Origin of the sequence: Burkholderia sp. AU45388 (assembly GCF_030481585.1) — a bacterium.
In the GTDB taxonomy this organism is placed as follows: Bacteria; Pseudomonadota; Gammaproteobacteria; order Burkholderiales; family Burkholderiaceae; genus Burkholderia; species Burkholderia sola.
In genome coordinates, this window is record NZ_JAUJPV010000017.1 from 1 (window position 1) to 57,385 (window position 57,385).

Annotated in this window: 50 protein-coding genes, 2 tRNA genes, 3 pseudogenes and 1 other annotated feature (1 of these 56 cut by a window edge); of the genes and pseudogenes, 15 read left to right on the forward strand and 40 right to left on the reverse strand. The window is 62.3% G+C overall.

Features of this window, described 5'->3' with window-relative positions; genetic code table 11:
• Positions 1–520 precede the first annotated feature (520 nt).
• Positions 521–1,762, forward strand: coding sequence for a beta-ketoacyl-ACP synthase II (fabF, locus tag QZM72_RS23965; protein ID WP_301739406.1), 1,242 nt, complete (start codon positions 521–523; stop codon positions 1,760–1,762).
• 85 nt (positions 1,763–1,847) lie between these two features.
• Here fabF and QZM72_RS23970 read toward each other — a convergent pair whose 3' ends face one another.
• The 5 genes and pseudogenes from QZM72_RS23970 to tnpB form a co-directional block, all read right to left on the reverse strand.
• A complete protein-coding gene (locus QZM72_RS23970; RefSeq protein ID WP_301739407.1) occupies positions 1,848–2,360 on the reverse strand; it encodes a 3-hydroxyacyl-ACP dehydratase FabZ family protein in 513 nt (170 codons plus the stop codon).
• A gap of 49 nt (positions 2,361–2,409) precedes the next feature.
• Positions 2,410–3,135 carry a LuxR family transcriptional regulator gene (locus QZM72_RS23975; protein WP_301739408.1) on the reverse strand — a complete coding sequence of 242 codons (726 nt, stop codon included), beginning with the start codon at positions 3,133–3,135 and terminating at the stop codon, positions 2,410–2,412.
• A 638-nt stretch (positions 3,136–3,773) separates the two neighbouring features.
• The gene (locus QZM72_RS23980) at positions 3,774–4,370 is read right to left on the reverse strand and encodes a plasmid pRiA4b ORF-3 family protein (RefSeq protein ID WP_301739409.1); all 597 of its coding nucleotides are present in this window, start codon (positions 4,368–4,370) and stop codon (positions 3,774–3,776) included.
• A gap of 11 nt (positions 4,371–4,381) precedes the next feature.
• Positions 4,382–5,924: pseudogene (locus tag QZM72_RS23985) on the reverse strand (IS66 family transposase).
• 51 nt (positions 5,925–5,975) lie between these two features.
• Positions 5,976–6,434, reverse strand: coding sequence for an IS66 family insertion sequence element accessory protein TnpB (gene tnpB, locus QZM72_RS35695; protein WP_367620040.1), 459 nt, complete (start codon positions 6,432–6,434; stop codon positions 5,976–5,978).
• Positions 6,435–7,088: 654 nt separating this feature from the next.
• On the opposite strand from tnpB, the gene QZM72_RS23995 reads away from it, so the two are divergent.
• On the forward strand, positions 7,089–7,445 hold the full coding sequence (locus QZM72_RS23995) for a hypothetical protein (protein WP_301739410.1): 357 nt from the start codon (positions 7,089–7,091) through the stop codon (positions 7,443–7,445).
• A 117-nt stretch (positions 7,446–7,562) separates the two neighbouring features.
• Positions 7,563–8,207 (forward strand): annotated as a pseudogene (locus QZM72_RS24000) (DUF932 domain-containing protein); the annotation flags it as partial.
• A gap of 46 nt (positions 8,208–8,253) precedes the next feature.
• Here the strand turns inward: QZM72_RS24000 and QZM72_RS24005 are convergent.
• The 4 genes and pseudogenes from QZM72_RS24005 to QZM72_RS24020 form a co-directional block, all read right to left on the reverse strand.
• Positions 8,254–9,373, reverse strand: a pseudogene (locus tag QZM72_RS24005) (IS3 family transposase).
• Positions 9,374–9,865: 492 nt separating this feature from the next.
• A complete protein-coding gene (locus QZM72_RS24010) occupies positions 9,866–10,300 on the reverse strand; it encodes a hypothetical protein (RefSeq protein WP_301739411.1) in 435 nt (144 codons plus the stop codon).
• 197 nt (positions 10,301–10,497) lie between these two features.
• The gene (locus QZM72_RS24015; protein WP_301739412.1) at positions 10,498–10,959 is read right to left on the reverse strand and encodes a hypothetical protein; all 462 of its coding nucleotides are present in this window, start codon (positions 10,957–10,959) and stop codon (positions 10,498–10,500) included.
• Positions 10,960–10,971: 12 nt separating this feature from the next.
• A complete protein-coding gene (locus QZM72_RS24020) occupies positions 10,972–11,418 on the reverse strand; it encodes a hypothetical protein (RefSeq protein WP_301739413.1) in 447 nt (148 codons plus the stop codon).
• A gap of 60 nt (positions 11,419–11,478) precedes the next feature.
• Here QZM72_RS24020 and QZM72_RS24025 point away from each other — a divergent pair.
• Positions 11,479–12,716, forward strand: a protein-coding gene (locus QZM72_RS24025; protein WP_301739414.1) for an IS3 family transposase whose coding sequence is annotated in 2 segments (ribosomal slippage) — positions 11,479–11,770 and positions 11,770–12,716 — 1,239 coding nt in all. Because the reading frame shifts where the segments join, the coding sequence is not laid out codon by codon here.
• Positions 11,760–11,876 (forward strand) — a sequence feature (AL1L pseudoknot). It overlaps the preceding gene by 117 nt.
• 300 nt (positions 12,717–13,016) lie before the next feature.
• Here QZM72_RS24025 and QZM72_RS24030 read toward each other — a convergent pair.
• The 7 genes from QZM72_RS24030 to QZM72_RS24060 form a co-directional block, all read right to left on the reverse strand.
• Positions 13,017–13,451 carry a hypothetical protein gene (locus tag QZM72_RS24030; RefSeq protein WP_301739415.1) on the reverse strand — a complete coding sequence of 145 codons (435 nt, stop codon included), beginning with the start codon at positions 13,449–13,451 and terminating at the stop codon, positions 13,017–13,019.
• Positions 13,452–13,603: 152 nt separating this feature from the next.
• Entirely contained in the window at positions 13,604–14,611 is a 1,008-nt protein-coding gene (locus tag QZM72_RS24035) for a hypothetical protein (RefSeq protein WP_301739416.1), read from the reverse strand.
• Between the two features lie 11 nt (positions 14,612–14,622).
• Entirely contained in the window at positions 14,623–15,654 is a 1,032-nt protein-coding gene (locus QZM72_RS24040) for a hypothetical protein (protein WP_155623544.1), read from the reverse strand.
• Between the two features lie 15 nt (positions 15,655–15,669).
• Positions 15,670–16,467: an ankyrin repeat domain-containing protein gene (locus tag QZM72_RS24045; protein WP_301739417.1), complete on the reverse strand. Its 798-nt coding sequence runs from the start codon at positions 16,465–16,467 to the stop codon at positions 15,670–15,672.
• 110 nt (positions 16,468–16,577) lie between these two features.
• Complete coding sequence (locus tag QZM72_RS24050) at positions 16,578–17,768, reverse strand: PAAR-like domain-containing protein (protein WP_301739418.1); 1,191 nt, start codon at positions 17,766–17,768, stop codon at positions 16,578–16,580.
• Positions 17,753–19,045, reverse strand: coding sequence for a DUF2169 domain-containing protein (locus QZM72_RS24055; RefSeq protein WP_301739419.1), 1,293 nt, complete (start codon positions 19,043–19,045; stop codon positions 17,753–17,755). The genes QZM72_RS24050 and QZM72_RS24055 overlap by 16 nt, the downstream gene beginning before the upstream one ends.
• Positions 19,046–19,056: 11 nt before the next feature.
• The gene (locus QZM72_RS24060; RefSeq protein WP_301739420.1) at positions 19,057–21,168 is read right to left on the reverse strand and encodes a type VI secretion system Vgr family protein; all 2,112 of its coding nucleotides are present in this window, start codon (positions 21,166–21,168) and stop codon (positions 19,057–19,059) included.
• 140 nt (positions 21,169–21,308) lie between these two features.
• Between QZM72_RS24060 and tssF the strand changes: the two genes are divergently transcribed.
• Positions 21,309–23,186, forward strand: a complete 1,878-nt coding sequence (tssF, locus tag QZM72_RS24065) for a type VI secretion system baseplate subunit TssF (protein ID WP_301739421.1) — start codon at positions 21,309–21,311, stop codon at positions 23,184–23,186.
• Between the two features lies 1 nt (position 23,187).
• Here the strand turns inward: tssF and QZM72_RS24070 are convergent, their stop codons facing one another.
• The 5 genes from QZM72_RS24070 to QZM72_RS24090 form a co-directional block, all read right to left on the reverse strand.
• Positions 23,188–23,757 (reverse strand): hypothetical protein, encoded by a 570-nt coding sequence (locus tag QZM72_RS24070; RefSeq protein ID WP_301739422.1) that lies wholly within the window; start codon positions 23,755–23,757, stop codon positions 23,188–23,190.
• A gap of 17 nt (positions 23,758–23,774) precedes the next feature.
• Positions 23,775–24,167, reverse strand: a complete 393-nt coding sequence (locus QZM72_RS24075; RefSeq protein ID WP_301739423.1) for a DUF3592 domain-containing protein — start codon at positions 24,165–24,167, stop codon at positions 23,775–23,777.
• Between the two features lie 124 nt (positions 24,168–24,291).
• A complete protein-coding gene (locus QZM72_RS24080; protein WP_301739424.1) occupies positions 24,292–24,669 on the reverse strand; it encodes a DUF3592 domain-containing protein in 378 nt (125 codons plus the stop codon).
• 697 nt (positions 24,670–25,366) lie between these two features.
• A tRNA-Arg gene (locus tag QZM72_RS24085) sits at positions 25,367–25,443 on the reverse strand.
• Between the two features lie 187 nt (positions 25,444–25,630).
• The gene (locus tag QZM72_RS24090) at positions 25,631–26,461 is read right to left on the reverse strand and encodes an undecaprenyl-diphosphate phosphatase (RefSeq protein WP_089467148.1); all 831 of its coding nucleotides are present in this window, start codon (positions 26,459–26,461) and stop codon (positions 25,631–25,633) included.
• 478 nt (positions 26,462–26,939) lie between these two features.
• On the opposite strand from QZM72_RS24090, the gene QZM72_RS24095 reads away from it, so the two are divergent.
• The 5 genes from QZM72_RS24095 (at position 26,940) to QZM72_RS24115 (ending at position 32,447) form a co-directional block, all read left to right on the forward strand.
• Positions 26,940–27,851 (forward strand): aldose epimerase, encoded by a 912-nt coding sequence (locus QZM72_RS24095; protein WP_301739425.1) that lies wholly within the window; start codon positions 26,940–26,942, stop codon positions 27,849–27,851.
• Positions 27,852–27,982: 131 nt separating this feature from the next.
• A complete protein-coding gene (locus QZM72_RS24100) occupies positions 27,983–28,684 on the forward strand; it encodes a peptidoglycan DD-metalloendopeptidase family protein (RefSeq protein WP_089467146.1) in 702 nt (233 codons plus the stop codon).
• Positions 28,685–29,051: 367 nt separating this feature from the next.
• Positions 29,052–30,671, forward strand: coding sequence for an acyl-CoA synthetase (locus QZM72_RS24105; protein WP_301739426.1), 1,620 nt, complete (start codon positions 29,052–29,054; stop codon positions 30,669–30,671).
• Positions 30,672–30,733: 62 nt separating this feature from the next.
• Entirely contained in the window at positions 30,734–31,057 is a 324-nt protein-coding gene (locus QZM72_RS24110; RefSeq protein WP_069617121.1) for a DUF2288 domain-containing protein, read from the forward strand.
• Between the two features lie 10 nt (positions 31,058–31,067).
• The gene (locus QZM72_RS24115; protein WP_301739427.1) at positions 31,068–32,447 is read left to right on the forward strand and encodes an MATE family efflux transporter; all 1,380 of its coding nucleotides are present in this window, start codon (positions 31,068–31,070) and stop codon (positions 32,445–32,447) included.
• An 18-nt stretch (positions 32,448–32,465) separates the two neighbouring features.
• Here QZM72_RS24115 and QZM72_RS24120 read toward each other — a convergent pair whose 3' ends face one another.
• On the reverse strand, positions 32,466–32,642 hold the full coding sequence (locus QZM72_RS24120; protein ID WP_301739428.1) for a hypothetical protein: 177 nt from the start codon (positions 32,640–32,642) through the stop codon (positions 32,466–32,468).
• A gap of 136 nt (positions 32,643–32,778) precedes the next feature.
• Here QZM72_RS24120 and QZM72_RS24125 point away from each other — a divergent pair, with 136 nt between their 5' ends.
• Positions 32,779–32,949, forward strand: coding sequence for a hypothetical protein (locus QZM72_RS24125; protein WP_175768670.1), 171 nt, complete (start codon positions 32,779–32,781; stop codon positions 32,947–32,949).
• Positions 32,950–33,153: 204 nt separating this feature from the next.
• Here QZM72_RS24125 and QZM72_RS24130 read toward each other — a convergent pair whose 3' ends face one another.
• Together QZM72_RS24130 and sixA are read right to left on the reverse strand one after the other, a co-directional pair.
• The gene (locus tag QZM72_RS24130; RefSeq protein ID WP_034206968.1) at positions 33,154–33,960 is read right to left on the reverse strand and encodes a GNAT family N-acetyltransferase; all 807 of its coding nucleotides are present in this window, start codon (positions 33,958–33,960) and stop codon (positions 33,154–33,156) included.
• A 170-nt stretch (positions 33,961–34,130) separates the two neighbouring features.
• A complete protein-coding gene (sixA, locus tag QZM72_RS24135) occupies positions 34,131–34,592 on the reverse strand; it encodes a phosphohistidine phosphatase SixA (protein WP_089467924.1) in 462 nt (153 codons plus the stop codon).
• Positions 34,593–34,752: 160 nt separating this feature from the next.
• Here sixA and QZM72_RS24140 point away from each other — a divergent pair.
• Both QZM72_RS24140 and QZM72_RS24145 read left to right on the forward strand, forming a co-directional pair.
• Positions 34,753–34,829: transfer RNA gene (locus QZM72_RS24140), tRNA-Pro, on the forward strand.
• A gap of 221 nt (positions 34,830–35,050) precedes the next feature.
• Positions 35,051–35,485, forward strand: coding sequence for a hypothetical protein (locus QZM72_RS24145; RefSeq protein ID WP_089467923.1), 435 nt, complete (start codon positions 35,051–35,053; stop codon positions 35,483–35,485).
• A gap of 133 nt (positions 35,486–35,618) precedes the next feature.
• On the opposite strand, the gene ppx is transcribed toward QZM72_RS24145, so the two are convergent.
• Entirely contained in the window at positions 35,619–37,133 is a 1,515-nt protein-coding gene (gene ppx, locus QZM72_RS24150) for an exopolyphosphatase (RefSeq protein ID WP_089467142.1), read from the reverse strand.
• A 279-nt stretch (positions 37,134–37,412) separates the two neighbouring features.
• Here ppx and ppk1 point away from each other — a divergent pair, with 279 nt between their 5' ends.
• Positions 37,413–39,476: a polyphosphate kinase 1 gene (gene ppk1, locus QZM72_RS24155; RefSeq protein WP_089467141.1), complete on the forward strand. Its 2,064-nt coding sequence runs from the start codon at positions 37,413–37,415 to the stop codon at positions 39,474–39,476.
• Positions 39,477–39,568: 92 nt separating this feature from the next.
• Here the strand turns inward: ppk1 and phoR are convergent, their stop codons facing one another.
• From phoR to QZM72_RS24210, 11 genes are all read right to left on the reverse strand, one after another.
• Positions 39,569–40,888 (reverse strand): phosphate regulon sensor histidine kinase PhoR, encoded by a 1,320-nt coding sequence (gene phoR / locus QZM72_RS24160; RefSeq protein ID WP_089467140.1) that lies wholly within the window; start codon positions 40,886–40,888, stop codon positions 39,569–39,571.
• A 57-nt stretch (positions 40,889–40,945) separates the two neighbouring features.
• A complete protein-coding gene (gene phoB, locus QZM72_RS24165; RefSeq protein ID WP_006750313.1) occupies positions 40,946–41,647 on the reverse strand; it encodes a phosphate regulon transcriptional regulator PhoB in 702 nt (233 codons plus the stop codon).
• Positions 41,648–41,676: 29 nt separating this feature from the next.
• Positions 41,677–42,381 (reverse strand): phosphate signaling complex protein PhoU, encoded by a 705-nt coding sequence (gene phoU / locus QZM72_RS24170; protein ID WP_089467139.1) that lies wholly within the window; start codon positions 42,379–42,381, stop codon positions 41,677–41,679.
• An 18-nt stretch (positions 42,382–42,399) separates the two neighbouring features.
• A complete protein-coding gene (gene pstB, locus QZM72_RS24175; RefSeq protein WP_050015221.1) occupies positions 42,400–43,248 on the reverse strand; it encodes a phosphate ABC transporter ATP-binding protein PstB in 849 nt (282 codons plus the stop codon).
• Positions 43,249–43,263: 15 nt separating this feature from the next.
• Positions 43,264–44,157: a phosphate ABC transporter permease PstA gene (pstA, locus tag QZM72_RS24180; RefSeq protein WP_089467138.1), complete on the reverse strand. Its 894-nt coding sequence runs from the start codon at positions 44,155–44,157 to the stop codon at positions 43,264–43,266.
• A complete protein-coding gene (gene pstC, locus QZM72_RS24185; RefSeq protein WP_089467137.1) occupies positions 44,154–45,140 on the reverse strand; it encodes a phosphate ABC transporter permease PstC in 987 nt (328 codons plus the stop codon). The genes pstA and pstC overlap by 4 nt, the downstream gene beginning before the upstream one ends.
• A 94-nt stretch (positions 45,141–45,234) precedes the next feature.
• Positions 45,235–46,269 (reverse strand): phosphate ABC transporter substrate-binding protein PstS, encoded by a 1,035-nt coding sequence (gene pstS, locus QZM72_RS24190; protein WP_089467136.1) that lies wholly within the window; start codon positions 46,267–46,269, stop codon positions 45,235–45,237.
• 420 nt (positions 46,270–46,689) lie between these two features.
• Positions 46,690–48,045, reverse strand: coding sequence for a phosphoglucosamine mutase (gene glmM, locus QZM72_RS24195; protein ID WP_089467135.1), 1,356 nt, complete (start codon positions 48,043–48,045; stop codon positions 46,690–46,692).
• 32 nt (positions 48,046–48,077) lie between these two features.
• A complete protein-coding gene (gene folP / locus QZM72_RS24200) occupies positions 48,078–49,019 on the reverse strand; it encodes a dihydropteroate synthase (RefSeq protein WP_301739429.1) in 942 nt (313 codons plus the stop codon).
• Between the two features lie 28 nt (positions 49,020–49,047).
• Entirely contained in the window at positions 49,048–50,943 is a 1,896-nt protein-coding gene (ftsH, locus tag QZM72_RS24205) for an ATP-dependent zinc metalloprotease FtsH (protein ID WP_011694248.1), read from the reverse strand.
• Between the two features lie 166 nt (positions 50,944–51,109).
• Complete coding sequence (locus QZM72_RS24210) at positions 51,110–51,772, reverse strand: RlmE family RNA methyltransferase (RefSeq protein WP_089467133.1); 663 nt, start codon at positions 51,770–51,772, stop codon at positions 51,110–51,112.
• A 193-nt stretch (positions 51,773–51,965) separates the two neighbouring features.
• Between QZM72_RS24210 and QZM72_RS24215 the strand changes: the two genes are divergently transcribed.
• The gene (locus QZM72_RS24215; protein WP_089467132.1) at positions 51,966–52,493 is read left to right on the forward strand and encodes a YhbY family RNA-binding protein; all 528 of its coding nucleotides are present in this window, start codon (positions 51,966–51,968) and stop codon (positions 52,491–52,493) included.
• 70 nt (positions 52,494–52,563) lie between these two features.
• Here QZM72_RS24215 and QZM72_RS24220 read toward each other — a convergent pair whose 3' ends face one another.
• The 4 genes from QZM72_RS24220 to leuE all read right to left on the reverse strand — a co-directional run.
• Entirely contained in the window at positions 52,564–53,022 is a 459-nt protein-coding gene (locus QZM72_RS24220) for a DUF4149 domain-containing protein (protein ID WP_089467131.1), read from the reverse strand.
• Between the two features lie 14 nt (positions 53,023–53,036).
• Positions 53,037–53,513 carry a transcription elongation factor GreA gene (greA, locus tag QZM72_RS24225; protein ID WP_006476345.1) on the reverse strand — a complete coding sequence of 159 codons (477 nt, stop codon included), beginning with the start codon at positions 53,511–53,513 and terminating at the stop codon, positions 53,037–53,039.
• Between the two features lie 118 nt (positions 53,514–53,631).
• Positions 53,632–56,886: a carbamoyl-phosphate synthase large subunit gene (carB, locus tag QZM72_RS24230; protein ID WP_301739430.1), complete on the reverse strand. Its 3,255-nt coding sequence runs from the start codon at positions 56,884–56,886 to the stop codon at positions 53,632–53,634.
• Positions 56,887–56,935: 49 nt separating this feature from the next.
• Positions 56,936–57,385, reverse strand: partial view of a leucine efflux protein LeuE gene (gene leuE, locus QZM72_RS24235; protein WP_301739431.1) — the 3' portion only. 210 nt of this gene lie beyond the right edge of the window; the window shows 450 of its 660 coding nt (coding positions 211–660); its start codon lies beyond the right edge, outside the window; its stop codon occupies positions 56,936–56,938.

Here is a 57,385-nt window from a genome sequence, read left to right on the forward strand (position 1 = left end):
ACCGAGCGGCCTCATAGTTCACTCGGCTATCTGACGCCGGTGCAGTTCGCTCGGGCGCACGATGCAAAGCAGCAGTTTTTAACCTCGGACTCTAACTGCAGTTCGGACTAAAACCGGGGGCAGGTCACGTCAAACCGTCGATTAACAACATGCTTCCCCGATGCGGCAGAAGATCCTTTATATCCACATGTATTCCAATCGACTGACTTACCTTAACTTCCCGACTCTCTTTAATCCAATCATCAAGAGATTCCTTCAAAGCTTTTATTCCTTATTTTTTATTTCGCAAAACTCTAACACTCTACTCAATTTCTCCAACCTATAAAAAGTACCAGTACAAGGAGGCCGAACGATATGCCAGACTCACCCGACGGAATGGTGCGCGGGTGCCTTGCGGGTGCCTTGGAAGGGAGCTCGGCGGGATTGCCAACGCAACTGTGATCTGAATGTCGCGCGCATGGCGGCAATCAGCCGTTTTCGAGACCATGACGTTTTCAATGTGTTATCAAGAAGGAAAAAGATGAACAAGCGAAGAGTCGTTGTCACCGGTCTTGGTGCCATTTCCCCGGTCGGGATCGGCGTCGAGGAAAACTGGTCGAATATTGTTGCCGGCCGCAGTGGGATCGGCCGAGTCACTTTTTTCGATACGACGGATTTTCCGGCGCAGATCGCAGGCGAAATCAAGGGGTTCGACGCAACCCGCTTCATTTCGGAAAAAGAGGTCCGTCATATGGACCGATTCATTCAGCTCGGCGTCGTGGCCGGCATGGAGGCATTCGTCGACAGCGGTCTCAAGGTGACCGACGTGAACGCCCACCGGATGGGCGTTCACGTCGGCTCGGGAATCGGTGGCGTCCAAACCATCGTCGACACCGCCTTCACGATGAAGGACAAGGGGCCGCGCCGGGTGTCGCCGTTCTACGTGCCATCGTCCATCATCAATATGGTCGCGGGCCATCTCTCGATCCTGTACGGGCTCAAGGGGCCGAACCTCGCCATGGCGACAGCGTGCTCCACCGCGACGCATGCGATCGGCGACGCCGCCCGGCTGATCGAGTATAGCGATGCCGACGTGATGATCGCTGGCGCCGCAGAAGCGGCGATCACGGAGAGCAGCCTTGCGGGCTTTGGCCGCGCCAAGGCGCTATCGACGCGCAACGACAGCCCCGAGACGGCGAGCCGCCCATGGGACACCGAGCGCGACGGCTTCGTGCTAGGCGAAGGCGCGGGCATCGTCGTGCTCGAGGAACTGGAGCACGCGCGCCGGCGCGGCGCCCGGATTTACGCGGAACTGGCCGGATTCGGCCTAAGCGGGGACGCATTCCATATTACAAGCCCGTCGGAGAACGGAGAAGGCGCGGCCCGCTGCATGCTCAATGCCTTGCGCAATGCGGGCGTCACTGCAGACAGCGTGCAATACGTAAATGCGCACGGCACGTCGACGCCGCTTGGCGATCGTGCAGAAACCGCCGCGTTGAAGGCCGCCTTCGGTACGCACGCCAAAAGCCTCGCGATCAGCTCGACGAAATCGGTGACGGGACACCTGCTGGCCGCGGCGGGCGGCGTCGAGGCCGTCTACACAGCGCTAGCCATACATCACCAAATCGCGCCGCCCACCGCCAACCTCGTCCAACCTGACCCGGAATGCGACCTCGACTACGTGCCCATCACCGCCCGGCACATGCCGATCGACGTCGCGCTCTCCAATTCGTTTGGCTTCGGCGGCACGAACGGCGCGCTGGTGTTTCGCCGGCTCCGGTGATGCAGCAGCTTATGCCCGGCATAGCCAACGCAGCGTTGAAAAACTAAACGCGCAATGCCCTTCGCACCAGCCCGACCGCCGATTCCTAAGCAACGATTGGGCTGCGCGACACCATCGCGACATTCAATTCGACATTCAGGATCTTGATGCCGCCAGCGTCGCGCGCGACGGCCGTCGCCTCGTAGTACTTTCCGTCCATCACGGGCCGCACGTCGACGTCGAACCAGACCATTTCTCCTGGCCGCACCATGTGGTGCAAACGACATGTCTTGAGGCCCGCGAATACGGGCATCTGACCCGACGCTTCATCGCCGCCTTGCCTCGACACCGTGCCAAGCACCACGCCAACCGCTTGAGCCGCAGCCTCGATCAGGAACACACCCGGAACAATGGGAAGTCCGGGGAAATGACCTTGCAGATGCGGGTGGGCGACGTCCCAGCAAGCCTGCGCGTTCACATGCCATCCTTGCACAGTCGCCGTGTGCAGGAATAGTGCGTGATCGCGATGCTGCAAGAGCCATTCGATCGCAGCTCGGTCGCAAACGATCGCGCTCGCTTCGCCAGCGCACTGCGCCGGCGACAGTGTGTTGAATTCCATCGGAAATATTCCTTTATGCTCCCGCGCGGCAGCGCGCTTGAGCGGAGGTTCAAAGAGGTGCGACCAGGCCTTCGGAAATGGCGCGAATCACGGCTTGCGCGCGTGTTTGCACGCCAAACTTCTTGGTCAGGTTGTAGATATGGAAATTGATCGTCGCTTCCGAGCACGAAAGTATTCGCGACACCTCCCAGCTCGTCTTGCCTGCCGTTACCCATCTCAGGCATTCGAGTTCGCGCGGCGTCAGCGCAGTGGCAGGCCCGCCAGTGTCTTCGATACGGGAGACGTTGAAATACGATTCGCACGCGAAGTCGCGAAGCAATGATAATGAGGCGAGAATCCCGAGATCCTGACGAGCGGGATCATCCGATGCGAAGCAAAGTATGCCGGCCTGCCCCTGCGGCCCGTGCATCGGATAGCCGATACCCGATCGAAGTCCGTACCGGCGGCCCTCTTCATAGAATTCCCGCTGCCGATCGGAGGCAAACGTTGTTTCATCCCACAGTAGCGGATACACATGGCGGTGACAGTGCAATGCGATCGGATCGATTTCGGAATAACGCCCGTCATACATGCGACGCCATGCCGCCGAGAAATTGGTTTGAACAAAAGCCGACTGGCACGACACGGCCCTCGATGGCTTAATACCAAAATAGACGGAAGGAAACCCGTACTGACGAGCCAGCTTGAACATGGCTGCCGACCATTCGTTTACATTCTTGCATTCGAGCAATTTAAGCATCACATTCAAATCTTCAACCCCATTCACTGGAATCATGATATTACTTTAACGATCAACAAATGCACCAACAAATTCATCCAATGCAACCAATCAGAGATTTTCCACATTAATACATTAATTCACAGGAGTGACGAAATATTGCCAAATAGACATTCATATTCATGTGACTTCTCGTCTGAAACGATCACAAATTCGCTTTGTAGACGGAGTCGCCGATGAGCCGTACGAGAAGCTAAAGTGACCCCCTACAATCGAGTAGATTTGTGTTTTCATACAGCCTCAACGAAAAATTTACGCAAAAACCATGCCTACCTCGGCAATTAGGCTACCATCAATGTCGAATGAATGGAAACCCGTTAACTCTGACAGGTATTCATATAGCAATTTGCATATAAACACGATAGAGATCAAAAACTAACATCACCCCATTTCTCGATTGTCTACCTTTCATGACACGCACCAATGAAAACGCCATCACTTACTCCATGGCCCCCACGGCTTTCTCCAACTGAGCTGCCTCGGCACGAAACGCCCTCCTCTGCCGGGGCTCTTCTATGCGCTCCTGCGACACACATACCCAAATTCGATACGGTTTTTTGCCAACCAAGCTAACGCGGAAAAGCGTAAATCAATGCTATTTTTCTGTAAGCGTCAATCTGAGGCCGTCTTGACGATCAGACCTTGACCTCTGAGAGCCGCTGATTCGTGAGCACGAGATCGAAGGCGGCGGGATCGAAGCTGCCGCCACACCACTCGAGGAAGTGGTCGCGCTCCTCGTGCGTCGGATCGGTGATCGCTTCGAGGAAGTCGGCATATCCTGGAACTCCACCGACGTCTTCCGGTGGACACGCATTCTGCCAATCCAGGCACAGCGGCCGGCGCATGTCTAGATCAGGCGTCAGCGCCTTCTCGACCTTGATCCGATGCTGCCAGTTGTCACCGTAATCGTAGACGTAGGTGAATGACTTCAGCCCGCCCAGCACCTTCGCCAGCGTGACCCGTGCTTCATTGAGCATCGGTGGATCGCTCTGGAATCCAAAGTCATCAGGTTCATCATAGTTGGTTTCGCCGAAGACGAACTCGTGCAGGTGCCCGCCCTCCCAGCCCATGGCCAGTTGCAGCACGACATGCAGCTTGCCCAGCCGGATCGAGCCGGGAACGATGATTCGTCGCCAGATCGCCGGCTTGATGCACTTCAGCTCAACGCGCAGTACGTAATCGGGCACTGGCGCCTTGACCAGGCGCACGGCAGGTTTGCGGGGTTGGACCATCGGGTCGATTGTCAGGCGGCTTGCTGCTCGATGTGTGCAGCCGGCATCAGGCGCCACGGCAGCAACTCGTCGATGCGGTTGATGGGATGATCGGCGATGCGCTCAAACACCGTGCGCAGGTAGGCAAACGGCTCGATCCCGTTCAGGCGCGCCGTACCGATCAGGCTATAGATCACCGCCGCGCTTTGGCCACCGTCGTCGGAGCCTGCGAACAGATAATTGCGCCTGCTGAGAACCAGCGGCCTGATCGCGCGCTCCGCCGTATTGTTGTCCACCTCGATGCGCCCGTCTTCGCAATAGCGTATGAGTGCATGCCAGTGCCCCAGCGAGTATCTGATCGCCTTCGCCAGCCCCGACTTCGCCGATACCTGTGACAGCGTGTGTTCGAACCAGGCCTTCAGTTCAGCGAGCAATGGGGCCCAGCGCAGCTGACGCGCAGACAGGCGCACGTCCGGCGTCTGGCCGCGAACCTCGCGTCCAACGGCATACAGCGCCCCAATGCGGCGCAGTGCTTCCTCGGCAATTGGTGAGCTGTCCAGCTTGTACAGGTCGTAGAACTTGCGCCGCGCATGCGCCCAGCACTCGGCCTCGATGACCGTGCCGTCACGATACAGCGCGTCACACCCGCTGAAGACATCTGCCTGCAGGATTCCCGTGTAGCCCGCCAGATGTTCCCGAGGTCGTTCACCTTTGCGGTCGGGTGAGTACCTGTACCAGACGGCTGGTGGCGCGCGGCTCCCTGCCGGGCGGTCATCCCGCACATAGGTCCACAGGCGCGCCGTGCGTGTCTTGCCACGCCCCGGCTTCAGCACCGGCACGGGCGTGTCGTCGGTATGGATCTTGTCTGCGGCGCGCGCGTAACCACCAAGTGCGTCTGACAGGGGTTGCAGCAGCGCAGCCGCCTCACGCACCCACGAAGCTAGTGTTGCCCGGTCCAGTTCGATGCCCGCGCGGCGATAGATGCCGGCCTGCCTGTATAGCGGCATATGGTCAGCGTACTTCGCGACGACGACCTGTGCGAGCAGCCCCGCACCCGCCATCGAGCGTGCTATCGGCCGCGAAGGTGCCGGCTTCTGTACTACTGCGGCACAGCGCGGGCAGCTCAGATTCGGACGTACGTGGCGCAGTACCTTGAAGTAGCCGGGCACATAGTCGAGCACCTCCGAGACGTCTTCGCCGAGCGCCCGCATCTGTTTGCCGCATTCCGGGCATCCGCAGTTTGACGGCGCATGCACAACCGTTTCGCGAGGAAGATGTGCAGGGAAGTGCCGTGACTTGCGGCGCAGTGGAACAAGGTTCGTAGTGGCCGGCGTATCCACAGTCGCGTCGGCATCAGGTGCCTTCGCCAGTGCGGCCATATCGTTCATGAAGGGGCAGCTCACCGAGGGCGAGCTGCAGCTGGTCCATCAGTTCTGTCATGCGCTCAGATGAGCGGCCATACTGCCATCGCTTCAGTCGCGAGATCTCGGCCAGCAACTGCGCGATGGTCTCGTCGCGCGAGGCAACGATGCGCTTGAGAGCGGCAATGTCATCGGGCAGATGGCTGGCTGGCATGCATGCCAGTGTAAATGAAGGCCACGCGCTTGTGGGCTCCCGCACCCTGCCTTATGCCGCGTGCGTCGGCTGCCACGTCCGCTCGGGATGCCGCCAGTCAATCCCTTCGAGCAGCATCGACAGTTGGGCGGCTGACAGATGGACTGTTCCCGAGTCCGCCTGCGGCCACACGAAGCGTCCACGCTCGAGTCGTTTCGCGTACAGGTTCATGCCGGCGGCGAGTGAGCCCCCCTTCCAAAAACGCGGAAACTCCTTGTACAGCAGTGCAAGCGGAAACCTGCGCATGCCGTCCAAAAAATCCGCGTCGCCAGTCTTATGCCCTTCCTGCATGACGCGCTTCCACGCGTTGATCGCACCGGTAGCCCGGTAGCGAACTGGAGGCGGAAGACGCTCGTAGAGCGGATCGTCGGCCTCGATCGTTCTTTGGATTGCCCCTTGCAACAGCGCGGCGACAATCGCGCGGGGATCAAAGTAGGTGTAGCGGTTGGCAGGTTTCACTTCGAGCTTCATCCGAATTCCCAAACACGGCAAGCCATTCGTCAGACGTCGTCCTGAACCTGCATGTTAGGCCGAGTCTGCAATGCGGGGTAACGCTGCCCCCGGCATACGACCTTACGCGATGCCCGTGGCGATCGAGGCAATGCATCGGCCGATGCACTCAAAAATCTTTCAGTCACATATCACCTTCCCGAGCACGGCCAGCTACGGCCGCTCCGTCGGCGCATTCCCGCGTCGGAGCACTTCGCTCGGAGGTTTCATGTCTTCCCCCTATGTCCTTGCCGCCGTGATAGCGGTGTTTCTCTCATTGGGTATCGCGATCGCCTACTTCGTCTGGCACCGGAGATCCGGTGGCACGCCCCCCAGTGCCCCACCGGCTGGCGCGGCGACGCCGGCCCTGGCCGCGCCGCCGGCACGCTATCCGTTCGATGACGAATGGGAAGCCTACGCGCCCTATCCCGATCATGCGCTGCACGCGATCCGCCCGGAGGAGACCGCGTCTCGGCATGCGTCGTCGTTCGACACACGTGCTCGCTCGCGCGGGCCGTTCGAGTTCGATGACGTCGAGCCGTTCGACCTGGACGACTCTCCGCCTTTCGCCGCCCCGACCGGCATGCGCCGCGCGATCGCGACGGCTTTTCGTTCGCACCGGACTCCGCACTCGATTTGCATACGTCGGCGTCGGACGAGATTGCGCCGCGCTGCCCACACTGCCGTTCACCGCGCGTCGAAACGCTCAACCTCGCGCGCAAGACGGGCGGCACGATCGGCAGCGTCGCCGGCGCTACGGGCGGTATGGCGATGGCGCTGTCCGGCGCGGAAGCCGGAGCGGCCGTCGGCGCGATCGGTGGCCCCCTCGGCTCAGTGTTCGGTGGACTGGCCGGTGCGGTAATCGCCGGTCTGGTCGGCAGTGCCGCCGGGTGTGCGGCCGGCTCTGCCGTCGGGTCCGCCATTGATGACGCCGTTCTCGAGAACTACCGGTGCCGATCATGCGGACACGCCTTCGGCACACAACACGTCTGATCGTCGCACTCGTCGCTTTCGTCGCAACGCTGCGCGTCATCCGCTCGTCACTCGTTCAATCCGATCTGCCCGGCATGTGCCGGGCGTTATGCCTTCTTTATCGAACAGGAGTCTTCCATGCATCTCGTCCAAACCATGGCCTACATCGGTGTCGAACCCTGGCACGGTCTTGGCAATAAGCTCGCCCCCAAACAACCGCTCGAAGTCTGGGCTCGCGCCGCCGGCATGGACTGGCGCATCGAAGAAGCCGAAGTACGCTTCGTCGCCGCCGGCGACCGCAGCCTCGGCTCAATTCACGCGTTTCCCGAACAGAAAGTGCTGTACCGGTCGGACAACAAGGCGCCGTTGTCCGTCGTCTCCGCGCGCTATCAGGTCGTGCAACCCGAAGAGATCCTGGAGTTTTATCGCGATCTGACCGAGATCGGAGGATTCCAGCTCGAGACGGCCGGTGTGCTCAAGGAAGGCCGCAAGCTCTGGGCGCTCGCACGCACGGGGCAGTCCGGCAATCTCAAAAGCAAGGATAAGGTCAACGGTTACCTTCTGCTCGCGACGGCCTGCGACGGCACGCTCGCGACGACGGCGCAATTCACGTCGGTCCGTGTCGTCTGCAACAATACTTTGCAAATCGCTTTAGGTAACAGCGCCGGCGCAATCAAGGTTTCACACCGATCGCAATTCGACGCTGCTGCCGTCAAACGCCAGCTCGGCATCGCCGTCTCCACGTGGGACGCGTTCATGGTCCGTGCCAAGGCGTTGTCCGAATGACCTGCCCCTTCAATAGGGCCAACGGACTCCTAGCAAAGTCCCTTTAAACCAGCTCCTGGAAAGCGGCAGGAGCATCCGCTGTTGCCCGGTGTTTCGCAGCAAACTCTGCTGGCGGCAGGTAGTTCAGCGCGCTATGCGGCCGTTCCTCGTTGTAGTCCTGACGCCACGTCGCTATGAGCGCCCGAGCATGCGCGAGACTTGTGAACCAGTGCTCGTTGAGGTATTCATCGCGGAACTTGCCGTTGAACGACTCGATATACGCGTTCTGCGTTGGCTTGCCTGGCTGAATCAATTTCAACGTCACGCCATTGGCGTAGGCCCATTGGTCGAGCGCACGGCTAGTAAATTCCAGTCCCTGATCCGTTCGCACGGCCTTGGGATAGCCCTGCAAACGCGCTGCTCGGTCCAGCGCTCGAGCCACATACAGGCCAGAAATGCCATGATCAACGACGATATCGATCGACTCCTTCGTGAAGTCATCGACGATGGTCAAGCACTTCAAGCGGCGGCCATTGGAGAGCGCATCCATGACGAAATCGATTGACCAGACCTCGTTCGGCGCGCTCGGCAAACTCAGTTGCTCGCGTTCAATCATCACCCCGTGGCGTCGGCGGCGGCGTCGCACCGCCAGTCCCGCCTCACGCTAGAGGCGATACACCCGCTTATGGTTCGCGTGAATGCCTTCGCGCTCCACCAGCGCATGCAGTCGGCGGTAGCCGAACCGACGGCGTTCATGGGCCAGTTCGACCAAGCGCGCCGTCAACGCTTCATTCTCGGCATCTGGCTTCGCGTCGTAATGCAGCACACTGCGAGAAAGCCCGACAAGCCGGCAGGCGCGGCGTTCGGAGATATTGACCTTCTCCCGAATCGCCACCACTGCTTCGCGTTTGGCTTGTGGGCTCAGGGCTTTCCCTTCACGAATACCTTGAAGGCTTCCATGTCGAGCATCGCTTCAGCCAGCAGTTTCTTGAGCCGCGCGTTCTCGCTCTCCAGGTCCTTGAGTCGACGGGCTTCCGATATCTCCATGCCGCCGAACTTCTCACGCCAGGTATAGAACGACGCGTCACTAAACCCGTGTTTCTGCACAGCTCCTTGACCGGCAGGCCGGCCGCGGCTTCCTTCAGAAAGCCGATGATTTGCTCTTCCGTAAAGCGCTTCTTCATGCTCGTCTTCTCCGAAAATGAACTTTACTAGGTTTCGGTTGGCCCTGTTTGTTGGGGGGCAGGTCAATCCGACCGCCGACCAATCTATGCGGATTGCATGTCGCCCGCATCGAAATGACGAGCAGGAGAAGTTCGCGGTCGAGAAATTGGGGTGAAGCAAACGGCTCGCGCATGACGGCGGCACGCTATGCGAAACTGACGCGCAAGCGCGGTATGCCGCAAAGCCGTGACGAGACCGAGCCCGGCTCTCTACCGGCATCAATACTTGCCAAGGTGGCGGCCTGATTTCTCCTCACCCGAGCTCGTCGAGCCGGAACCGTTCTCTCCTGATCTCATATGCCTCGCAATCAAGCCGAGGTTAGGGAAGCAACTCCAGAGCTGCACTCCATCCCTGAATCGTTTCATCGAACTTCGACGCATCACACAAGACATTGCCCTGCTCCGAGAGAGCATCTAACTCATCTTGGATTTTCTTGGGAAGTCTGACCATCTTTATTCTCTTCCTGTCGATACACGCTTCGCGAATTCGAGACACTTCTTATCCTCACCGGAAAATGGCCTATTTCCAAATTGCTCATACAGCGGCACAAAGAACTCCGCAGATTTATCTAGATCACTGGCTTCGAAATACACCGTTCCGCTGAGAAATCCGATTATCAGATCCGGGCCGGTTCCGAAACCGTACGCCCTCCTCACTTCCGCCAACCAGTGAACAGCCTTATCAAACTGCTCAGTATCTCGATAAAAAACGACGAATCCGCATGCCATCGACTGCGCGAGGTCGTATTGCTCTCTAGGCTCGGGCAAAATCTCCCACGCTTTTATGAAACTTACCTCAGCGTCAGCAATTTCACCCTTCTTCCATGCCTCCCGACCAGCGGCGCCGTAAGCGTATATGTCTTTGATCAAGTTTTCCGAGAGTTCCATGACCCCAACCTTACGAAACGACGCACAACCTCAATGTCACCGGGGACGAGAATTCTCGAATAGCCTCATGTGACGGACTGCATCAATCCAATAGGTCGAACTCTTCATCGACGTTAGGCTTTTACGTCTCAATTGATAAGCCACAGAGCCCAATATACCACCGCGACCTATGCTGGTGGAGTGCCGAGATGTCCCACTCACTCCTCCTCTAAGCCACTCAAATCCACTGGCTTAGGATTTACCTGCGCATCCACGGCCCGGCGCAAGGTTCCCTGCTTTCTACGAAGCGCGTACGCTCGCATCACCGATAGCGGTGCAAATTCGAGCCCATCTATTGGTACATGCCCGACTATGACAGGAGTATTGAAATTTATACTCTTCTCATCATCAAGTGGCAGAGTCCATTTCCCACCGTAGTTTTCCCTAACAATTTCACCAAGAAATCGAGCGAAAGTAATAACAAGCCTCGACACATAATCCTTGTCCTTCCCATCAGACAGGAGATCAAATAACTTCTCCAACTTCGACAAGTCGTCCAGCGCAACGTCCAATTCAATACCATGCTCCTCCGCCTTCCCAGACAACCAATCCAACTGGTCATCCATGTCAATCAGGAAATTATCAAACTCTTCTTCAGCCGATTTTCTATCGAAAGCCATTTCATACTTCCCTTAAGGAATTTTAGGACCAATATGCGCATCTACATCCGCCTTACCTAAAGCATCGAGATATGGCTTTGACGCACCTTGCTCAAGAATGTGCTCGACCTGCCACCCTTGCTTGACCAGCTCCCCATCCTTCTGAATTGCCAAGATGTTTTCCTTCGTCAAGCTTACCGGTCCTGTTTTGAGTTGCCCGACATACATTTCGTCTGCCTTCAGAATATCAATCTGACGATTGGTAAGAGGCGTCTTAAGTGTGCCTTCAGAGGCATTCATGGCATCACGATATGCAGATTCACGCGCAGCGCCAAATTCGTAGTTGCGCATATTCATGTCATATTGCTTGCTCCAGGCCTCGTAGTCTTTCTTCCCACCTCGTGCTTTATATCTTTCCCACCTTGATGCCTTATGTTCGGGCGTGCCGGGCTTTAGCTTCTCCTTGACAGGCTTGAGCACTTTAGCACCATGAACCGCACCGAGTTTTGTGGAGGCTCCAACTCTTGAGAGAATGGAGCCATGAACAAGAAGCCAAGCAAGTTTTCCCCGGAAGTCCGAGAGCGTGCAGTGCGCCTGGTACGCGAGCAGCGTAGCGAGCACCCGTTGATGTGGGCGGCAGTCGAATCGATTGCGCCGATGATCGGCTGCACGCCGCAGACGCTATTGGATTGGGTTAAGCGCGACGGGGTCGACCGTGGAGAGCGCGATGGCGTAAGTACGGCCGAGCGTGAACGCATCAAAGCCTTGGAGCGCGAGGTCAAGGAACTGCGCCGGACCAACGAGATTCTCAAACTGGCGAGCGCATTTTTCGCCCAGGCGGAGCTCGACCGCCGTTTCAAGTCCTGAAGGCCTTCATTGATCAGCATCGCGACACCTTCGGGGTCGAGCCGATCTGCAAGGTCTTGCGGATTGCCCCGTCGGGCTACCGACGCCATGCAGCACAACTTCGCGATCCGTCGAAACGCTGCGCCCGCGCGAAACGCGATGAGCTTTTGCAACTGGAGATCAAGCGTGTCTGGCAGGCCAACATGCAGGTCTACGGCGTGCCGAAGGTCTGCAAGCAGATGAACCGGGAAGGCATTGCGGTGGCACGCTGCACGGTCGGACGGTTGATGAAGCTGCAGGGCTTGCGTGGCGCAGTTCGCGGTAAGCGTGTTCGCACGACGACTCCCGATGTGAGCGCGCCGCGCCCGCTGGACCGAGTCAATCGGCAGTTCAAGGCTGACCGACCGAATCAGCTCTGGGTGTCGGATTTTACGTATGTCTCGACATGGCAAGGCTGGCTGTACGTGGCATTCGTGATCGACGTGTTCGCCCGCCGTATTGTTGGCTGGCGCGTCAGCTCGTCGATGACCACGGACTTTGTTCTGGATGCACTTGAACAAGCGCTGTACGCCCGCCAACCGGGCGAGGACGGGACTTTGATACACCACTCCGATAGAGGGGCCCAATACGTCAGCATTCGCTACAGCGAACGGCTGGCTGAGGCCGGCATCGAGCCGTCGGTCGGCAGCCGGGGCGACAGCTACGACAATGCGCTAGCCGAAACGATCAACGGCCTGTACAAGACGGAACTGATTCATCGGCGCGCCCCTTGGAAAACGAGGGAATCCGTCGAACTGGCTACGCTGGAATGGGTCGCCTGGTACAACCACCATCGGCTGATGGAACCGCTCGGCTATATCCCGCCTGCTGAAGCTGAGGCAAACTACTACAGGCAACTCAGAAATGCCGCTGACGTGTCCGCATTAACTTAAACAAACCAGCCTCCACGATTCCCGGTGCGGTTCAATTCTCTTGTCCGCCCGGGGCCATTGAGCGCATCAAAGAAGCTCTGTCGCGATGCCTCAAACTCTTCGAGCTGATATTACGCATCACCAATCGATGCGGAGAGCCACGTGTACGCTTTCCAATCAATCCGAGGTTCGAGAAGCAACTCGTGAGCTGCACCCCATCGCTGAATCGCTTCATCGAACTTCGATGCATCACACAAGACATTACCTGCTCCGAGAGAGCATCTAACTCATCTTGGATTTTCTTGGGAAGCTTGGTCATCTTTATTTGTTTCCCTTGAATGCACGCTTCGCGAATTCAAGATACTTCTTATCCTCACCGGTAAACGGTCTACTTCCAAAGTGTTCATACAGCGGCACAAAAAATTCCGCGGATTTATCCAGCTCACCGGCTTCGAAATACACTGTTCCGCTGAGGAATCCGATTGTCAGATCCGGGCCGGCTCCAGAACCGTATGCCTTCTTCACTTCTTCCAACCAGTGAACAGCCTTATCAAACTGTTTAGTATCGCGATAAAAAACCACGAATCCGCGTGCCATCGATTGCGCGAGATCATATTGTTCTCTAGGCTCCGGCAAAACCTCCCACGCTCTTATGAAACGTGCCTCAGCGTCAGCAATTTCCCCCTTCCTCCACGCCTCCCGACCAGCGGCGCCGTAAGCGTATATGTCTTTGATCAGATCTTCCGAGAGCTTCATGACTTCAACCTTACGCAACGACGCACAATCTCGATGTCACAGACAAGAACCCTCGAATGACCTCCCGTCATAGATCGCATTAATTCAATATACGTCCATGATCAATTCTTCCGAGAGCCCCTAGGTCGACGATACTCAAACCTGCCCAGACTTCAGGGACCATTGTGAGGATTTTCGAATACTTCCCACTGTGCCCCGTCGTATCGGGCCAGCCTTCGAGACGCTAACACCCATAAAACACCGTCCTTCGCCTCCACGGTCGAAACGCCGTCCAAGGAAAACTTGTCGCTAACCATCAACCTTTGTGGTCCATTTTCATCGAACTCATAGATGCCGTCGCCGGCACCGATGAAGAGCCGATCGTTAAGCCACGCCAACGAATAAAAGTCCGTACTGAGGCTCTTCCGGGCCACCGCACTAAAACCGGTCTGAAAGTTGCCTTTTAGCAAAGTCCCTTTGCTTCCGGCCACCCAAACGCTATCGGCCGAGACTGGCATGACACAATTGAGATGAGCTGCTGTTGCTTTTGGCAATTTTGTCCAGCTCGTGCCGTCAAAAAATGCCATGTATCCATCATTACCGACGACATAGATAGATTTCTCATCGAGACCGTTGATATCGATGAGACCGATCGTTTCGTCGGCGGATTTGGTCAATGCCGCAAGTAACTCGCTCGGATCTTCAATGCTACCAATGTCAACTTTCTTCTGGAGAAGCTGGGCATCAACATGTGCCCAGCCCGCTGAGTCGCGCTTATAGACTTGGCCACCATATCCACAAACATAAAGGTGACCATCAATTTCTCGAATACGCGTAACGTATCCGTAGTTGGGTGACACCGGTTCTAGGCCAGCATCCGCGATTTTCTCGATTACCGAACCATCCCGACTGTAACTTTCGACGTCCCCCTGCTCACTCAGTGCATAGATCTTGCGAACACTATTGGGAGCGGGATTTGGGTAGCAGGTTGACACGACACGCCACGCAGGAAGGTCATGGTAGAACCATTTGTCGGCCGTTTGATGTTGATAAAACACCATCCGCGAAACAGGAGTGTCTTCCGTAGCCTCCAACTCGTCCAAAGTGCTGGACAGATAGAACATGTCTCGATTAATCGCGCAACCAGTGCCGAATGTCAGCTTCGTTTTTTGCTTCGCCATAAAAATCTTCCTCAGAAGTCGCCTGCCCCAGTCTTCATCTGCTCGGCAAAATCCTTCAATTCCATACCCTTAGTTAAGCCCCCCGTCGGATCGGCACGGACCTTGAAGTCCGGCCCCATGCCCTTCGATTGATGGTACGCCCGAAGCTCAGCCATAATTAAAGCTGGATTACATTTTGTTACCGCTGCGACCGATGCTGCTCCTGCCGCCTCTAGTTTCCAGAGTTCAGTCGTACCCGGCGGATTGCCCTTCAAGCCCAATGCCAACTCCGCTGCATCGTACAATGCGTGCGCCTTACCATGCTCGGTTGTCGGTGTACGATCCTTGCCCTCTAAACAGATCACCAAACCATCGCCTTCTGAAATGCCTCCAGGAATCTGACGACGCTCAGATCCTCTGCGCGCCCCCGGTAAGCGAAAAGCTCGGTCTGCCACGACATGATGTCCGGTCTTTCCTTCCGCTTTGCAGGTATCTGGCTGGTAGGGACGAAGATTGCAGCGACCCTTACCCTTGACCTTGCCGCCGTCTTTTCCGCCATTCGAAGCGGCTTCCTTCTCCGCCTTCTCCGCGGCTTCCTTCTCGGCCTTTTTAGCGGCTTGCTCTGCGGCCTGTTTAGCTTCCTGCTCTGCCAATTGCTTGGCCTCTTTCTCGGCGAGTACTTTCGCTTCTTGCTTCGCTAGTTGCTCCGCAGCTTCCTTGGCCCCCAGCTTTGCTACGCCCTTTGCCCCGTACTTGACAGCTTTTCCGGCCGTACCTAAGCCGGGCACAAGGTCCGCAATGACTGAGCCACCGGAAATAGCCGCCTCCGCAGTGTTGCCTTCGGCCGCGTAAATCAAACCGTTCGCACCGTCGAATATGGCGCCAACTTCCGGGATGGCCCCAAGGACATCCAGTCCGGTGTGAACGTATCCCACTGCCTGACTGAACCATCCCGCTTCCGCCGCTGTTTCAGCCACGACAGGTGGATTGGCCGCCGACGCCGCAACACGCGACATGGCCGTTTGTCCGTAGAGCCTACCGACGGTGTTCCCTTGATCGCTCACGATATGCCCCGCGCCTTATTTTCGGCTCATCTGTTCTCGAACCTTCGCCGGCGGGTCGGGCGGAAACTTCGCCCCCTTCGCAATCATCAGCGCGCGCAGACGCTCGAATTTTTCCAAGCGCTCCTTGCCCTCGGGCGACAACCCTGGTGCGGGAGGCGTCTGTGCCGTTCTGACCGGTTGCCCATCCTTATCCAACGAGATGTCGGTGACCGTGGCCTGCTTGGCCTCTGGTTGCAGTGCGTCGATGTCTTTCTGCACGGAGTAGGCCACGCTCACGCCGTTCGTCGTATGGGCGTTGACATCGGCACCATGCTCAACGAGAAAAATCGCAATGTCCGGCTTGGCGACGTCGAGCGCGGAATCCAGTGCGGTCCCGCCAATGCTGTCGCGATGATTGATGTTTGCGTGATGTTCGACTAGCAGTTTTACTCGTTCCATCGCGCCGTTGCCTTCCATCGCCCGCTGCAACAGACTCGTGCCATCGCTATCGACCGTATCCGGCGACAAGCCCCCATCGAGCATGGCCTTCAGGTAGCGAGTGTCTTCATTGGTGATCGCGAAGTACATCGCGCTGCCCAGCCCCTCCACAATTTGAGCGTCCGGCTTTGAGCCATGCGCGATCAGTTCGCTGATCGCGGGGAAATTCTTGGTCGAGATGGCAAACCAAAGCAACGTCATCTCTTGTCGCCCAGGCTTGTTCACGTCGATCCCGGACAACGCCGATTTCAGTTGAGCAACGTCGCCATCGCTGATCGCCTTGGCAGCAGACAGATAGCTGCCGTCAAAATACTTGCTGGGTGAGTTCGCGCTCATATTGCATCCACTTACGATGATTGTTAGTGCAGAGACAGCGGCCAGAGCCATCCGCCGCCACCGCGCGGGGTGCCTCACGCTTCGGGCCGGCGAAGTTGTCGTCTTGGTCCTCAAGGACGCGTCTCCTGAACGATCGTCGCCTGATCGGCTGTTTTTTGTGCTTCGATGCCATCGATGACCTGATTCATGCCATGGCGTGCGACCGCACCACCCGTTCCCGGAAGGATGTGCGGTGTGCCTACAGCTGTAGGCATCATGCCGTGACTGCCTTCCTGAACCTTCGTCAGGATCTCCCCTTCCACGCGGTACGCCTGAATATCGGATGCCACCGGTGTCCCGCCATAGCGCGCTACCGTCGCCGGATTGAGGCCAGCTGCGTTGAACGTGGTCGCAGCCAAGCCACTTGCGCGCGATGCGGCAGAACCCATGCCGCCGCCGAGCGAATGCCCCACAATATCCACATCGGTTCCACTCTTCTCAAGCGCTCGCCCGATCTTGACTGCACGATCGTAATAGGCCGAGTTCTTATTGGCCCCTTGAGCGATGTTATTGGCCCAGTCGGACCACTTGTACTTGTCTGTTCCCTGAAAAACCACCTGCGTCTTGAGATCGTTTCCGAAAACTGCAGGATCGGGCTCGTAGACCTGCGCACGAAAGTTTGTCCCCGGTATCGAAAAATCGTTGGGCTTCAACTTGAACTGAGCCAGTTTCGCAGGGTCGCTGCTGACGTTCGTCCATCCCTCTGGCGCCGCCTGCTCCGGGTGGTAAACGTTCTCAGCCAAGCGCGCCTTTTCGACGGCCGTATTGTTTTGCTCGAAGCGATTTGCCGCCGCTTCGAGTTTGCTCCGCTCCGGTCCCGGCGGCATCGAAGCAGCTTTCTCCCGTGCCTCGGCAATCTGGGCCTTCCGACCACGCCAACGGGCAGCCTTTGCTTCCTTCCCGACGTAATTGCCGTTCATCCAGAACTGATCGCTGTGACGCACGACCATCTTGCTCTCGACCCGGACGGTCTTGCTATGGTCGATAGGCCAGCACTTGGCGCCAACGGTTCCGCTTTCGACTCCATGTGCCACACCGGCCTGATCGCCGATCGTATCCGGCGCGAAACTCGAATCGAACCGCACGATCGGATTGCCGTTCGCAAAGACCGTCTTCGACGTCATCTGACTCTCGCCGAGGCTCGCCGTGACAGGATAAGGTACGGGCGGCGTGCTACTCCCCATGGGGGTTTTGCATACGTCCGGCATCATCGACACGATGGTCCACTGGCCATCCTTGCGAGCCATTACGTTGTCTGCCACGCGTCCTCCGGTTCGCTGGTTGTTTTCGGGACAGCCATTCGCAGCAGAGGCGCATGCCGATCCAGTTCGAAACGCGCCTCGCACACGCGCACCGCCGGCTGCAACGGAAAAACCGCCCGCCATGTAGCCGATACGCGCATTTCTTCCGTATCGATCAAAAGTGTGTCGAGCTTCATCTCGAGTGGCACGATTTCCCCGCTCTTGAAGCGAAGCGCCACAAGGGCGCGATGCCCCGGAAGCCTCGCACGCAAAAAGCCTGCATGCGTGTGCTCCGGCAGCGCGAGATTGGCAAGCTCGAAGGCGAGTCCCGGCGTAGGCCATTCGATCTGCTGATCTGCCGGCGCACCATTCCAATAGTGGAAGTCATGATCCACTGGATGGTACGGCCATCGTGTCTTATGCCAGGTCTCGTCGTAAGTCCCGGCAAACTGCAAACGGGGTGTCCAGGCGCGACCGACAACACCCAATCCGACAGGCGTCGTCGCATAGCGGGCTACGACCTCTTTCATCTGCTTGGCATCCAGCCCCGAAGCGGAGTGCTCGGCAACGTCGAGACTGGTTATCGGAATGTCCCATGCTTCTATCTGCGGCGCCAGAATTTCGGCAATCTTCGGCAACGGTCCTGGAATCGATGATGCACACAACGAAGCGACGACCGACTTATGGGTCGCCCGATCGAGGAAGCGCTTCTCGACCCAACCACGGCCCAGCGGGTTGGTGAAGCAGACTTCGTTCAATTCAAGATCCGCGCTCGTCCCCTTTGCGCTCTGCGCAAGGGCGACGCGGCTCGTGCCGCCGTATGCCTGCTCCCAGCGCACCGGAACAGCTCGTGTCGGTTCAGGTTCACCGAGCTTCCACCCGCGCCAGCCCTTCGTAAATGAGCGCGGTCCCGTGACGCGCAGTCCTTTGTCGATGACCATCGTCCCGGCGTCGAATACGCGTACGCGAGCGGGCCACGATGCCGCAGGCGTGCCATGCGGGGCGTGTGCTGTCGCTCGAACCAGGACATCACACTTCGGTTTGAACGGCGCGAGATCGCTTTCCCATTTCACGCTGCTCTTACCCGTTTCGCCTTCGTATTCGTCTGCCATCGCCAACGGGACGGCATTGTCCCCGCTCAGCAGCACGCACTGATGCGTATCGCCATCGGTGTCGAGCGACTGCGTCGGCTCAAGCCGATATGCTGCCTTGAGCGCCACCACGTGGATTTCGTTGCCCGGCACGTCGACGGCATTGAACGCCATCGCATGCAAGGGCGTGAGGTTACGGAACTCCATCGTCGTAGCACTTAGTTCAGATCGACGGTCTTGCCGTCGACCTTCACCGCGTCGGAACCGAGAATGTCGATGCTCGTCCCGCTAATCGTGACGTGTCCGCTGCTTTCGAGAACGATCGACGCTTTACCGGTTCGCAGCTCGATGCGATCGCCGGCAGTAACCGTATAGGTCTTGCCCACCATCGTGGTTTTCGACAGCCCCACCTCCTCGGCGCTGGCGAGCCCGGCCGCAGTGTTGATCGCGCCCGCTACCGTCACCGTATACGCGCCGCCCACGGTCAGTGCTTTCGCAAGTCCGACCGTCTCCGTCGACGTCAGTGCAATCAGGAGATTCTCCATCCCTTGGATGGTCTCGTTCCGATTGCCACCGACCGTCAGCGTCTCGTTGTTGCCAACAGTCTCGGTCCGATCCACCCCAACGTGAATCGTCTCGTTGTTGTCGACCATTTCCGTACGATCGTGGCCGACGTGCACAGTCTCATCGTGATCGATATTCTTGGTGCGATCGTTGCCAACCCAATGCGATTCATTGTGCTCGACCTCGATGCGCTGGTCCTTCTCGGCGTGTAGCCAGACCTCTTCCTCACCCTTCTTGTCCTCGAAGCGAATCGCATTGGCCGTGTTGACGTTACCGGTCTTGATCGAACGCGTCAGAATCCCGCTCTGTGTCGCGTTGGCTGGCAACGCCCACGGCGGCATGTTCTGCGAGTTGTAAACGCGCGACGTCACGAGGGGACGGTCCGGATTTCCGTCCAGGAAGCTCACGACCACCTCATCCCCGATTCGCGGGATCTGAATCATCCCGAAACCGCTACCCGCCCACGGCTGACTCACGCGCACCCAGCAGGAACTCCCTTGGTCGCGTTTGCCGAGACGATCCCAGTGGAACTGCACCTTCACCCGGCCGAGGCTATCCGTATAAATCTCTTCGCCTTTCGGACCTACGACGATCGCCGTCTGCGGCCCGACGATTGTCGGACGCTCCCCTTCGAATGCCGGACGGTACGGAATTTTCTTGCGAATGCAGGTGAAGCTGCACGAATACGCCGAACTCCCCTCACCGGGCTCATAGTTGTTCGTGCCGGTGTGTGACACAGTCAGCAACAGGAATTGCCGGTCTTCCTGTTTGGTACTGGCGTGATCGTAGTGGTCGTCCAGCTCGAAGTATCGGCACGGCATCATCCGCCGACCCGTCGTCACCCCGACGAACGTCTTGCTGTGTGCAGCCAGCGCTTCCGTCCGGAAGCGCGCGAGCTCTTCACCCCGATCGCTGTCAGCGAAGCCATGCTCGCCGAGGTAGTCGTAGATCTCGTAGGACGGGACATCGCCTTGATTGACCTCCGTTCCACCCGACACGAATCGCCGAGCATGAGGAATCTTGTAGTCGAAAGTTTTCAGTCCGACCGTGTCCGGTGCAAGCTGACGCTGTGCTTGAAATGACGTGATGACGGCGAGATTGTCCATCGCCTCGCTCTGGTTGTATTGCAGCGATGGACTGCGCCCGTCGATCGGCTTCGCGGTCACCGAGTTATCGGCAATGATCAGCTTGTGCCCATCCTTCGCATGCTCGAAGTAATAGAACAAGCCATCCTCTCGCATCAGCCGTTCGACGAAAGCAAGATCCGTCTCACGGTACTGCGTGCAATAGCTGCGATTCTGCGTTCCTTTCGAGAGCCGGAACTCAAACGACGCGAGCTTGCCGTACTCACGAAACACGCGCGCGAGAATCGCCTCTGTATTCTCTTCCTGAAAGATCCGAATGTCCTGCCGGCGAGAGAGCATCCAGAGCCACGGAAGGATCGTTGCGCTGTACATCGCAAAACCGCCATCGGTATCCAGATGCGAAAACGCTGCGACGTATCCGTGGAAGTAACGCTCTTCGGAGCTGGCGAGTGCATCGGTCAACTGCAACGTGATTGTCACAGGTTGGCCGATCAGCTTCTTCAGCTCGATATTCTTGTCTTGCGACGCTAGCCGGACACGCATCTCAAAATTCTGAGATAACCCCTCGGTACAATGGAAATCGACGAGTACGAGATCCGATCGCCCTTTCAAAGGCGTTTCAATCGTAAACAGGCGATTGCTCTGGAGCTGGAAGAAGCTCGCAATTTCGGACATTTGCATATGTAGCCTCGGAATCTCTCAGCAGAGGGGCAGTTTTTTGTCGGCGCGGCCATTCTAATATGTCTGCGCGCCATTTGGACTAGATGTCGGCTCCGGAAAACGGGGACCGATTATCGCGGATTATTGAATATTTGCGGCGAATGGACCACCTGCTGTCACATTACGAACGTGAAGTCGGACTGCTTGCACGCAGTCTGGCGGACTTTGCTCGACGCTTTCCGAAGATTGCAGCACGCCTCGGCATGTCTGGCGGCCACGTCGAAGATCCGCACGTCGACCGGATGGTACAGACGTTCGCGCTGCTGGCCGCTCGTGTCGATGCGAAGCTTGATGATGATTACCCGCAATTCACCGAGGCACTTCTCGAAATTGCCTATCCTCAGTATCTGCGCACGGTCCCGTCATGCGCGGTTGCCTCGTTCGACCCATCGGTTCTGTTCGGTCAGCTTACCGAACCGCTGACGATAGAGCGCGGCACGATGCTGGACGCCAATGCCGCACCGTGTCGCTTCCGCACCGTCTACGACGTCACGTTGTCGCCATTACGTATTCACTCGGCTCGCTATTCACCAGCGACGCTTGCGCCAGCAGCGGCGCGCATTCCGGCAGAAGTGACGGGGATCATTTCGATTACCTTTACAAGCGAATCCGCGTCGCAAGCATTCGATGACGCCATTCCGTCCGCCCCAGTGCGGGTACATCTGTCCGGAGAGCGGCCGCTCGTCGCCGCGCTTTCCGATACGCTGTTGCTCCGTGCATCGGCCGCCTACGTTGAGGTGGACGAAAGCGGACGCTGGACCCGCTTGTCGAAAGTCCCCGTTGAGGCGGCCGGCTTTGCCGAAGGCGAGCGATTGTTGCCGAACGAAGACGATACAAGCGCACAATCGTTCAGGCATTTGATCGAGTATTTTGCCTTTCCCGAGAAGTTTGATTTCGTCGACATCGACCTGGGTCGAATGCGTCGCGCCGCGCGCGCCGAAGCAGCTCGACGGCTGACGCTTCACATCGCCGTGCAGGGCACCGGCCATGATTCCGGCGCCGCTCAGATCCTGGCAACGCTGAACATCAGCACGTTTCGATTGTTTTGCACACCGGTCGTCAACCTGTTCGAACGCGCGGCAACGCCTATCCAGCTAACCCGTCACGATGCCACCTATCCGATCACGCCGACCCCGTTGGCAACCGGCATTCCGCTGAGCGTCTACTCGGTTGAAGCCGTGTATCTGGGCGAGCGTACGAAGTCGGGCGAAGACAAGGCCGCCATCGCTTCACACGCGGCACCGCGCACGCAGGTGTGGCCGTATCGTGCATTCAGTCACGCGCGGCCCATGGATTCGTCCGCCATCTATTGGCTGGCCTACCGAGATCCGGAAGCCATGCTGGACGGCGCGCTGGCGGAATCGCAACTGGCGTTGGTCGACTTAAAGGGTCAAACCGCTCATCCGCGACACCCTCAGGTCGATGTCGATGTCCTGGCCACCAACGGAGCAATGCCGTCCCGGTTGCCGATCGGTGCGCCGGATAGCGATCTTCTGTACGAGGGTTCGGCATTGGCGTGCCCGATCACGCTGCTCTCCCGCCCCACCTTGCCGGCTGCCCTGCCGCGTGGCGGTGCGCTTTGGCGCGTCCTGTCGGCACTGGCGCCGCATCCGCTCGACCTGACGCGGACGGGCCTACCCGCGCTGAAGGCGTTTCTCCGTTTCCATGCTCCGCACTCCAGCGTGGTTGCCCAACGTTGCATTGACGCGATCGCATCCCTCGACTACAAACCGGCGATCAGGTGGATGTCTCTCGACAATCACTTCCCGTCATTTGTTCGCGGTGTGGAGATCCTGCTTTCGTTCTCCGAGGCTGCGACACGAGATGTCAGCCTGCATCGGTTCTCGGCTGTCATGGACCGGTTCTTCGGCCCGTACGCTCAGTCAAACAGCTACGTCCAACTCGTCGTGTTATCGGCCGAGAGCGGCAAGGAGCTTTTGCGGTGCGCTCCACGCCCTGGAACACAACCGCTGATATAGGTCAGTGGACGTAACCAGCCAGAATTCCGGCCCCGCCGCCGAAGCCCTTACCGTCCGCGTTCAGCCCCGCATTGACACCCGCCATGATCAAGAGCGCCTTTGCCTGTTGCATCACCCACTCGAACAGCATCGGGTTGATCGTAAGCTGGCTTAGCGCGAGCGACAGCAATGCCGGGTTGATACCAAGCAACATGACCGAACCACCACCGCCAGCCAACAGAATTTCAGCACTTCCGTCAAGATAAACGGCGCCTCCCTGAAAGTCGGAATGCTCAAGCTCCGTCCCGGAGAAGGCCGATGTCATGTAGATCCAGCCGATGCTGGGAAACGCCTCCGCCGAACCACTTCCGCCCACAGATTTCCCCTTGATCGCGAACTTCGGCAACCGAACCTTCGGAATCTTGACGCCGACGCCCAAACCTACACCAAGGCCACCGTACCAGAATCGCTGAAACTGTCCCGCCGGATTCTTCAATAAAATTTCACCGCCCGAGCCCATAACGAATTCGATGCTCGCACCGAACGTCGAGCCAGTCTGGTACTCCCATTGACTACGTCGCAAGAAAGACATGGACTTATTCCAGAAGGTCAAGGCCGAGGGAAACTGAAGAAACCACCTAACACCGCACTCACACCAAAGAAACCCAGGAAGATCGGTACGGTCCAGATCGCCAAAGTCCGATCCAAGGTTGCAGATGTCTTCGGCGAAGATGCCAGATAGCGCACTTGCACCGCGTCACCGACTTTCATACCGAACACGAGACCGCCTTGAGCATATGAGACATGCTCGCCGGTGGAGGTCACGAATGCAATTTCCGGATGACTACCGCCGGCATTTAACGCAACGACCTGCCCATTCGCAACCTCAGCGTTCTTGAGAAAGACATGCGTATCAACAATCGAATAGGCCATACCTGCGAGTAAGGCCAAACCAAGCAGGCAGAAAAATACTGCTTTCATTGCATCGGCTGACTTCGTCATGTTCGTTTATTTACCTCGATTCGTGGCTGACGCCTCATCTACCCGGATGACGGATCTTACAACCTGAGTCTATCGGGACACACGACCGACGTGTCCGGCAAAAATGACTTTGTCCACTCCCATGTCATGTCCGCAACGGCAAATTCATGATCCCGCACGCGATCGCGACTACGCCCATGGAGGCAAAAACTATCGTTGAATCCCAGATCGCGGCGAAAACGTTCATTGTTGCACTGCCATCAGGATCGTCGGCCTGGTATCGCACTTCGACTCGCTGGCCCAGCTCCACTTTAGTGACAATCCCGCCTTGCGGATACGAAATATGCTGTCCTGCCTTGGTGGTGAATTGAATCTCGGGATGGTATCCGCCAACATTGAGCTTAACGACGAGGCCTGGCACCACAATCGATGTTCGAAGAAATGCTCTAGTCGACTGTGCGCTGATTGCAGCAGCAACAAGAAGGCCAACCCCAATCACAATGGCGCTGATGCCCTTAAACATGACGCCCTCGTTTACATTCCTGACGATTATTCGGGTGTTTCATGCTGATCGTGTCAGCCAGCCAAATTCTAAAACACCCTCTACTGACCGCTCGACTGCCCACCGGGCGCGCTATCAGACCTTAGTCGGTAAATGGCGGCGCTTACGAATGGTCTTTGGATTCGTAGTCATCTCCGCGCGGGCACACACTCGACACCAGTGACCATTTATGGATGGTATTCGGTGTCGCAAGGCATTCCCATTCGGACCTCGTGCTGAAACTCACATAGTCCGTCGAGATGGATTGACCGCAGCGCTTCCTTGCGATTCTGCGCATCGGCTTGTGCACTAACTTCCAGCCATCGTACGCACATACATGACGCCACCTTCAGGCAACGATTACTCCCGGCACTGCCGACCAGCGATGGCCATGTACGCATGCTCGTTCAAGTTTCGTCGCGGCGTTCTTGGCAAGAGAGGCACCGTGTATCATGTGCTTTTGCTAAGCGACGCATATCGGAGACGTCATATACGTCACCCTTGTTCTGGCATCTCGGGCGCCACGATTCTCGAAAGAGCTTTGTTCCCTCGACATGCCATGCGTGACTATGCCCGCAACGAATCCAGTGATACTGGCGAAATGCCTACATGGCCCCTACATGGAAATTAACGCACCGGAAGATTGGCCGTCACGGCAGGCGCAAACCTTCGATTTGACTGGCCCGCCCTACACGATTCGAACGTGTGACCTACGGCTTAGAAGGCCGTTGCTCTATCCAACTGAGCTAAGGGCGGTCGGGGAGAAAAGACACGGCGTGACGCGGACCGCATTCGGCACGGGCTTTTGAATCACGAAGCAGCAGCACCGCCCACTGCCCCACGACACCTCAAACCCCCGAAACAAAACGGGCCCGGCATGAAGCCGAGCCCGAAATTATACCCGATCATCGCACCAGATCACGCGAGACCGGCGCCCACGGCATCAAACCGGCTGCGGATGCAGCATGAACCAGCCGAGACAGAACACGCCGGCGATCACGCAATACACGCCGAACGACGCGAGCCGGCCGCGCCCTTCGAAATAGCGCATCAGGAACCGCACGCTCAGATACGCGGCGATCGCCGTCAGCACGCCGCCGAGCAGCGCATCGGCGAGCTGGTCGCGCGCATGGAACAGCTTCGGCAATTCCAGCACGCCCGCGGCAAAGATGATCGGCGTGCCGAGCAGGAACGAGAATTCCGCCGCCTTCTCCGCCGTCAGGCCGGCCACGTTGCCGGCGATCATCGTCAGCCCGCTGCGCGAAAAGCCGGGAATCAGCGCGCCGATCTGCGCGAGGCCCACGAAGAACGCCTGCTTGAAAGTCATCTTCTCGGGCGGCTGATGCGCGCGGCTACGCTGGATGCGATCGCCGACCCACAGCAACACGCCGTTGACGATCAGCGCGACCGCGACGATCCGCAGATCGTGAAACACGCGCTCGATGCGCTTCTCGAGCAGCAGACCGACGATGCCGGTCGGGATCGTGCCGATGATCAGCGCCCACATCAGGTGCCCGTCGTCGTTCTTGCGGCCACCGAGCTGGGCGAAGAAGCCGCCGATCAGCGCGATCCAGCGCGCGCGGAAGTACCACAGCAGCGCCAGCGCGGTGCCCAGATGGAGCGCGACGAGGAATGGCAGCAGTTGCGGCGCGTGCTTGTCGATGTGCATGCCGAACAGCGCCGGAACGAGCAGCGTGTGGCCAAGGCTGCTGACGGGGAAGAGTTCGGTGACGCCCTGCAGGACGCTCAGGAATACCAGAAACCAGAGGCTCACGCGTCGGTCCTTTTAGTGAAGATTAAGCGGAAGGAAGGCGGACGACGCGATGCGCGTCCTGAAAAACGCGCCCCGATTATGCCGAGCCAGGATTACTGCGCCAAGGCATTTGGCAGGATATTGCGGCGATGCACACAAACACTTGCAATTTGTAAGCGAGCAGAAAGCAAAAAGCCCGCCATTTGCATGGCGGGCCTGTCGACTTCGGCAGGAATTGCCGTCAGCGGCCGAGCTGATAGAAAAATAATACCGTGCTGCCGGTAAACATGCCGAACAGTGCGATTCCCATTGCCATTGCCAGATCCATGGCCCCCTCCACGAAGTGTCATGACCCGGCAACATCACCGGTTTAGAGGCATTATCCCGACGGTTGACAGTGTTAAAAACTCGCAATTTCCCGAGAAGGGTTTTCCCCGAGCGGCCGCGGCCCGATAATGGAACGCACGTTGCTCCCCTCACCCGCCCAACCCGATTCGCCATGCCGATCTTCCAGCAACACGACATCCACGAACTTCACGCCGGCCCGTCGCTCGTCCGGGTCGCCCCGCAATTCGGCGGCCGCCTCCTGTCCTGGCACGTCGATGGCGAACCGCTGATCTTCTGGCCGGAAACCGCCGACTGGAGCAACCTCGCCCGCGTGCGCGGCGGCAATCCGCTGCTGTTCCCGTTCCTCGGCCGCCACCGCGTCGACGGCGAGATCGGCCGCTGGCGCGACGCGGCCGGCGTCGTCCGCGACCTGCCGATGCACGGTTTCGCGCGCGATCTGCCATTCGACGCGCACCCGTCGGCCGACGGCGCCGCGCTGTCGATGACGCTCGACGCGAACGATGCGCTGCGCGCGAGCTACCCGTTCGATTTCCGGTTCGAAACGACCTACCGGCTGGCCGACGCCCATACGCTCGACGTCGCGCTGACGACGACCAATCGCGGCGACACGCCGCTGCCCTATTACGCCGGCCACCATTTCTATTTCGCGCTGCCGCACGGCGAGCGGGCCGACACCGTCCTCGAGCTGCCGCCGACGCACCGTTGCCAACAGCGCGAGGACGGTTCGATCAGCCCGCCCGAACCGGGCCAGGCCCGTTATCGCCTCGACGATCCGGACATCCTCGATCGGTTCCATTGCCTCGACGGCCAGCCGTCCGCGCCGGTGCGCATCGTGATGCCGGGCCGCCGCCGCACGATCGACATCGCACTGGACATGCCGGGCTCGATTCCGTGGTACGCGGTCACGACGTGGACCGAAAAGCCGGATTCGGATTTCTATTGCGTCGAACCGTGGCTCGGCCTGCCCGATGCGATCCACAACGGCCGCGGGCTGCGCATGCTCGCGCCGGGCGCGACCGAAACGGCCACGCTTCGGATCCGCGTCGCGCCGCTCGCCGGCTGATTCGACACGCACCGAACCGGGGCGCGGAGCCGCACCTGCCACCGAAACTGCGGTGCGCGGGTCGAACCCGTTAAAATCTGACGTTTTGTGTTGCCTGCCGCGTCAAGCGCGGCGGGGTTTTGCGAGGTTCAATGTTCGGAACAACAACGAAGCGACTCTTCGCAGCCGCCTGCGCCGCCCTGCTCGTCGCGTGCGGCTCCGCGCCCGTCGGCCCCGGGTTCTATCGCGTCGAGCGTGGCGACACGCTGTACAAGATCGCGCGCGACAACCGCACGTCGGTACAGAACATCGTGCGCTGGAACCAGATGACGAACCCGGACGCGATCGAAGTCGGCCAGGTGCTGCGCATCGCACCGCCGCCCGGCACGACCACCGCGTCGAGGCCGTCGACCACCGGCACCGGCAGCGCGGGCCGCGCCCGCCCGGCACCGTCCGCGCCGGTCGAATCGGCCGTGAAGCCGGCCACGAGCATTGCGCTGATCTGGCCGGCGGCCGGCAACGTCGTGCGCACGTTCGACGGCTCGAAATCGAAGGGCATCGACATCGCGAATTCGCCGGGCACGCCGGTGGTCGCGGCCGCGCCGGGTGTCGTGGTCTACGCCGGTAACGGGCTGCGCGGCTACGGCAACCTGATCATCCTGAAGCACAACGCCGATTACCTGACGGCCTACGCGCACAACCGCGCGCTGCTGGTGAAGGAAGGCCAGTCGGTCACGCAAGGGCAATCGATCGCGGAAATGGGCAACAGCGACAGCGATCGCGTCGCGCTGCATTTCGAGCTGCGCTACGGCGGCCGCTCGATCGATCCGTCACGCTACCTGCCGGCACGCTGAGCGCGCGACAGACGGCACGCGACGCCGGCGCGCATCGCGTGCCGTCGCGTCGAAAACGGAAAAAGTCGAGTCAGCGCTTGCGCAGACGTCCGGTGAAACGGCCGGACAACGGATCGACGTGACGAGCAAACGCCACCAGCACCCCGATTCCAATCAGGCTGAACCCCGCAGCTATCAGAAGCAAATCCATGGTCACACCACTGTTTTGTCTTGATGTTATGCGTCATTGTCGAATCGTGCACTGAGCCTCACCTATTGGACGAGTCCGAACATTCCCTATCAGGAAACACCATTGTCGATTCGTCTACGTGAATTCCTGATGTAAGCCGTTCACCCGACGCCACGCTCGACACCCGGAGACCACGCGATGCTGCCCGCCGCCGATTGCTACGACCAGCTCCTCTCCCGCTTCCAGTGGGGCATTCCGGCGCGCTACAACATCGGCGTGGACGTGTGCGACAAATGGGCCGACGGCAGCGGACGCCTCGCGCTGATCCACGAAACGGCGCAAGGCGACGTTTTCCGCGTCACGTTCGACGACCTGAGGAATGCTTCTAACCGGCTCGCGAACAGCTTTGCGCGCGCCGGCCTGCGGCGCGGCGACCGGATCGCCATCTTTCTCGCGCAAGGCCCCGAAACGGCGATCGCCCACCTTGCCACGTACAAGTTCGGCGCGATCGCGGTGCCGCTCTTCACGCTGTTCGGCGTCGATGCGCTCGAGTACCGGCTCGCGAACAGCGAGGCCGCCGCGCTCGTCACGGACGCGGCCGGCTACGCGAAGATCGCGCCGCTGCGCGCGCAACTGCCGGCGCTGCATACCGTCTACTGCATCGGCGACGATGCGCCCGACGCGCCGGGCGTACTGCGCTACGACGCGGCGCTCGCCGCCGAAGCGCCGGATTTCGTGCCCGCGGATACGGCCGCCGACGATCCGGCCGTGATCATCTATACGTCCGGCACGACCGGCAAGCCGAAAGGCGCGCTGCATGCGCATCGCGTGCTGCTCGGCCACCTGCCGGGCGTCGAGATGTCGCAGCAGTGCTTCCCGCGCGACGCACGCCTGTTCTGGACACCGGCCGACTGGGCATGGATCGGCGGGCTGCTCGACGTGCTGCTGCCGTCATGGCATCACGGCGTGCCGGTGCTCGCGCGCCGCTTCGAGAAATTCGACGGCGACGCGGCGTTCGCGCTGATGGCGCGGCACGGCGTCACCCACGCGTTCCTGCCGCCCACCGCGCTGAAGCTGATGCGCGCCGTCGCGGCGCCGCGCGAACGCTACGCGCTGTCGCTGAAATCGGTCGCGAGCGGCGGCGAATCGCTCGGCACCGAACTGACCGCGTGGGGCCGCGACGCGCTCGGAGTGACGATCAACGAGTTCTACGGGCAAACCGAGTGCAACATGGTGCTGTCGTCGTGCGCGGCGCTGTTCGATGCGCAACCCGGCGCGATCGGCAAGGCGGTACCCGGTCATGCGGTCGCGATCGTCGATGCGGACGGCACGCCGCTGCCGCCCGGCGCCGAAGGCCGCATCGCGGTGCGCCGCCCCGACCCGGTGATGTTTCTCGAATACTGGCGCAACCCCGGCGCGACGCGCGACAAATTCGCGGGCGACTACCTGCTCACCGGCGATACGGGCACGATCGACGCGGACGGTTTCGTGCGCTTCGTCGGCCGCGACGACGACGTGATCACGAGCGCCGGTTACCGGATCGGCCCGGGCCCGATCGAGGACTGCCTGCTCACGCATCCGGCGGTGCGAATGGCGGCCGTCGTCGGCGTGCCCGATGCGACGCGCACCGAGATCGTCAAGGCGTTCGTCGTGCTGAACCCCGGCCACGTCGGCGACGACACCCTCGTCAGCGCGCTGCAGGCGCACGTGCGCACACGGCTCGCCGCGCACGAGTATCCGCGCGCGATCGCGTTCGTCGACAGCCTGCCGATGACCGCGACCGGCAAGATCGTGCGCCGCGCGCTGCGCGATGCGTGAGCGGCTCGGCCCGCCCGGCCGGATGGTTTATAGTGGCGCCACGCAGCCTTTCCAAGAAACCGATGTCCTCTGATCAACACGCCACCGCGGGCGCGTCGCACAGCCCGCTCTACGCCAAACTCCTCGGCGAGACCGCCAAAATCGACTGGTGCGATCTCGAGCGCTTCTTCGCGCAGGGCAAGCTGTTGTCGATCGCACGCGACCTCGATCTCGTCAGCGTCGCGGAAGCCGTCGCCAGCGACGACGCCGAACAGGTCACGCGCTGGCTGTCGTCCGGCCTCGTCGCGCGCATGCCGGCCGAGACCGCCGCCGACTACGCGGCGCGCAATCCGGAGCTGTGGGCGGTCGTCGTGTCGCCGTGGGTCTGCGTGCAGGAACGCGCCTGACGCGTCCGCCATGTCCGACTCCGCCTTACCGCACGGGGCCGGCGGCGCGTCGGCCGCCGTCACGCATCGGCGCGTCCTCGCGCTCGCGTTCCCGATCGTCGTCGCGAACCTGACCCAGCCGATCCTCGGCGCCGTCGACACGGCCGTCGCCGGCCACCTCGACGGCGCGCAATATCTCGGCGGCGTCGCGCTCGGCGGGCTGTTCTTCAATTTCGTGTTCTGGGGCTTCGGCTTTCTGCGGATGGGGACGACCGGGCTCGTTGCGCAGGCACATGGCGCCGGCGACGCCGCCGGGATCCGCCTGAACCTGCTGCGCGCGCTGATCGTCGCGTTCGCGCTCGGCGCCGCGGTACTGGCGCTGCAGGTGCCGCTGCTGTCGTTCGCGCTTTCCGCGCTCGGCGGCAGCGATGCGGTCCGTGCGACGGCCCTCGCATACAGCCATGCACGGATCTGGAGCGCACCGTTCGCGCTCGCGAATTACGTGGTGCTCGGCTACCTGCTCGGCATGCAGCGCGTCCGCCTCGCGCTCGTCGCGCAGGTGTTCATCAACGCGGTGAACATCGCCACCGTGCTGCTCTACGTGTACGGCTTCGGCTGGGGCATCGCGGGTATCGGCGCGGCGACCGCCACCGCGGACGCATGCGGCTTCGCGCTCGGCGCGTGGATGCTGTGGCGGCTGCGGCCGCGCGGCCTGGCGCCGCTCGCGGTACGCGCGCTTGCCGACCGCGACGCGCTCAGGCGGCTGATTGCGCTCAATCGCGACATCTTCCTGCGCACGCTGTGCCTGCTCGGCGCGTTCGGGTGGTTCGCGCATCTCGGCGCGAAACAAGGCGACGCGACGCTTGCCGCGAATGCGCTGCTGCTGAATTTCCAGACCTTCATGGCATACGGCCTCGACGGATTCGCACATGCGGCCGAGGCGCTCGTCGGCGCGGCGGCCGGCGCGCGCGATCGCCGCGCATTCCGGCAAGCCGTGCGCGTCACGCTGTTCTGGTCGGCGCTCGGCGCGCTGCTGTTCGCGCTCGTTTACTGGGCAGCGGGGAGCTGGATCGTCGCGCGCCTGACCGACCAGGCCGAAATCCGCGCCGTCGCGCTGCGCTACCTCCCGTGGGCCGCGATCTCGCCGATCGTGTCGGTCTGGGGTTTCCTGCTCGACGGCGTGTTCATCGGCGCGACGCAGACGCAATCGCTGATGCGCGCGATGGTCGTGTCGTTGTCGATCTTCATCGCGGCCACGCTCGCAGCCGTCGGAACGTTCGGCAATCACGGCCTTTGGTTCGCGCTGCTGCTGTACATGGCCGCGCGCGGCGCGACGCTCGCGCGCTACCTGCCCGCGCTGTTGCGACGCATTGGCGCCGACCCGCAGGCCGCGTCCGCGGCCCGCGCGTGACGGCGGGCCGGCCGAGCGTTACTGCACCGGCTTCGGCGACGGCGCGTCGAGCATCGATGGCGGCGTCATGTCGGTCGGCACACCGTGATAGTCGGCGGGATCTTCCGGCGGGTGGCCGCGGCGCGCTTGGTGCGGATCGCTGCTGCAGGCGGCAAGGAGGGATGCGGCCAGCACGGCCAGCATGAAACGGGTCATCAGGTCAGGCTCCGGAAAACGGCGCGCCCATCGCACGCCGGGACCGCGCCGAGTCTAGCGGAAATCCGGTTTCGGGGTTGCGCCGCGCATGTCCTACTATATATGCATGGCGCTGTGCCGTTGAAAGGAGGCTGCCATGTCGTCTGAAGAAATCGCGGGCCTGATCGGCCTGTTCATCGGTCTGATGGTGCTGGCCGCCCTGTCGTACTTCGAGTCGCGCGAATACAAGCGCAGCCACGAAGGCGAAGGGATGATCCACCACTGGATGGCGGAACACCACCTGCTCGACTGGCGGCGCAAGCACTGAGCGCGTCGCGGCCGTCCGGCCCTCCCGCAGGGCTGCGCGAACGTACCGCTCGGCGGTACGGTAGTCATTGCGTGTCGCTGAAATTATCGGGGCTCGATACGCACCCATGGACCGGATACGCGAACGCCGTCGCGCAGGACTTGCCACGCGACGGCGTTCGCTTGCGTGCGCCACAGGTCGCCGGCGCGACGCGGTTCAGACCGCTTAGCCCAGGAAGTGGCGGGCGTAGCGCGCGTTGATGTCGGACAGGCGGAATAGAGTCAGGAAATCCGCGCAGTTGAAGTCGGGATCCCAGGCCGGTGCGCCGCAAATCTTCGCGCCGAGCCGCAGGTAACCCTTGATCAGCGGCGGCGGCGCGACGACGGTGCCCGTCTGCAGTTCGTCGACCGGCAAAGCCGTGTGCGGGAACGCGCGATACTCGGGCGCCGTCAGCGAGCCCGCCGACAGCGACTGGTACAGGTTCGCCGCGTAGTGGCCGCCGTCGGCCATCGACACGCTCGCGCAGCCCAGCATCGTTTCGTAGCCGTTCTGCATCATGTACGCGCCCAGGCCGCCCCACAGCGCCATGATGACGGCGCCGCTGCGGTAGTCGCTGTGCACGCACGAGCGGCCGACCTCGACCATCTTGCCGCGCAGGTGCGTGAGGCGCGACAGGTCGAATTCGCCTTCGGCGTACAGGCGGCCGACGCGTGCCGCCTGGTGCGGCGGCAGCACGCGGTACGTGCCGACGACTTTCAGCGTGTCGAGATCGCGGACCAGCAGGTGGTCGCAATATGCATCGAACGGATCGACGTCGAGACCGGACGGGCCGCTGACCTGCGCGCCCATTTCTTCGGCGAACACGCTGTAGCGCAGGCGCTGGGCTTCGCGCAATTCGTCTTCCGTACGCGCCCATGCGGCGCGCAGGCGATATTCCGATGTGACGGTTTCACTGGCGCGCGGCAGGTGGCGCCGCGACGTGTCGAGGGGCAGCGAGGCAAAAGGGAGCGTAGGCGTCGGCAGTTCTCGCATTAGGCTTTCCTGATCGTAAGGAATAGGACGACATGCCCGCCAATGTAGTAACCGGCCGTGACCGTTACGTGGCACGACCATGTCTTTTCAATGACGTGTCGCCGAATTGACTTTAGCAGAAAGCTTGCAAAACCGTATGATCAATCCCTTCAAACCCATTCAGGCGGGCTTTACACGAGTTCGGGCGTCAAAACCGCCCGCAGCACGGCCTGCCGGCTGCCGTCGCGCGTGCGGCTCGCGAGCCACACGATTCCGCCCTTCTTGACGCTCCAGCTGTCGTCGTCGCCGGCGATCAATTGCGCGGCGACGCTGCCGAGCGTCGGCTGGTGGCCGACGATCACGACCGTCGGTGCGATGCCTTCCGGCCAGCCGGCCGCCGCCAGCACGTCGTCGACGCTGCCGCCCGGCGCGAGCGCGTCGATGGTCCGGTACTGGTCGGTCAGTGCCTCGACGGTCTGCACGGTGCGCGCCGCCGGGCTCGCGAGGATCACGGTATTCGTCTCGAGCCGGCCGCGCAGCCATTTGGCCATCGCCTGCGCGTCCTTGCGGCCGCGCACGGTCAACTGCCGCGCGAGATCGCTCGTCGCGTAATCTTCGGCTTCGGCGTGGCGCCACAGGATCAGGTTCATCATGATGTCTCCTTGCCTCGGCGAGCGGTCGCGCGCGCATGCGTGCGGGCCGGCCGATTGTCCCGTGAATTGTCGCAAATCGCGGGCCGCTCACCGCCGCGGCATTTACCCGCATATCGTGATTGACCGATTCGGCCATTCGACGTTATTATCTTTGGCTCGTCGGAGCGTAGCGCAGCCTGGTAGCGCATCTGATTTGGGATCAGAGGGTCGTAGGTTCGAATCCTATCGCTCCGACCAAGGAATCAAAGGGGTTACATGCCAAAAGCGTGTAACCCCTTTTTCCGTTTACGGGCGCTTTTTACGAGCCCTTGAATCGCCTGCCGCTTTTCAGGACTCGCCGCAGCGCGGGCCGAGCACGCACCAACCGCCGCGTCGACGCGCCCGCGCCTCCTCGCGCAGCCCGCGCACGGAACTTGCTGGAACACGCGATAATACGTGTGAACAATCCGCATCCGCGCATGAAAAACAACATTCTCGAAACCGCTCTGTGTGCGTCGCTGCTCATGCTCGCCACCGCCGGCCCTGCGTCGGCGAAAGCGCTCGACGACGCGCTCGACTGCCATTCGACCGGCCACAAGTTCGTCGCGCCGCTGCTCGCGGCCGGCGACATCCAGTCGGAGCCGATGCACGTCGAATCGAATTCGGTCAATGCGTTCCGCACGAACCGCTCGCTGACCGCATACGGCTTCGGCGTCTACGTCGTGCTCGGCTATCAGGCGAACGACCCGATCTTCCGTCCGGGCGACGGCAAGCCGATCGGCGACTGGGCTTACGGTGTCGTCGTGCGCGGCACGAAAAGCGCGGTCGAGGAAGCCGTGCGCAAGGCCGGCAGCGACGCAACCGTCAAACAGGCTTTCCCGTTCCTGACCGCGATCGTCTGCTCGTCGGATTGAGCGGCCGGTCAGCGCCCGCGTTGCGCGGCCGCTGACGATCGTACGGAGCGACGCCTGACGGGCGCCGCCATCGGCACACCCCAGCGGAACCCACCGCACCTTCCGAGCCCGCTATCGGGCCGCTATCGCCCTGTCACGCGCCGGTATAAACCACGCGATACGGGATGCCGACTTTCTCCCACTCCGCCGCCTCCTGGCTGAGGCTGTAGTCGGTCAACGGGTTCTGCTCGACCCACGCGTTCGGCAGGCGCACCTCGTACCCGCCCTTCTTCATCTGCGAAACGGAAATATCGGGCAGCCCCGCATCGGTCCGGCGCCGGCACAGCAGCGCCGCGAGCCGCAGGCAGAACAGCAGCGGCCATTCGACCTCGCGCGCCTGCGACAGCTTGCCGAGCTTGCCCGCATGGCCGAGCACGAGCGCGGCGAGCCGCGCCTGGTCGGTGCGCGAGAAACCCGGCATGTCCGCGTTGCTCGCGATATAGGCCGAATGCTTGTGATACGCGCTGTGCGAGATCGACAGGCCGATCTCGTGCAACGCGGCGGCCCAGCTGAGGAACATCCGCCCTTCCTCCCGCGCTTCCTCGTCGTCTTCCTCGAGTTCGTCGTAGAAACGCGCGGCGAGCGCACCGATCCGCTCGGCCTGCGCACGGTCGACGCCGTAGCGGCGCGTGAACCCCTCGACGGTCACCGCGCGCATGTCCTCGTGCTGCGTCCGGCCGAGCAGGTCGTACAGCACGCCGAGGCGCAGCGCGCCGTCGGTCGTATCGACGTAGTCGACGCCCAGCTCCTCGAACACCGCCAGCATGATCGCGAGGCCACCCGCGAGCACGGGCACGCGGTCGGGCTTCAGCGCGATCAGCTTCAACCGGTTGACGTTCTCCGACTTGATCAGCGCACGCTTCAGCCGCTCGAGGCCGCCGCGCGAAATGCCGTGCGTGATGCCCGGATCGTTGAAGCCGTTCGCCTCGACGAGCTCCGCGAGCGCGCGCGCGGTGCCGGACGAACCGATCGCCTGGTCCCAGCCGGCCTTCTTGTATTCGCTCGAAATGATCTGGATCTCGCGCTTGGCCGCGAGCTCGGCCTGCCGCATCGTGTATTCGTCGACGTTGCCGGCCGGGAAGAAGGCGCGGCTATGGCTCACGCAGCCGATATAGAGGCTCTCCATCACGATCGGCGTGTAGTGCGAGCCGATGATGAATTCGGTCGAGCCGCCGCCGATGTCGACGACGAGCCGCTTGCCGGCGCTCGCCGGCACCGAGTGCGCGGCGCCCGCATAGATGAGGCGCGCCTCTTCGCGGCCCGCGATCACTTCGATCGGGAAACCGAGCGCCGCCTCCGCCTCGCCGAGAAATTCGGCGGCGTTCTTCGCGACGCGCAGCGTGTTGGTTGCCACCGCGCGCACGTGATCGGGATGGAAATCGCGCAGGCGCTCGCCGAACCGCTTGAGCGCCTCCCAGCCACGCTCCTGCGACGCGCGATCGAGCATCTTGTCGCTCGACAGCCCCGCGGCCAGCCGAACCGGCTCGCGCAGCGCGTCGACGGGATAGATCTGGCTGCCCGCCGGCGTTTCCTCGACGCGCCCGACGATCAGCCGAAAGCTGTTCGAGCCGAGATCCACGGCAGCCAGCAAGTGGGGAGTTGTAACCATCAGAAGGGGGCTCCGTGCGCGTTCTTCCGCGGCAGCCGTTCCGGCCACCACGGGCGATCAATCAAAGGCGACATTTTAAGCGTGGAACGCTTGCCGCTGCCACGCTTCACGGGCATGCACACCGCGCCATTCCATATAGCCGAAACATTTATGCGACGAAAGCGTTCGGGCGTAGAATTTCCCGATATAAAACCATGATTGTCATCAGCACGTCATCGTACCGTGAGAGTTTCCGAGCGTCCTTTCGAATCATCGCCTGAATTACCCCCTACTCTGCCGATGTCCGTCCGTTACCCGCTTCTCAATCGTGAACTCGGCATCCTCGGTTTCAACGAGCGCGTGCTGGCCCAGGCGGCCGACCCGCAAGTCCCGTTGCTCGAGCGCCTGCGCTTCATCTGCATCACCAGCAGCAACCTCGACGAATTCTTCGAAGTCCGGATGGCCGGCCTGCAGGAGCAGATCCGCGACAATCCCGGCGCGCTGACACCCGACGGCATGTCGTTACAGCACGCATACGATCTCGTCGTCGAACGCGCGCAGCGGCTCGTGCATCGACAGTACACGATGCTGCACGAAACCGTGCTGCCGGCGCTCGAACAGGAAGGCATCTACTTCCACGCGAGCGACACGTGGAACGACGAGCAGCTCGAATGGGCGCGGCGCTACTTCCTCGACGAACTGCTGCCCGTGCTGACGCCGATCGGCCTCGATCCGGCCCACCCGTTCCCGCGCGTGCTGAACAAGAGCCTGAACTTCGTCGTCGAGCTCGAAGGCCGCGACGCGTTCGGCCGCCAGGCCGTGATGGGCATCGTGCAGGCGCCGCGCGCGCTGCCGCGCGTCGTGCGCATGCCGCATGCGCTGTCGGGTTTCGAGCATGGCTTCGTGCTGCTGAGTTCGTTCATGCAGCGCTTCGTCGGCGAACTCTTTCCGCAACTGGTCGTGAAGAGCTGCAACCAGTTCCGCATCACGCGCAACAGCGAGCTGTTCGTCGACGAAGACGAAATCACGAACCTGCGTGTCGCGTTGCAGGGCGAACTGCCCGCGCGCCACCTCGGCAACGCGGTACGCCTCGAGGTATCGGCCGACACGCCGCTACACATCGTGCGACGCCTGCTCGAGGAAAGCGAACTCGGCGACAAGGATTGCTATCGCGTCGCGGGTTCCGTGAACCTGGTGCGCCTGATGCAGATTCCCGATCTCGTCGACCGCCCCGACCTGAAGTTCGCGCCGTTCATCGCGTCGACGCCGGCGGCAATCGCCAACGCGCCGACGATGTTCGACGCGATCGATGCCGGCGACATCCTGCTGCACCACCCGTACGAGAGCTTCCAGCCCGTGCTCGAGCTGTTGCAGCAGGCCGCGAAAGACCCGAGCGTCGTCGCGATCAAGCAGACGATCTACCGCACCGGCACCGACTCGCCGCTGATGGACGCGCTGATGGAAGCCGCGCGCAACGGCAAGGAAGTGACCGTCGTCGTCGAGCTGCTCGCGCGCTTCGACGAGGAGACCAACATCAACTGGGCGTCGCAGCTCGAAGCCGTCGGCGCGCACGTCGTGTACGGCGTGGTCGGCCACAAGTGCCACGCGAAGATGATGCTGATCGTGCGGCGCGTCGTGCAGGCCGGCAAGGCGTCGCTGCGCCGCTACGTGCACCTCGGCACCGGCAACTATCATCCGCGCACCGCGCGCCTCTACACCGACTTCGGGCTGATGACGGCCGAGCAGAAGATCTGCGAGGACGTGCATCACGTGTTCCAGCAATTGACCGGGATCGGCGGTGAACTGACGCTGCACGAGCTGTGGCAGTCGCCGTTCACGCTGCATCCGCGCATCATCGATTCGATCCGCGCGGAGATCGACAATGCGCAGGCCGGCAAGCGTGCGCGCATCGTCGCGAAAATGAACGCGCTGCTGGAGCCGTCGGTGATCGCCGCGCTGTACGAAGCGTCGCAGGCCGGCGTCAAGGTCGACCTGATCGTGCGCGGCGTCTGCGCGCTGAAGCCCGGGGTGCCGGGGCTGTCGGAAAATATCACGGTGCGCTCGATCGTCGGCCGCTTCCTCGAACACCACCGCATCTACTACTTCCACGCGGGCGGCGCCGAGCACGTCTATCTGTCGAGTGCCGACTGGATGGACCGCAACCTGTTCCGCCGCGTCGAAGTCGCGTTCCCGATCCGCGAGCGCAAGCTCAAGCGGCGCGTGATCGCCGAAGGGCTGTCGGTGTGCCTCGGCGATAACCAGTCGGCATGGCAGATGCACAGCGACGGCCACTATCGGCGCCGCCGCACCGGCAAGACGATCCGCAACGCGCAGCTCGGGCTGCTCGCGAAGTTCTGCTCGTGAGCCGCCGGTGCGATGCGAGTCGCGCCGACGCATCGCCATGAAAAAAAGCAACCCGCGGGTTGCTTTTTTTCGACCGCCGAGCCGCTACGCGATCATGCTTCGTAAGCGGCCGGCCGGATCGCGATGACGCGCGAGCCCGGGAACCGCGCGGTGAACGTACTGCCGCGCCCTTCCTCGCTCTGCACGTACAGATGCGCGTCGTGCCGCTGCAGCACGTGCTTGACGATTGCGAGCCCGAGGCCCGTGCCGCCGGTATCGCGCGAACGGCTGCGATCGACGCGGTAGAAGCGCTCGGTGAGCCGCGGCAGGTCGGCGGCCGGAATCCCGAAGCCGCTGTCCGTGACGGAGAACACGCCCTGCGCGCCCTCGCGCCGCCACGATACGACGATCTTGCCGCCGTCCGGCGTGTAGCGGATCGCATTCGTGACGAGATTCGCGAACGCGCTGAACAGCTCCGTCTGCGCACCCGTGACGCCGAGCGTCTCGTCGATCGAGAACGCGATGTCGTGATGCCCGTTCGACAGCGTGTGCGCATCTTCCTTCAGGTGGTCGAACACCGCCCGCATGTCGATCGCGTGATCGACCGGCGGCTTGCTCTCGCCCTCCAGCTTCGCGAGCACCAGCAGGTCGGTCACGATGTGCCGCATCCGCGACGCCTGCTGCTCCATCATGTCGAGATAGCGCGCGCGGTCGTCCTCGCTCAGCGGCAGCTCGCGCATCGTCTCGAGGAAGCCCGACAGCACGGTGAGCGGCGTCTTCAACTCGTGCGACACGTTCGCGACGAAGTCGCGCCGCATCGCGTCGGTGCGCTCGAGCTCGGTGATGTCCTGCGTGAGCAGCAGCTTGCGGTTCTCGCCGTACGGAAACACCTGCACGGCCAGCACGTTCTGCCGCGAGTCGCCCATGCCGCGCATCAACAGCGTCTCGTCGTAATGCTGCGCATTCAGGTAGCGGACGAAATCGGGATGGCGCACCAGGTTCGTGATGTGCTGGCGCAGGTCGCGCTTCGCATCGAGGCCGAAATGGACTTCGGCGATCGCGTTGCACCACTCGATCTGGTCGTGGTCGTCGAGCATCGCGACGCCGTTCGGCGAGGCCTGGATCGCCTGGATGAAGCGCGAATGCTGCTGCTCGACCTGCCGCACCTGCGCATGCCACTGCTTCGCGAGCTTGTGCAGACGATAGTAGATCTCGCCCCAGATGCCCGGCGCGCTCGGCACTTCGCCGTAGACGGGCGCATCGAGCAGGCGCCACAGACGCTGCGTATGGAAGGTGCTGAAAAAGCCCTGCGCGACCAGCATCACGACCACGAACACGAGGCCCGCGGTCGGGCCGGCGAAGACGCCGACCAATACGCCGATCAGCACGAGCAGCACGAGCGACACCAGAAAGCGCGCCCAGATGATGTTCATGATTCAGCGTCCGAAAGAAGGAACGACACGCCGCGGCACACGGCATGCCCGAATACGTTACGCGTGCTTCGCGAGGCGGTAGCCGCTGCCGCGCACGGTTTCGATCATCGCATCGCAGCCGGCCGGTTTCAAGGCCGCGCGCAGTCGTTTGATGTGCACGTCGACGGTGCGCTCCTCGACGAACACGTGGTCGCCCCACACCTGGTCGAGCAGTTGCGTGCGGCTGTGCACGCGCTCCGGATGCGTCATGAAGAAATGCAGCAGGCGGAACTCGGTCGGGCCGAGATCGAGCTTGATTTCGCTGCCGTCGCCGTGCGCGGCGACGCGATGCGTGGCCGGGTCGAGGCGCAGCCCGTTGATCGACACGACGTCCTCGGTCAACTGCGGCGCGCGGCGGCGCAGCACGGCCTTGATGCGCGCCATCAGTTCCTTCGGTGAAAACGGCTTCGTCACGTAGTCGTCCGCGCCGATTTCGAGGCCGAGCACCTTGTCCTGCTCGTCGCCGCGGGCGGTGAGCATGATGATCGGAATGTGTTTGGTCCGTTCGTTGTTGCGCAGGTCGCGCGCGAACGCGATACCGGACTTGCCCGGCAGCATCCAGTCGAGCAGCACGAGATCGGGCAGCACGTCGCTGATCAGGTTCTGAGCCTGTTCGGCGTTGTACGCGCGGATCGGGCAATGACCGGCGTGCTGGAGATTCACCGAGATCAGTTCGGAAATCGCGGGCTCATCTTCAACGACGAGAATGTTGCTGGGCATCGGCACCTCTGTTCTTCCTATGGAGTCGATTAACTGTTGGCTTCGCGATCGAGCGTGTCGCGCGGCTGGTGCCGCACGTCGGTGCCCTTCACGATGTAGATGATGAATTCGGCGATGTTCTTCGCGTGGTCGCCGATCCGTTCGATCGCCTTCGCGATGAACAGGTAGTCGAGGCCCACCGAGATCGTGCGCGGATCTTCCTGCATGTACGACACGAGCTTGCGCACGAACGCGCGGAATTCCATGTCGATTTCCTTGTCGTCCTTGACGATCTGCGCGGCGGCCACCGTATCGAGGCGCGCGAACGCGTCGAGCGCGCGGCGCAGGATCGTCACGGCCATCTCGCCCGACACCTTGATCTCGGCGATGTTGACCGCACGCGCGGACGGCTCGTCGACCAGGCGGCGCACGCGCTTGGCGATCTTCTCGGCTTCGTCGCCGGCGCGCTCGAGGTTCGTAATCGTTTTCGAAATCGACATCAAAAGACGCAGGTCGCGCGCGGCAGGCTGCCTCCGCGCGATGATGTTGCCGCATTCCTGGTCGATGTCGACTTCCATCGCGTTCAGCGTTTCCTCGGCCGCGATCACCTTCTCGGCCGTATCGCGATCGAACTCGTTCAGCGCGCGCATCGCGCCGACGATCTGCGACTCGACGAGTCCGCCCATTTCCAGCACTTTCGACGACACGGCATTCAGGTCCGCGTCGAACTGGCTCGACAGATGTTTATCCGACATGGTTGTTGTTCTCCGTCATCAGCCGAAGCGGCCGGTGATGTAGTCTTCCGTTTCCTTGCGCACCGGCTTGATGAAGATCTTTTCGGTGTCGCCGAACTCGATCAGCTCGCCCAGGTACATGTAGGCCGTGTAATCCGAGCAGCGTGCGGCCTGCTGCATGTTGTGCGTGACGATCACGACCGTGTAGTCGCTCTTCAGCTCCGCGATCAGCTCCTCGATGCGGCCCGTCGAGATCGGGTCGAGCGCCGAGCACGGTTCGTCGAGCAGCAGCACTTCCGGACGGATCGCGATGCCGCGCGCGATGCACAGACGCTGCTGCTGGCCGCCCGACAGCCCGTAGCCGCTCTGGCCCAGCTTGTCCTTCACTTCGTTCCACAGCGCGGCCTTCGTCAGTGCCCACTCGACGCGGTCGTCCATTTCCGAGCGCGTGAGCTTTTCGAACATCTTCACGCCGAACGCGATGTTGTCGTAGATCGACATCGGGAACGGGGTCGGCTTCTGGAACACCATGCCGATTCGCGCGCGCAGCAGCGAGATGTCGCGCTTCGTCGTCAGCAGGTTCTCGCCGTCCATCAGGATTTCGCCTTCGGCGCGCTGCTCCGGATAAAGCGCGAACATCTTGTTGAACGTGCGCAACAGCGTCGACTTGCCGCAGCCCGACGGGCCGATGAACGCCGTCACCTTCCCTTCGGGAATGCGCAGGTTGATGTTCTTCAGCGCGTGGAACTTGTTGTAGAAGAAGTTGAGGTTGTTGACCTCGATCTTCGCGTTCAGCGGCGCGAGCGGACGGCCGTGCGCCGCGTCTTGCGTGCCGGCGGGCGCAGCGGTGCGCTCGACGGGATTCAGGTGGCTCTCTGCCATATTCATCGGATTGCTCCGCCGTTACTTTTTCGAGAAGATCGAGCGCGCCAGGACGTTCAGTCCGAGCACCCCGAGCGTAATCAGGAACACGCCCGCCCACGCGAGCGACTGCCATTCCGCGAACGGGCTCATCGCGAACTTGTAGATCGTGACCGGCAGGTTCGCCATCGGCTGGCTCATGTCCCACGAGAAGAACTGGTTCGACAGCGCGGTGAACAGCAGCGGCGCCGTTTCGCCGGCGATCCGCGCGACCGCGAGCAGCACGCCCGTCACGATCCCGCCGACCGACGCGCGCAGCGTGATCTTCAGCACCATGCGCCACTTCGGCGTGCCCAGCGCGACGGCCGCTTCGCGCAGCGCGTTCGGCACGAGCTTCAGCATGTTCTCCGTCGTGCGGATCACGATCGGGATCTGCAGCAGCGCCAGCGCGATCACGCCGGCCCAACCGGAGAAGCGCCCCGACTTCGCGACGACGATCGCATACACGAACAGGCCGATGACGATCGACGGCGCGGACAGCAGGATGTCGTTGATGAAGCGGATGGTGCTCGCCAGCAGGTTCTTCTGCCCGTATTCGGCGAGATAGACGCCCGCGAGGATGCCGATCGGCGTGCCGACCAGCGTGCCGAAGCCGCACAGCAGCAGGCTGCCGACGATCGCGTTCGCGAGACCGCCGCCTTCCGTGTTCGGCGCCGGCGTCGATTCGGTGAACAGTTGCAGCGACAGGCCGCCGACGCCGAGGTGCACCGTCGTGTAGAGAATCCACACGAGCCACAACAGGCCGAAGGCCATCGCGCCGAGCGACGCGGTGAGCGCGATCGCGTTGACGGCCTTGCGCTTGCGTTGCAGGCGATTACGCATCGCGTCGAGCGCGGCGCCGCTCGGCCCCGGGAAATTCATGATGGGCTCGCTCATTTCTTGCCCTCTCCCTTCTCGAGACGAAGCAACAGCAGTTTGGAGATGGACAGCACGATGAACGTGATCACGAACAGGATCAGGCCGAGCTCCATCAGCGCGGACGTATGCAGGCCCGGCTGCGCTTCCGCGAATTCGTTCGCGAGCGCCGACGTGATGCTGTTGCCCGGCGCGAACAGCGACACGCTGTCGAGCAGGTTGGTGTTGCCGATCACGAAGGTCACGGCCATCGTTTCGCCGAGCGCGCGGCCGAGGCCGAGCATCACGCCGCCGATCACGCCGGTCTTCGTATAGGGCAGCACGACCTTCCACATCACTTCCCAGGTCGTGCAGCCGATCCCGTATGCCGATTCCTTCAGCAGCACCGGCGTGACCTCGAACACGTCGCGCATCACCGATGCGATGTACGGAATGATCATGATCGCGAGGATCACGCCGGCCGCGAGGATGCCGATGCCGATCGGCGGGCCCGACGTCAGCGGACCGAGCACCCACACGTCCTGGAACAGGCGGCCGAGCGGCTTCTGGAAGTATTCGGCGAAGATCGGCGCGAACACGAGCAGCCCCCACATGCCGTACACGATCGACGGAATCGCGGCGAGCAGCTCGATCGCGATGCCGAGCGGACGGCGCAGCCACACGGGCGCCAATTCGGTGAGGAACAGTGCGATGCCGAAACTGACGGGCACCGCGATGACGAGCGCAATGATCGACGTCACGATCGTGCCGTAGATCGGCACGAGTGCGCCGTAGATGTCCGAGTTGGGATCCCACTCGGATTGCCACAGGAAGCCGACGCCGAACTTCTGGATGGTCGGCATCGACGCAATGATCAGGGAAACGATGATCCCGCCGAGCAGCAGCAGGGTCACGATCGCGGCGAGCCGCGCAAGGCCGCCGAACAGGATATCCCCGAGACGGCTCGGCGCGCGCTGCTGCGCATTGTCGGGCGATCGGGAGGACGGGTATGAAATATCAGACATGGGTGCCTGCTTTTGATCGCCGGGCGCCGTAACGCCCGGCTTTACCGCACACACTGCCCGACCGGCACGGCCGGGCAGCGAACCGCTGCAATGCTTACTCGGCGGCGACCGGCTTGCCCGACGCGTCCGTCACCTTCGTCTTCCACTGCTTGCGGATTTCCGTCTCGACCGTCGCCGGCAGCGAGATGTAGTCGAGGCTGTCCGCAGCCTTCTCGCCGTTCTTGAACGCCCAGCTGAAGAACTTCAGCGTTTCCGCGCCCTGTTCCGGCTTGTCCTGCTTCGCGTGCAGCAGCACGAACGTCGCGCCGACGACCGGCCACGCTTCCTTGCCCGGCTGGTTCGTCAGGATCTGGTAGAACGACTTCGACCAGTTCGCGCCTGCCGCCGCGGCCTTGAACGTTTCCGTCTTCGGCTCGACCACCGTGCCCGTCGAATTCTTCAGGGCCGTGTAGGTCATGTTGTTCTTCTTCGCGTACGCCCACTCGACGTAGCCGATCGCACCCGGCAGGCGCTGCACGAAGGCCGCGACGCCGTCGTTGCCCTTGCCGCCCGTGCCCGTCGGCCAGTTGACCGTCGTGCCTTCGCCGATCTTCGACTTCCACTCGTCGTTGACCTTCGACAGGTAGTTCGTCCAGATGAAGCTCGTGCCCGAGCCGTCGGCGCGGCGGACCACGGCGATGTCCGTATCCGGCAGCTTGACCTTCGGGTTCAGCGCGACGATCGCCGGATCGTTCCACTTCTTGATCTTGCCGAGGTAGATGTCGCCGAGCACCGGGCCCGACAGCGTCAGTTCGCCGGCCTTCACGCCCGGCACGTTGACGACCGGCACCACGCCGCCGACCACCGTCGGGAACTGGAACAGGCCTTCCTTCGCGAGCTCCTCATCCTTCAGCGGAGCATCCGAACCTGCAAAATCGACCGTCTTCGCGTTGATCTGCTTCAGGCCGCCCGACGAACCGATACCTTGGTAGTTCACCTTCGCGCCGCCGGACTGCTGGTAGTCGGCAGCCCATTTCGTATAGATCGGCATGGCGAACGTGCTGCCTGCGCCCGTGATGTCGGCAGCTTGAGCGGCGACGGCGAAAAGCGCGCCAGCCAGGCCGGCAATCGCGGTTTGCATCAATTTCATGAGACCTCCAGTGTGTGAGCGGATGACTACGGCACCGCGAAGGTTAGGGGCTGCTCATGACGGTAATGTGACAATCGATGAAACTGGCGTGACAGTAACATGACTGGTTGAAAGGGAGTATCAGGTGGCGCGTCGGGGCGCGGGAGCGGCGCTGGCGGCAAGGATCGCCTGGCTCGGAGGGAGGGATGAACGCCGGGTTTTAAGCGACGTTCGGGCGCATCGTAGCGCAGCGTCGGCCGGAGGGAAAGCCCGGGCCGGCGGCAGGCAGGTTCCGGGGTCGGATGCCTGAGTCGATCGAAAAGGACGCGGTTGCCGGCGCTTGCTTCTATTAGGTAGCGCAAACCTTTGCGTCTGACGAAACGACGGCGCCCGAGGGCGCCGGCGCGCGGGCGGCCGGACCGGCGCGCGCGCCTGGCCGGATCAGGCCGTCGCGGCGCGCACCGCGTCGGCGATCGTCTCCGCGTGGCGCACCGCATCGACGGCCTGCTGCGCTTCGACCATCACGCGCAGCACGGGCTCCGTGCCCGATGCGCGGATCAGCACGCGACCGCTGCCGGCGAGCTCGGCTTCGGCGGCATCGATCGCAGCACGAATCGACGCACTGCCCTTCCAGTCGGCGCCCGGCTTCATCCGCACGTTGATCAGCTTCTGCGGGAACAGCGTGACGCCGTCAAGCACCTGCGCGAGGGTGCGGCCGCTGCGCTTGAGCGCGGCCAGCACGAGCAACGCCGACACGATGCCGTCGCCGGTCGAGTGCCGGTCGAGCGACAGGATGTGGCCCGACCCTTCCGCGCCGAGCTGCCAGCCGTGCTCGCGCAACTGCTCGAGCACGTAGCGGTCGCCGACCGCCGCACGGACGAATTTCACGCCCTCGCGCTGCAGCGCGACTTCGACGGCGAGGTTCGTCATCAGCGTGCCGACCGCGCCTTCGACCTTGCCGTCGGTCGCGATCCGGTCCTTCACGAGCACGTAGAGCAGCTCGTCACCGTTGTACAGGCGGCCGGTCGCGTCCACGACCTGCAAACGATCGGCGTCGCCGTCGAGCGCGATGCCGAGATCGGCATGGTTCGCCCGCACCGCGCGCACCAGCGCGTCCGGCGCGGTCGCGCCGACGCCGTCGTTGATGTTGAAGCCGTTCGGCGCGACGCCGATCGGAATGACGTCCGCGCCGAGCTCGTGGAACACGTGCGGCGCGATCTGGTACGCAGCGCCGTGCGCGCAATCGATCACGAGCTTCAGCCCACGCAGGTTGAACGCGGCCGGAAACGTGCTCTTGCAGAACTCGATGTAGCGGCCGGCCGCGTCGTCGAGGCGGCGGGCCTTGCCGAGACCGTCGGACGCCGCACATTCGAGCGGCTTGTCGAGCCACGCTTCGATCGCGGCTTCGGTGTCGTCGGGCAGCTTGTTGCCGTCGGCGGAGAAAAACTTGATCCCGTTGTCGTGATACGGGTTGTGCGACGCGCTGATCACGACACCGGCCGACAGGCGCAGCGCCCGCGTCAGATACGCGACGCCGGGCGTCGGCATCGGGCCGGCCAGCATCACGTCGACGCCGGCCGCCGAGAATCCGGCCTCGAGCGCGGCTTCGAGCATGTAGCCCGACACGCGCGTGTCCTTGCCGATCAGCACGGTCGGACGCGAGCCCGCTGCGACGTCGGCCGAGCCGGCCAGTACCTTGCCGGCCGCATAGCCGAGACGCAATACGAAGTCCGGCGTGATGGGCGCTTCGCCCACCGTGCCGCGAATACCGTCCGTGCCGAAATATCGACGTCCCATGGGGTCCTTCCTCCTTCGTCTTTCTGACTTGCTTATCGTTGCCGCGCGGCTGCGCGCACGGCATTCCATACTTTCAGCGCATCGACCGTCGCCGCGACGTCGTGCACGCGCACGATCGCGGCGCCCCGCTCGACCGCGCACAACGCGGCCGCCACGCTCGCCGCGACGCGCTCCATCGGCGGCTTGCCGCCGATCACCGCGCCGAGCATCGACTTGCGCGACATACCCGCGAGAATCGGATACGCACGCCCGTCGGGCCGCGCGGGCGCCGTGTCCGGCAACGCGGCCAACAGCGCATAGTTGTCGTCGACGACCGCCTTGCCGAATCCGAAGCCGGGATCGACGCAGATCCGCTCCGCCGCCACCCCCGCGTCGCGCAGCGCCTGCGCGCGCGCGGCAAGGAAATCGCGCACGTCGGTCACGACGTCGCCGTAGTCGGGCTCGCCGACCTGCATCGTCTGCGGCTCGCCAAGCATGTGCATCGCACACAGGCCGCTATTGCCGTCGCGCACCGCATCGATCGCGCCCGGCTGGCGGAACCCCCAGATGTCGTTGATCAGGTCCGCGCCGGCGGCCAGCGCCGCGCGCATCACGGCCGGCTTGTAGGTATCGATCGACAGCGGCACGTTCAGCGGCCGCAGCGCGTCGACGAGCGGAATCACGCGCGCGAGTTCCTCGTCGAGCGGCACCGGCGGCGCGCCGGGACGCGTCGATTCGCCGCCGATGTCGATGAGATCCGCACCGTCGGCGATCATCCGCTCCGCCTGGCGCAGCGCATCGTCGCGCACGAGGAAGCGGCCGCCGTCGGAGAACGAATCGGGCGTGGCGTTGAGGATGCCCATCACGAGCGGGCGCTCGAACGTCAGTTCGAAGCGGCCACACCGAAGCGGCGCGGGAATGAACGGGGACACTGCGGAATCGGACACGAGCAACGGGCGTGGATGAATGCAAAACGGGCCGGTGTGAAGCCACACCAGCCCGTGAACGGTGCTAAAGCGGAGATTATGCCGCCGGCGTAGCCGGCGCCGGCGCGCTGCCGGGCTTGACCTCGGCGCTGCCGCCGCCCGACGAATCGCCGCCGACAGCCGGCGAGCTCTTCGGCGAGCGTGGCGGACGACCTTCCATGATGTCGTTGATCTGATCGGCGTCGATCGTCTCCCACTCCATCAGCGCGGCCGTCATCGCCTCGACCTTGTCGCGGTTATCTTCGAGCAGGCGGCGTGCGAGATTGTACTGTTCGTCCAGCACGCGGCGGATTTCCGAGTCGACCTTCTGCTGCGTCGCTTCCGAGATCGTGCGCGTGAAGCCGCGGCCGAACGGCGAAGCATCGTTCTCGTCGTCGACGTAGACCATCGGCCCGAGCGCGTCGGTCATGCCGAATCGGGCAACCATCGCACGCGCGGTCTGCGTGGCCTTGTTGAAGTCGTCCGATGCGCCGGTGCTGACCAGGTTCATGAACAGCTCTTCGGCCACCCGGCCACCGAACAGGATCGCGAGGCGGTCCAGCAGGTAATCCTTCGAATACGTCTCGTTGTCATGCTCCGGCAACTGCCACGTGACGCCCAGCGCGCGACCGCGCGGGATGATCGTGACCTTGTGCACCGGGTCGGCCTTCGGCAGCAGCTTCGCGATCACCGCGTGGCCCGACTCGTGGTACGCGGTGGCGCGCTTCGCTTCCTCGCGGATCACGGCCGACTTGCGCTCCGGACCCATGAAGATCTTGTCCTTCGCGTCCTCGAAATCCTGCATCTCGACGATGCGCTTGCCGCGACGGGCGGCGAACAGCGCAGCCTCGTTCACGAGGTTCGCAAGATCGGCGCCCGAGAAACCCGGCGTGCCGCGTGCGATGACCGCCGCGTCGACGTCGTTCGCGATCGGCACCTTGCGCAGGTGCACGCGCATGATCTGCTCGCGGCCGCGGATGTCCGGCAGGCCGACATAGACCTGGCGGTCGAAACGGCCGGGACGCAACAGCGCCTTGTCGAGCACGTCGGAACGGTTGGTCGCGGCGATCACGATCACGCCCGAGTTCGCCTCGAAGCCGTCCATCTCGACGAGCATCTGGTTCAGCGTCTGTTCGCGCTCGTCGTTGCCGCCGCCCATGCCGGCGCCGCGATGACGGCCGACCGCGTCGATTTCGTCGATGAACACGATGCACGGCGCATGCTTCTTCGCCTGCTCGAACATGTCGCGCACACGAGCGGCGCCGACGCCGACGAACATTTCGACGAAGTCCGAACCCGAGATGCTGAAGAACGGCACCTTCGCTTCACCCGCGATCGCGCGGGCGAGCAGCGTCTTGCCGGTACCCGGGGGGCCGACCAGCAACACGCCGCGCGGAATGCGGCCGCCCAGCTTCTGGAATTTCTGCGGATCGCGCAGGAAGTCGACGAGCTCCGACACTTCTTCCTTCGCTTCGTCGCAGCCCGCGACGTCGGAGAAGTTCACCGCATTGTTGTTCTCGTCGATCAGCCGCGCACGCGATTTCCCGAACGAGAATGCGCCGCCTTTGCCGCCCCCCTGCATCTGCCTCATCATGTAGAACCAGAACACGATGATCAGGATCGTCGGCCCGAGATAGTACAGCGCGGACATCAGCGCATTCGGCTCGTCGTCGGCCTTGCCGCTGACCTGCACGCCGTACTTCATCAGATCGCCGACCATCCAGATGTCGCCGGGCGACACGATCTGGTATTTCTGGCCATCAGCCGGAGTGACGGTGAGGTTGCGCCCCTGAACGATGACGTTCTTGACCTTGCCGTTCTTGGCGTCGTCCATGAACTGCGAATAGGACACGCCTTCCTGGACGCGGGGCTTGTCGAACTGCTTGAACACCGTAAACAGCACCAGTGCGATCACCAGCCACACCGCTGCCTTCGAAAACATATTGTTGTTCAAAGCACCACTCCTTCACTCGTAGACGAGCGCCTACATTTTCCTTGCGGCGCCCCTCGGTCATTCTAATCCAGTCCGACCACCCCTGCCATAAGCATTGACAACCGCCGCGATAGCGCTTCGCTTGTCCGGCAAGGGCCGGAGCCCGTTTGCGGCATCGCGCTCCGCATCAACGCGGATGCTTCAATTGCCGACCCAAAATGAACGTTTCGGACGATTTGTCGCGGGATGCCTTGGGCTTGCGCGGCGCGACAACCTTAAACTGCTGTTTGAACTTCTCGACGATCTGGCTGTAGCCGCTGCCGTGAAAGCACTTCACGAGCAGCGCACCGTCCGGCTTCAGATGGTTCTGCGCGAATTCGAGCGCCAGATCGCAGAGATGCTCGATGCGCGCCGCGTCCGCCGAGGCCACGCCGGAGAGGTTGGGGGCCATGTCGGAAATAACAAGGTCCACCGCGCGGCCTTCGAGCACTTCTTCAAGCTGGCGGAGCACGTCGTCCTCGCGGAAGTCGCCCTGCAGGAAGTGGACGTCGGCGATCGGCTCCATCGGCAGGATGTCGAGCGCAACGATCGTGCCGTCGATGCCGCCTTCGCGCTCCGCGTCGCGCTTCCTGCCCTGCGCGAGCTTGTTGCGGGCATACTGGCTCCAGCTGCCCGGCGTGGCGCCGAGATCGACGATCACCTGGCCCGGACGGATCAGCTTGTCCTGCTCGTCGATTTCCTTCAGCTTGTACGCGGCGCGCGCGCGATAGCCCTCCCGCTGCGCCATTTTGACGTACGGGTCGTTGATGTGGTCGTGCAGCCAGTGCTGGTTGAAGCGGTTTTTTGCCATTCGAGAGAGAGATTGCTGCCCATTGCTTCGTGAAGCCGCGCTTTTAGCGGATAATACGCGTCTTCTTCGCGCGGCTGCGGCCCCTTTTCAGGCCCAAGCCGCGATTTTACGTGGTTTCGGCGCACGGCTGACGCGGTAACGTTCCGCGATCGCTTTTCAGTCGGCGCGCCCTTATTTAGATTTCGACATTTCCATGCCCGCCCTTTCGCTTTCTCCCGCCGAGCGCTCCGCGCTGCGCTCCCAGGCCCATGCGCTCAAGCCCGTCGTGCTGATCGGCGCCGAAGGGCTGACCGACGCCGTGCTCAAGGAAATCAAGGTGCACCTCGACGCGCACCAGCTGATCAAGATCCGCGTGTTCGGCGACGAGCGCGACGAGCGCATTGCGATCTACGACGAGATCTGCGATCGCCTGAACGCGGCGCCGATCCAGCACATCGGCAAGCTGCTGGTGATCTGGAAGCCCGAGGCCGCGGTGGCGGCCCCGTCACGCGGCCGTCGTGCCGGCGCGCTGCCCAGCGCGGCCGAAGCCGTCGACGACAAGAAAGGCCGTGCACCGCGCACCGTCAAAGTCGTCAAGGTGTCGCCGAACGCGAGCCCCGTACGCCGCCCGAGGCCGGTCAAGGTCACGGTGCGCGGCAACGAGCGCGTGACGGCAGGCGGCACCGTGAAGCGCGCGAAAAAGCGCCAGGCCAGCACGAAGCGGCCGTTCCAGGACAAGTAAAGCGCGCATGCGGCACGGATTCCCGTGCCGCCCTGCCCCCGTCGTTGCGCCATGCGCAGCGGCGCGGCGCTCAGGCGTCGCGCGCCGGCAGACGCCAGATCAGCATCAGCCCCAGCACGCTCTCGACGAGATAGAACACGCTCGACACGCCGTGCAGCATCCCGAAGCGGCTCGCATACGGCGAATTCGCGATATCGGTGCCCGCATCCATCGCGGCCACCCGCAGCGCGTTCATGAACGGCTGCAGCGCAAAATACCCGACCAGCACGCACACAACCATCGCGGCGACGATCCAGCGCACGCGGCGATATTCGGTGCTGCCGCGCCGCACCTGCTGATTCGACAACGCGAGCAGCAGCACGCCGCACACGACGCCGAGGATCGCCTCGATGCGGAACAGCTGGGCGGCGACCGAGCCGGCAGTCATCCGCTCCAGCGTCTTGAACAGGACGGGCGCGACCGCATACCCGATCGTCAGCAGGCTGCCGACCCACACGGCCGACAGCAGACGGAACACGCGATGCGGCATCACGTCGCCCCGCTTCAGATGTAGCTGACCGAGATGATTTCGTACTCGCGCACGCCGCTCGGCGCCTGCACGGCCGCGACGTCGCCTTCGGACTTGCCGATCAGCGCACGCGCGATCGGGGAGCTGACGGAGATCAGGCCGTGATCGATATCGGCTTCGTCGTCGCCGACGATCTGGTACTTGACGGTGTCGCCCGACTCGAGATCCTCGAGTTCGACCGTCGCGGCGAACACCACGCGGCCATCGGCGTCGAGCACCGTGGGATCGATGATTTGCGCGGCGGACAGCTTGGATTCGAGTTCCGCGATGCGGCCCTCGATAAAGCCCTGCTTTTCCTTCGCGGCGTCGTATTCGGCGTTTTCGGACAGATCGCCCTGTGCGCGGGCCTCCGCGATCGCGTTGATCACGGCCGGCCGCTCGACGGACTTGAGGCGCTGCAATTCATCGCGCAGTTGCTCCGCGCCACGCTTTGTCAACGGAATGGTGCTCATAAACGGCTCAATCGCTAAAAACGGCTATAAAAAAAATCACCGCGATTAAGCGCGCTTCCGATGCACTGGAAACACCGCCTAATCGCGGCACGTGTTGCTTCGACAGGTAACTGACTGCTTAGTTTAGGCGAGCGTGAAGACCTTGTAAATCATAGACTTCCAGATCCTTCAGGTAGCGCAAGCCTTCGACGGCCGCGCGCGCGCCCGACATCGTCGTGTAGTACGTGACCTTGTGCGCCTGCGCGCTCATGCGGATCGAACGCGAATCGGCGATCGCCTGGCGCGTCTCGTCGACCGTCGTGAACACGAGGGCGATCTCGCCGTTCTTGATCATGTCGACGATGTGCGGACGGCCGTCCTTCACCTTGTTCACGACCTTCACCGGCACGCCGGCCGCCTCGATCGCGGCAGCCGTGCCCTTGGTCGCGACGATCGGGTAGCCGAGGTCGTGCAGCATGCGCGCGACTTCGACGGCCTTCGGCTTGTCCGCGTCCATCACGGTCAGCAGCACCGTGCCCGACTCCGGCAGGCGCGAACCGGCCGCGAGTTGCGACTTGAACAGCGCTTCGCCGAACGTCTGGCCGACGCCCATCACTTCGCCGGTCGAACGCATTTCAGGCCCGAGGACCGGATCGACGGTCGGGAACTTGACGAACGGGAACACCGCTTCCTTCACGCTGAAGTACGGCGGCTCGACTTCCTTGGTCACGCCCTGCTGCGCGAGCTTCTGGCCGACCATCGCGCGCGCCGCGATCTTCGCGAGCGGCAGGCTGGTCGCCTTCGACACGTACGGCACCGTGCGCGACGCGCGCGGGTTCACTTCGAGCACGTAGATGATGTCCTGCTTCGAGCCGTCCGCCTGCGGTACCTGCTGGATCGCGAACTGCACGTTCATCAGGCCGACCACGTTCAGCGCCTTCGCCATCGCGCCCGTCTGGCGCTTCAGCTCGGCCACGGTTTCCTTCGACAGCGAGTACGGCGGCAGCGAGCATGCCGAGTCGCCCGAGTGGACGCCCGCCTGCTCGATGTGCTCCATCACGCCGCCGATGAACACGGCTTCGCCGTCGCAGATGCAGTCGACGTCGCACTCGATCGCGTCGTTCAGGAAGCGGTCGAGCAGCACCGGCGAATCGTTCGACACCTTCACGGCCTCGCGCATGTAGCGCTCGAGGTCGCGCGGCTCGTGGACGATTTCCATCGCGCGGCCGCCGAGCACGTACGACGGACGCACGACCAGCGGATAACCGATTTCGTCGGCCAGCGCGAGCGCTTCGTCTTCGGCGCGCGCGGTGCGGTTCGGCGGCTGGCGCAGGCCGAGATCCTGCAGCAGCTTCTGGAAGCGTTCGCGGTCTTCGGCCGCGTCGATCATGTCCGGCGACGTGCCGACGATCGGCACGCCGTGCGCCTCGAGGTCGAGCGCGAGCTTCAGCGGCGTCTGGCCGCCGTACTGGACGATCACGCCCACCGGCTTTTCCTTGTCGACGATCTCGAGCACGTCTTCGAGCGTCAGCGGCTCGAAATACAGGCGGTCGGACGTGTCGTAGTCGGTCGACACCGTTTCCGGGTTGCAGTTGACCATGATCGTTTCATAGCCGTCCTCGCGCATCGCGAGCGCCGCGTGCACGCAGCAGTAGTCGAACTCGATACCCTGGCCGATCCGGTTCGGGCCACCGCCCAGCACCATGATCTTCTTGTTCGTGGTCGGCTGCGCCTCGCACTCTTCCTCGTAGGTCGAGTACATGTACGCCGTTTTCGTCGCGAACTCGGCCGCGCACGTGTCCACGCGCTTGTAGACCGGGCGCACGTTCAGCTCGACGCGACGCTTGCGGACGTCTTCCGGCGTCGCGCCGAGCAGCTTCGCGAGACGGCGGTCGGAGAAGCCGCTCTGCTTCAGGTAGCGCAGCTCGTCGAACGTCAGCGACGCGAGCGTGCGGCCCGCGAGCGCCTTTTCCTTCAGGATGATCTGCTCGATCTGCTCGAGGAACCACGGGTCGATCGCGGTTTCCGCGAAGATTTCCTCGGCCGTCATGCCGATGCGGAACGCATCGCCGACGTACCAGATGCGGTCCGGGCCCGGCTCGTGGATCTCGATCGCGATCTCGTCGCGGTTGGTCGACTTCTCGTCGAGACCGTCGACCCCGACTTCGAGGCCGCGCAGCGCCTTCTGGAACGATTCCTGGAACGTGCGGCCGATCGCCATCACTTCGCCGACCGACTTCATCTGCGTGGTCAGGCGCGAATCGGCTTCGCGGAACTTCTCGAACGCGAAACGCGGGATCTTCGTGACGACGTAGTCGATCGTCGGCTCGAACGACGCCGGCGTCTGGCCGCCGGTGATTTCGTTCTTCAGCTCGTCGAGCGTGTAGCCGACCGCCAGCTTCGCGGCGACCTTCGCGATCGGGAAGCCGGTGGCCTTCGACGCGAGCGCCGACGAACGCGACACGCGCGGGTTCATCTCGATGACGACCATGCGGCCGTCCTTCGGGTTGATCGAGAACTGCACGTTCGAGCCGCCCGTGTCGACACCGATCTCGCGCAGCACCGCGAGCGACGCGTTACGCAGGATCTGGTATTCCTTGTCGGTGAGCGTCTGCGCGGGCGCGACCGTGATCGAGTCGCCGGTGTGCACGCCCATCGGGTCGAGGTTTTCGATCGAGCAGACGATGATGCAGTTGTCGGCGCGGTCGCGCACGACTTCCATCTCGTATTCCTTCCAGCCGAGCAGCGACTCTTCGATCAGCAGCTCGCGCGTGGGCGACAGGTCGAGACCGCGCTTGCAGATCTCTTCGAACTCTTCGCGGTTGTACGCGATGCCGCCGCCCGAGCCGCCGAGCGTGAACGACGGACGGATCACGATCGGGTAGCCGCTGCCGCCCGTCTCCGCCATGATCTGCGCGTGCACCTTGGTCGCTTCTTCCATCGAGTGCGCGATGCCCGACTTCGCGGAACCGAGACCGATCTTGGTCATCGCTTCCTTGAACTTCTGGCGGTCTTCGGCCTTGTCGATCGCTTCCGGCGATGCGCCGATCAGCTCGACGCCGAACTTCTCGAGCACGCCGTGGTGATGCAGGTCGAGCGCGCAGTTCAGCGCGGTCTGGCCGCCCATCGTCGGCAGGATCGCGTCCGGGCGCTCCTTCTCGATGATGCGCGCGACGACTTCCCACGTGATCGGCTCGATGTAGGTCACGTCGGCCGTGTTCGGGTCGGTCATGATCGTCGCCGGGTTGCTGTTGACGAGAACGACCTTGTAGCCCTCCTCACGCAACGCCTTGCAAGCCTGCGCGCCCGAATAGTCGAACTCGCACGCCTGGCCGATGATGATCGGGCCGGCGCCGATGATGAGGATGCTCTTGATGTCTGTGCGTTTTGGCATGGCTTATGAATTCAATAAGTAATCGTTGTCGTGGGTCGGCCGGCGGCGCTCAGCTCATGGTCGCGAGCGCCAGCTTCACCGAGAAACCGATGAACAGGCCGCCCACGCTGCTCGCCGCGCCTGCCGCGAGCTTGCGGCGGCGGCGGAAGTGCTCGGCGAGCCGCGCGCCCGCGAAGATCAGCGTGCTCAGGTACAGGAAGCTCGCGCATTGCGCGATCGCCCCGAGCACGGCGAACGACAGCGCGGGATGCGGGAATGCCGGGTCGACGAACTGGATGAAGAACGAGATGAAGAACAGGATGGCCTTCGGATTCAGCAGGCTCACGATCAGCGCTTTCCGGAACGGACGCTCGCCGTCGACCGCCTGCCGGGCCTCGACCGGCGCTTCGCCGCGCGCGCGCAGCTTGCTCCACGCGCTACGCAGCATCCCGGTGCCGATGTACAGCAGGTAGGCGGCGCCGCCGTACTTGACGACGGAGAACAGCAGCGGGTTCGCCTT

Excerpts from the sequence above, each read along its gene's own strand:
- fabF (WP_301739406.1), top strand. The coding sequence starts at position 521 with ATGAACAAGCGAAGAGTCGTTGTCACCGGTCTTGGTGCCATTTCCCCG.
- QZM72_RS23970 (WP_301739407.1), bottom strand. The coding sequence starts at position 2,360 with ATGGAATTCAACACACTGTCGCCGGCGCAGTGCGCTGGCGAAGCGAGC.
- QZM72_RS23975 (WP_301739408.1), bottom strand. The coding sequence starts at position 3,135 with ATGATTCCAGTGAATGGGGTTGAAGATTTGAATGTGATGCTTAAATTG.
- QZM72_RS23980 (WP_301739409.1), bottom strand. The coding sequence starts at position 4,370 with ATGGTCCAACCCCGCAAACCTGCCGTGCGCCTGGTCAAGGCGCCAGTG.
- tnpB (WP_367620040.1), bottom strand. The coding sequence starts at position 6,434 with ATGAAGCTCGAAGTGAAACCTGCCAACCGCTACACCTACTTTGATCCC.
- QZM72_RS24010 (WP_301739411.1), bottom strand. The coding sequence starts at position 10,300 with ATGGAACTCTCGGAAAACTTGATCAAAGACATATACGCTTACGGCGCC.
- QZM72_RS24015 (WP_301739412.1), bottom strand. The coding sequence starts at position 10,959 with ATGGCTTTCGATAGAAAATCGGCTGAAGAAGAGTTTGATAATTTCCTG.
- QZM72_RS24030 (WP_301739415.1), bottom strand. The coding sequence starts at position 13,451 with ATGAAGCTCTCGGAAGATCTGATCAAAGACATATACGCTTACGGCGCC.
- QZM72_RS24035 (WP_301739416.1), bottom strand. The coding sequence starts at position 14,611 with ATGGCGAAGCAAAAAACGAAGCTGACATTCGGCACTGGTTGCGCGATT.
- QZM72_RS24045 (WP_301739417.1), bottom strand. The coding sequence starts at position 16,467 with ATGAGCGCGAACTCACCCAGCAAGTATTTTGACGGCAGCTATCTGTCT.
- QZM72_RS24055 (WP_301739419.1), bottom strand. The coding sequence starts at position 19,045 with ATGGAGTTCCGTAACCTCACGCCCTTGCATGCGATGGCGTTCAATGCC.
- QZM72_RS24060 (WP_301739420.1), bottom strand. The coding sequence starts at position 21,168 with ATGCAAATGTCCGAAATTGCGAGCTTCTTCCAGCTCCAGAGCAATCGC.
- tssF (WP_301739421.1), top strand. The coding sequence starts at position 21,309 with ATGGACCACCTGCTGTCACATTACGAACGTGAAGTCGGACTGCTTGCA.
- QZM72_RS24070 (WP_301739422.1), bottom strand. The coding sequence starts at position 23,757 with ATGTCTTTCTTGCGACGTAGTCAATGGGAGTACCAGACTGGCTCGACG.
- QZM72_RS24075 (WP_301739423.1), bottom strand. The coding sequence starts at position 24,167 with ATGACGAAGTCAGCCGATGCAATGAAAGCAGTATTTTTCTGCCTGCTT.
- QZM72_RS24080 (WP_301739424.1), bottom strand. The coding sequence starts at position 24,669 with ATGTTTAAGGGCATCAGCGCCATTGTGATTGGGGTTGGCCTTCTTGTT.
- QZM72_RS24095 (WP_301739425.1), top strand. The coding sequence starts at position 26,940 with ATGCCGATCTTCCAGCAACACGACATCCACGAACTTCACGCCGGCCCG.
- QZM72_RS24100 (WP_089467146.1), top strand. The coding sequence starts at position 27,983 with ATGTTCGGAACAACAACGAAGCGACTCTTCGCAGCCGCCTGCGCCGCC.
- QZM72_RS24105 (WP_301739426.1), top strand. The coding sequence starts at position 29,052 with ATGCTGCCCGCCGCCGATTGCTACGACCAGCTCCTCTCCCGCTTCCAG.
- QZM72_RS24110 (WP_069617121.1), top strand. The coding sequence starts at position 30,734 with ATGTCCTCTGATCAACACGCCACCGCGGGCGCGTCGCACAGCCCGCTC.
- QZM72_RS24115 (WP_301739427.1), top strand. The coding sequence starts at position 31,068 with ATGTCCGACTCCGCCTTACCGCACGGGGCCGGCGGCGCGTCGGCCGCC.
- QZM72_RS24120 (WP_301739428.1), bottom strand. The coding sequence starts at position 32,642 with ATGACCCGTTTCATGCTGGCCGTGCTGGCCGCATCCCTCCTTGCCGCC.
- QZM72_RS24125 (WP_175768670.1), top strand. The coding sequence starts at position 32,779 with ATGTCGTCTGAAGAAATCGCGGGCCTGATCGGCCTGTTCATCGGTCTG.
- QZM72_RS24130 (WP_034206968.1), bottom strand. The coding sequence starts at position 33,960 with ATGCGAGAACTGCCGACGCCTACGCTCCCTTTTGCCTCGCTGCCCCTC.
- sixA (WP_089467924.1), bottom strand. The coding sequence starts at position 34,592 with ATGATGAACCTGATCCTGTGGCGCCACGCCGAAGCCGAAGATTACGCG.
- QZM72_RS24145 (WP_089467923.1), top strand. The coding sequence starts at position 35,051 with ATGAAAAACAACATTCTCGAAACCGCTCTGTGTGCGTCGCTGCTCATG.
- ppx (WP_089467142.1), bottom strand. The coding sequence starts at position 37,133 with ATGGTTACAACTCCCCACTTGCTGGCTGCCGTGGATCTCGGCTCGAAC.
- ppk1 (WP_089467141.1), top strand. The coding sequence starts at position 37,413 with ATGTCCGTCCGTTACCCGCTTCTCAATCGTGAACTCGGCATCCTCGGT.
- phoR (WP_089467140.1), bottom strand. The coding sequence starts at position 40,888 with ATGAACATCATCTGGGCGCGCTTTCTGGTGTCGCTCGTGCTGCTCGTG.
- phoB (WP_006750313.1), bottom strand. The coding sequence starts at position 41,647 with ATGCCCAGCAACATTCTCGTCGTTGAAGATGAGCCCGCGATTTCCGAA.
- phoU (WP_089467139.1), bottom strand. The coding sequence starts at position 42,381 with ATGTCGGATAAACATCTGTCGAGCCAGTTCGACGCGGACCTGAATGCC.
- pstB (WP_050015221.1), bottom strand. The coding sequence starts at position 43,248 with ATGAATATGGCAGAGAGCCACCTGAATCCCGTCGAGCGCACCGCTGCG.
- pstA (WP_089467138.1), bottom strand. The coding sequence starts at position 44,157 with ATGAGCGAGCCCATCATGAATTTCCCGGGGCCGAGCGGCGCCGCGCTC.
- pstC (WP_089467137.1), bottom strand. The coding sequence starts at position 45,140 with ATGTCTGATATTTCATACCCGTCCTCCCGATCGCCCGACAATGCGCAG.
- pstS (WP_089467136.1), bottom strand. The coding sequence starts at position 46,269 with ATGAAATTGATGCAAACCGCGATTGCCGGCCTGGCTGGCGCGCTTTTC.
- glmM (WP_089467135.1), bottom strand. The coding sequence starts at position 48,045 with ATGGGACGTCGATATTTCGGCACGGACGGTATTCGCGGCACGGTGGGC.
- QZM72_RS24210 (WP_089467133.1), bottom strand. The coding sequence starts at position 51,772 with ATGGCAAAAAACCGCTTCAACCAGCACTGGCTGCACGACCACATCAAC.
- QZM72_RS24215 (WP_089467132.1), top strand. The coding sequence starts at position 51,966 with ATGCCCGCCCTTTCGCTTTCTCCCGCCGAGCGCTCCGCGCTGCGCTCC.
- QZM72_RS24220 (WP_089467131.1), bottom strand. The coding sequence starts at position 53,022 with ATGCCGCATCGCGTGTTCCGTCTGCTGTCGGCCGTGTGGGTCGGCAGC.
- greA (WP_006476345.1), bottom strand. The coding sequence starts at position 53,513 with ATGAGCACCATTCCGTTGACAAAGCGTGGCGCGGAGCAACTGCGCGAT.
- carB (WP_301739430.1), bottom strand. The coding sequence starts at position 56,886 with ATGCCAAAACGCACAGACATCAAGAGCATCCTCATCATCGGCGCCGGC.